This is a genomic window from Ekhidna lutea (assembly GCF_900188325.1).
Lineage (GTDB): Bacteria > Bacteroidota > Bacteroidia > Cytophagales > Cyclobacteriaceae > Ekhidna > Ekhidna lutea.
On record NZ_FZPD01000002.1, the window covers coordinates 403,700 to 461,370 of the forward strand.

General features: G+C 40.7%; 36 protein-coding genes, 1 tRNA gene and 1 pseudogene (2 of these 38 running past the window's edge). 12 read left to right on the forward strand and 26 right to left on the reverse strand.

The annotated features are described in order from the left end of the window. Together CHB71_RS05625 and CHB71_RS05630 are read left to right on the forward strand one after the other, a co-directional pair. Positions 1–290: the 3' end of an asparagine synthetase B gene (locus tag CHB71_RS05625; protein WP_089355924.1), read on the forward strand. Its footprint begins 967 nt before the window's first position; the window shows 290 of its 1,257 coding nt (coding positions 968–1,257); its start codon lies beyond the left edge, outside the window; its stop codon occupies positions 288–290. 91 nt (positions 291–381) lie between these two features. Further along, complete coding sequence (locus tag CHB71_RS05630; RefSeq protein WP_089355925.1) at positions 382–1,554, forward strand: T9SS type A sorting domain-containing protein; 1,173 nt, start codon at positions 382–384, stop codon at positions 1,552–1,554. 2 nt (positions 1,555–1,556) lie between these two features. Here the strand turns inward: CHB71_RS05630 and miaE are convergent, their stop codons facing one another. The 4 genes from miaE to CHB71_RS05650 form a co-directional block, all read right to left on the reverse strand. Continuing rightward, complete coding sequence (miaE, locus tag CHB71_RS05635; protein WP_089355926.1) at positions 1,557–2,156, reverse strand: tRNA-(ms[2]io[6]A)-hydroxylase; 600 nt, start codon at positions 2,154–2,156, stop codon at positions 1,557–1,559. Continuing rightward, positions 2,156–4,012 carry a putative porin gene (locus CHB71_RS05640; RefSeq protein ID WP_179213319.1) on the reverse strand — a complete coding sequence of 619 codons (1,857 nt, stop codon included), beginning with the start codon at positions 4,010–4,012 and terminating at the stop codon, positions 2,156–2,158. Before CHB71_RS05640 ends, miaE begins: the two co-directional genes overlap by 1 nt. A 240-nt stretch (positions 4,013–4,252) precedes the next feature. Further along, complete coding sequence (locus CHB71_RS05645; protein ID WP_089355928.1) at positions 4,253–4,600, reverse strand: hypothetical protein; 348 nt, start codon at positions 4,598–4,600, stop codon at positions 4,253–4,255. Continuing rightward, entirely contained in the window at positions 4,576–4,818 is a 243-nt protein-coding gene (locus tag CHB71_RS05650; protein ID WP_089355929.1) for a hypothetical protein, read from the reverse strand. Before CHB71_RS05650 ends, CHB71_RS05645 begins: the two co-directional genes overlap by 25 nt. A gap of 457 nt (positions 4,819–5,275) precedes the next feature. Here CHB71_RS05650 and CHB71_RS19135 point away from each other — a divergent pair. Next, positions 5,276–5,371, forward strand: a pseudogene (locus CHB71_RS19135) (helix-turn-helix domain-containing protein); the annotation flags it as partial. 99 nt (positions 5,372–5,470) lie between these two features. On the opposite strand, the gene CHB71_RS05655 reads toward CHB71_RS19135, so the two are convergent. Beyond that, complete coding sequence (locus tag CHB71_RS05655) at positions 5,471–5,845, reverse strand: hypothetical protein (RefSeq protein ID WP_089355930.1); 375 nt, start codon at positions 5,843–5,845, stop codon at positions 5,471–5,473. Positions 5,846–6,286: 441 nt separating this feature from the next. On the opposite strand from CHB71_RS05655, the gene CHB71_RS05660 reads away from it, so the two are divergent. Both CHB71_RS05660 and CHB71_RS05665 read left to right on the forward strand, forming a co-directional pair. After that, positions 6,287–7,396: a Nif3-like dinuclear metal center hexameric protein gene (locus CHB71_RS05660; protein WP_245811220.1), complete on the forward strand. Its 1,110-nt coding sequence runs from the start codon at positions 6,287–6,289 to the stop codon at positions 7,394–7,396. An 8-nt stretch (positions 7,397–7,404) separates the two neighbouring features. Further along, positions 7,405–8,202 carry a zinc ribbon domain-containing protein gene (locus CHB71_RS05665; protein WP_089355931.1) on the forward strand — a complete coding sequence of 266 codons (798 nt, stop codon included), beginning with the start codon at positions 7,405–7,407 and terminating at the stop codon, positions 8,200–8,202. 49 nt (positions 8,203–8,251) lie between these two features. Here the strand turns inward: CHB71_RS05665 and CHB71_RS05670 are convergent, their stop codons facing one another. Both CHB71_RS05670 and CHB71_RS05675 read right to left on the reverse strand, forming a co-directional pair. After that, entirely contained in the window at positions 8,252–8,806 is a 555-nt protein-coding gene (locus CHB71_RS05670; protein WP_089355932.1) for a lysophospholipid acyltransferase family protein, read from the reverse strand. A gap of 8 nt (positions 8,807–8,814) precedes the next feature. Beyond that, positions 8,815–9,759, reverse strand: a complete 945-nt coding sequence (locus tag CHB71_RS05675) for an acetyl-CoA carboxylase carboxyltransferase subunit alpha (protein ID WP_089355933.1) — start codon at positions 9,757–9,759, stop codon at positions 8,815–8,817. 130 nt (positions 9,760–9,889) lie between these two features. On the opposite strand from CHB71_RS05675, the gene CHB71_RS05680 reads away from it, so the two are divergent. Next, a tRNA-Asp gene (locus tag CHB71_RS05680) sits at positions 9,890–9,963 on the forward strand. Between the two features lie 562 nt (positions 9,964–10,525). Here the strand turns inward: CHB71_RS05680 and CHB71_RS05685 are convergent. Beyond that, entirely contained in the window at positions 10,526–21,040 is a 10,515-nt protein-coding gene (locus tag CHB71_RS05685; protein ID WP_089355934.1) for a T9SS type A sorting domain-containing protein, read from the reverse strand. Between the two features lie 464 nt (positions 21,041–21,504). Here CHB71_RS05685 and CHB71_RS05690 point away from each other — a divergent pair, with 464 nt between their 5' ends. Next, positions 21,505–27,885: a T9SS type A sorting domain-containing protein gene (locus CHB71_RS05690; RefSeq protein WP_089355935.1), complete on the forward strand. Its 6,381-nt coding sequence runs from the start codon at positions 21,505–21,507 to the stop codon at positions 27,883–27,885. A 168-nt stretch (positions 27,886–28,053) separates the two neighbouring features. Here the strand turns inward: CHB71_RS05690 and rplT are convergent, their stop codons facing one another. From rplT to CHB71_RS05770, 16 genes are all read right to left on the reverse strand, one after another. After that, positions 28,054–28,395: a 50S ribosomal protein L20 gene (gene rplT / locus CHB71_RS05695; RefSeq protein ID WP_089355936.1), complete on the reverse strand. Its 342-nt coding sequence runs from the start codon at positions 28,393–28,395 to the stop codon at positions 28,054–28,056. A gap of 103 nt (positions 28,396–28,498) precedes the next feature. Next, positions 28,499–28,693 carry a 50S ribosomal protein L35 gene (gene rpmI / locus CHB71_RS05700; RefSeq protein WP_089355937.1) on the reverse strand — a complete coding sequence of 65 codons (195 nt, stop codon included), beginning with the start codon at positions 28,691–28,693 and terminating at the stop codon, positions 28,499–28,501. Positions 28,694–28,719: 26 nt separating this feature from the next. Beyond that, positions 28,720–29,274, reverse strand: coding sequence for a translation initiation factor IF-3 (infC, locus tag CHB71_RS05705; protein ID WP_089355938.1), 555 nt, complete (start codon positions 29,272–29,274; stop codon positions 28,720–28,722). A 71-nt stretch (positions 29,275–29,345) separates the two neighbouring features. Continuing rightward, positions 29,346–31,289: a threonine--tRNA ligase gene (gene thrS, locus CHB71_RS05710; protein ID WP_089355939.1), complete on the reverse strand. Its 1,944-nt coding sequence runs from the start codon at positions 31,287–31,289 to the stop codon at positions 29,346–29,348. Next, positions 31,289–32,353, reverse strand: coding sequence for a tetratricopeptide repeat protein (locus CHB71_RS05715; RefSeq protein WP_089355940.1), 1,065 nt, complete (start codon positions 32,351–32,353; stop codon positions 31,289–31,291). Before CHB71_RS05715 ends, thrS begins: the two co-directional genes overlap by 1 nt. A gap of 38 nt (positions 32,354–32,391) precedes the next feature. After that, entirely contained in the window at positions 32,392–33,168 is a 777-nt protein-coding gene (locus tag CHB71_RS05720) for a LexA family transcriptional regulator (protein ID WP_089355941.1), read from the reverse strand. Further along, the gene (locus CHB71_RS05725; RefSeq protein WP_089355942.1) at positions 33,168–33,452 is read right to left on the reverse strand and encodes a hypothetical protein; all 285 of its coding nucleotides are present in this window, start codon (positions 33,450–33,452) and stop codon (positions 33,168–33,170) included. Before CHB71_RS05725 ends, CHB71_RS05720 begins: the two co-directional genes overlap by 1 nt. Before the next feature lie 159 nt (positions 33,453–33,611). After that, a complete protein-coding gene (locus CHB71_RS05730) occupies positions 33,612–34,598 on the reverse strand; it encodes a glycosyltransferase family 2 protein (protein WP_089355943.1) in 987 nt (328 codons plus the stop codon). Then, complete coding sequence (locus tag CHB71_RS05735; RefSeq protein ID WP_089355944.1) at positions 34,591–35,379, reverse strand: hypothetical protein; 789 nt, start codon at positions 35,377–35,379, stop codon at positions 34,591–34,593. Before CHB71_RS05735 ends, CHB71_RS05730 begins: the two co-directional genes overlap by 8 nt. Before the next feature lie 95 nt (positions 35,380–35,474). Further along, entirely contained in the window at positions 35,475–36,161 is a 687-nt protein-coding gene (locus tag CHB71_RS05740; protein ID WP_245811221.1) for an SGNH/GDSL hydrolase family protein, read from the reverse strand. A 45-nt stretch (positions 36,162–36,206) separates the two neighbouring features. After that, the gene (locus CHB71_RS05745; protein WP_089355946.1) at positions 36,207–36,491 is read right to left on the reverse strand and encodes a GNAT family N-acetyltransferase; all 285 of its coding nucleotides are present in this window, start codon (positions 36,489–36,491) and stop codon (positions 36,207–36,209) included. Next, entirely contained in the window at positions 36,481–36,849 is a 369-nt protein-coding gene (locus tag CHB71_RS05750) for an MmcQ/YjbR family DNA-binding protein (protein ID WP_089355947.1), read from the reverse strand. The genes CHB71_RS05745 and CHB71_RS05750 overlap by 11 nt, the downstream gene beginning before the upstream one ends. 346 nt (positions 36,850–37,195) lie before the next feature. Continuing rightward, positions 37,196–38,497 (reverse strand): hypothetical protein, encoded by a 1,302-nt coding sequence (locus CHB71_RS05755; RefSeq protein WP_089355948.1) that lies wholly within the window; start codon positions 38,495–38,497, stop codon positions 37,196–37,198. Continuing rightward, the gene (locus CHB71_RS05760; RefSeq protein WP_089355949.1) at positions 38,442–41,903 is read right to left on the reverse strand and encodes an RHS repeat domain-containing protein; all 3,462 of its coding nucleotides are present in this window, start codon (positions 41,901–41,903) and stop codon (positions 38,442–38,444) included. The genes CHB71_RS05755 and CHB71_RS05760 overlap by 56 nt, the downstream gene beginning before the upstream one ends. Positions 41,904–42,552: 649 nt before the next feature. After that, complete coding sequence (locus CHB71_RS05765) at positions 42,553–43,146, reverse strand: hypothetical protein (protein ID WP_144017339.1); 594 nt, start codon at positions 43,144–43,146, stop codon at positions 42,553–42,555. Between the two features lie 9 nt (positions 43,147–43,155). Further along, a complete protein-coding gene (locus tag CHB71_RS05770) occupies positions 43,156–50,610 on the reverse strand; it encodes a DUF6443 domain-containing protein (RefSeq protein WP_089355951.1) in 7,455 nt (2,484 codons plus the stop codon). Positions 50,611–51,294: 684 nt separating this feature from the next. Here CHB71_RS05770 and CHB71_RS05780 point away from each other — a divergent pair. From CHB71_RS05780 to CHB71_RS05795, 3 genes are all read left to right on the forward strand, one after another. Next, positions 51,295–52,602, forward strand: a complete 1,308-nt coding sequence (locus CHB71_RS05780) for a di-heme oxidoredictase family protein (protein ID WP_245811222.1) — start codon at positions 51,295–51,297, stop codon at positions 52,600–52,602. Between the two features lie 218 nt (positions 52,603–52,820). Continuing rightward, positions 52,821–53,249: a Rieske (2Fe-2S) protein gene (locus CHB71_RS05790; RefSeq protein WP_089355954.1), complete on the forward strand. Its 429-nt coding sequence runs from the start codon at positions 52,821–52,823 to the stop codon at positions 53,247–53,249. Continuing rightward, positions 53,246–54,517, forward strand: coding sequence for a hypothetical protein (locus tag CHB71_RS05795; RefSeq protein ID WP_245811223.1), 1,272 nt, complete (start codon positions 53,246–53,248; stop codon positions 54,515–54,517). Before CHB71_RS05790 ends, CHB71_RS05795 begins: the two co-directional genes overlap by 4 nt. On the opposite strand, the gene CHB71_RS05800 is transcribed toward CHB71_RS05795, so the two are convergent. Both CHB71_RS05800 and CHB71_RS05805 read right to left on the reverse strand, forming a co-directional pair. Beyond that, a complete protein-coding gene (locus CHB71_RS05800) occupies positions 54,514–55,251 on the reverse strand; it encodes a transporter (RefSeq protein ID WP_089355955.1) in 738 nt (245 codons plus the stop codon). The genes CHB71_RS05795 and CHB71_RS05800 overlap by 4 nt on opposite strands. Before the next feature lie 153 nt (positions 55,252–55,404). Beyond that, positions 55,405–55,608, reverse strand: coding sequence for a DUF6728 family protein (locus CHB71_RS05805; RefSeq protein ID WP_089355956.1), 204 nt, complete (start codon positions 55,606–55,608; stop codon positions 55,405–55,407). A gap of 81 nt (positions 55,609–55,689) precedes the next feature. Between CHB71_RS05805 and CHB71_RS05810 the strand changes: the two genes are divergently transcribed. Continuing rightward, the gene (locus CHB71_RS05810) at positions 55,690–56,106 is read left to right on the forward strand and encodes a Fur family transcriptional regulator (RefSeq protein ID WP_179213320.1); all 417 of its coding nucleotides are present in this window, start codon (positions 55,690–55,692) and stop codon (positions 56,104–56,106) included. Between the two features lies 1 nt (position 56,107). Beyond that, on the forward strand, positions 56,108–57,671 hold the 5' portion of the coding sequence (locus tag CHB71_RS05815) for a TonB-dependent receptor (protein WP_179213321.1). Its footprint extends 806 nt past the window's final position; the window shows 1,564 of its 2,370 coding nt (coding positions 1–1,564); it begins with the start codon at positions 56,108–56,110; the stop codon falls past the right edge of the window.

Here is a 57,671-nt window from a genome sequence, read left to right on the forward strand (position 1 = left end):
AGATCATCCATGGTTTTATGGGGCAAACCACAGGATTTAAAAAGCAGCTGGTAAAAGGTGATGTAATTGTGATGGGACAAACGCCAAGCATAAATGAGGCGAAATACATTCATGGAGTTTTAGGTAGAGGGTTCTGGACATTTTATGGTGGTCACGACCCGGAAGACTACCAGCATTTTGTGAATGAGCCACCTACCGATTTGAATTTGCATCCTAACTCTCCTGGTTATCGGTTGATCCTGAATAATATCCTGTTTCCGGCTGCTAAGAAGAAGAAGCAGAAGACTTAGCAAACATTTATTCTGAATTTAGATCGAATAATCTAAGTTGCACTTAAAAAAACATGAGGTAAATCGGCTTTTCTATTTCTATCTTTATTAAATGAAAAAGCTTGTATATTCCGTTTTCTGTTATGCAGTTTCGTTAACTGGATTTGCACAATCATGGGATTTGCAAGAATATGAGTTTAATGGTCTGTTTGAAACTGATTCTGCTTTGTTCAGCGTAATCCAAGATTCGTGGGGTATCTCTTATGACAATGGAGTTACATGGTCATATAACTCACTCAATATTCAGGAAGATTTCACACCTGTCTGGATAGGTTTTTTCAATGAAAATTACGGACTTGTTGGCTTAAGGAGCGGAACAGAGAACTCTGTAATAAAAACTGTGGATGGAGGAAAAAACTGGATGAGTGATGAGTCCGGATTCACACCACAGTATTGGAGTGATGAAATTTATCACATTTCAGACGGAACTTTTATCATAAAAGCATCTCAAGGATCAACCAATGATATCACATTTGATTATGGTGAGACATGGGAAAAAGTATCACTCCCTACTTCGGGGAATACCTACTTGCCTGAATTAAATGTCTTCGAAAATACAGTCTATTACCGAACTGGAAGCGATATTCATAAATCAACAAATGGTGCTCAAAGTTGGAGTTCTATCTATAGCAGAAGTTCTGATGATATGATCACTTTCAGTTTTATAGATGAAAATACGGGCTATCTAATTACTGGCAATTGTTGTGATGAGTCAAATCATCAATTACATAAAACTATTGATGGAGGATTAAGTTGGTCAACTGTCGAAACAGATCTCAGTGGTAATATTACAGCACTAATTTTTACTTCTGAATCAAAAGGATTTGTTGTCGAAAATGAAACAGGATGGATTAAAGAAAGTAATGATGGTGGCAAAACCTGGATTAAAAATACACCTTTTAATTCCGAACCTTACCTTGTCTTAAGAACAAATCAGTCGGCTTATATTTTTGGAAGAGATGCTTTTAAATTTAACCCTAATGGGTCAGCCTTAGGACTTAACTCAAATAAGTCAACTATTTATCCTAACCCAACGACTGCTTGGGTCAAGCTGGATTTTAAATATGAAAATTATAAAATAATTGATCTTTCAGGCAGGGTCATTGCTATGGGGGCTTACTCTAAAAATGGAATCAATGTTTCTTCTCTTCAAAGTGGTGAATACCTTTTAATAATAACAATAGGTGAAAAAGTAGAAGCTGCCAGGTTTATTAAAACCGAGTAGAATTAATGCATCCGATCCGCTCTTGGAGTCAGTTCTTTCATAATCTTGGCTTCTTCCGAGAGGAAATATTTCCATCGATTTTCAACTTTATCAGCTGGGAGGTACTCTTTTGCCAGATCAATGAAGTTGTGATAATGTCCAGCTTCTGATACCATGAGATCATAGTAGAATCTTTGAAGTTCTTCGTCTTCAATATTCTTCCAAAGGAGTTTAAAGCGCTCGCAACTTCTAGCCTCAATTAGCGCATTCATCAGCAACCGCTCCACCAACTGCTCGTCTCTGGTACCACCCTTTTTCATAATCCCATTCAGTCTGGATACATATTCATCTTTGCGCGCTTTACCCAGCTTAAACCCACGCTTCTTCAAATGCTCAATGACCAACTCAAAGTGTGCCCATTCCTCCGCAACAACTGGTGTAAGTACATCCACTAGCTTTTCTCGCTCAGGAAACATAATGATCAGTGAAATGCATGAAGAAGCAGCTTTTTGCTCACAATAGGCATGGTCCACCAGAATATCCTCAATATTTTTCTCGGCAATGTTCACCCATCTCGGATCAGTTGGGAGTTCCAGCCCTAATGTCGTTTTATCCTTATTCATCAATCAAAAAACATCCATCTAATAATCAAATCTATCGCTTTTGGCTGGCCTGGATAATTAGGGGTTGCGAAATAACCATCGTCCTGTGGTTGATTAAAATGCGTCCACTTTAATGAGAAGAAGAACTTATCCACTTTCATATTGACGAACAAATTAGCAGCAGCATATCCAAATATCTCCTGCTCATCCTGAAGGTAAAACTGTTGTATTTCAGGAGCGTATGCATTTCCATAATAAGCTGAACGTGCATGTGCATCTACTCCAAATTCGACAGGCACAAGATCATCAAACCACTTCCCCCTCCAAAAATACCGTCCATTGTACCAGACATCAGGAAGCCGTACAAACTGAGAAGCTCCGCCTGAAACATTAGTCACCAAAACTTCATTTTCCAAATGCCAGCCTTCGCCTTTACTATTTAGAAACCTGAGATTGAAATCACCCCCTAAAGAGGAAATGAGTGCGCCATCTGAAGCTTGCTGTGGTTCTATTTCCTGATCAAAATAAATAAAGTTGTTGTAGGCAGCCAGCTTTACTTTTGGCCGGATATCGAAATGTTTGAAATCCAGGTTTAACTGTCCTTTTAGCTCATTGGAAAATACGGAGCTAAAATCATTATGCCATTCGTGATGGTTGCCAAAATAATTCAGATAAACAAATGGAACCCTGTACTTCTTTGACGTGTAACTCACATTGATCAGATCGCTGGAAATATCTCCTCCTAATTGATACTCACCCCCTACCAGAAACTGCGCATTTCCGGAAACAGCAAATTTGTCCTTCCAATCAAACCGAACATAGCCGCCCAGGTATTTTTCGACAGTTTTGCCCCCTGGATCATACAATAAATAATTAAAATCAACCGCTCTGAGTCGTGCGTAAAATCGATAGAACACGCTAGATAAATCCCCTTTCAGCCCCGCTTCATTTGACACTGAAGTGAAAACGGACCTTTCTTGTGTACTGTCAGTATCAATTAAAAACTGATCATAGAAATCATTGTAGGTATTGTAGCCATCTGCTGTAGACCCACCGGCAAAATCCTTATAGATGTTTGACTCTTTGCGATAATCAAACGTGTGGTATAGTTGAAACTGATCTGCGATTTGAAGATCCTGATACAAGTGAAATCTTGCAGTTTTCACGATCGCCTGAGCTTCATCAAGCCTAACCAGGGCATTATCAAACAAAAAGAAATCTGTTCTGAGAGAATCTGAAGTAGGTCTTGCGCCCCCCAGCTCCACTACTTTATGACTCATACTTGAATAATTGGCTAGCACCTGGTAGGGAATACTAGAATGCTTATAGTGTGTATACCCAACAAACGAGGAGCCGATGACTTGCCTGTCCGTTTGATTTTCAGGAGCTAACTGCTTGTTCGTTGTGATCTTTCTGATGTCAAAACCCAGGTTCCAGTTCTCATTAACATTTCTTGAAAATCCGATATCTACAATGTTGCGATTGCCCCCACCCAGGTAAACAAGTAATTCAATAAATGGGGATTTTGTGTCGTAATATTTCACATCTGATAGCTGATATGCATATCGATCGTATGCATTAAAGCCGGATGTTCGCCCGATTTGGTCTTGTGGAGTGTAGAAGATAGGAAAAAGAGCCGTTCCGAAATTTCCGAGACTTTGAAACTTACGTCCTGTTTGATCGACATATGATTGTCTTTCAAAAAGGTATATGGATGTGTCTACCGGCTGATACGATTCAATATTGTTTACCAGGTTAAACTCTGAGGTAAACGTTGTGGTCTCCGGACCATATACCAATTTAGTAGAATCATCTACTATCTGGGCTGAAAGGCAAGAAACTATCAGAACCGTTATAAAATATAAATAAATGCGCACGCGCAAATTTAACGATTGCTTTTCATGGAGAAAGTGCATTTGAAAACGTTTTACAAAAAGCGAGCCGATTCTGAAGTGAGATACCTTTCCAATACTTAAATTCCTCCCAAAGCCGGCGTGTGTTTGACGCGTGACTCAGTTTTAATCAATTGACGGCTTTACGCTAGAAAACACCTTGACAAAAGCACGCGTTACAAACGCGTTAACTGGTGACGAGTACAACGAGGAACGAAGGGTTTTCTACTGATTTCTTTCCTCAATTCTTGAATCATCCATTTCAGTTGGAAAGAAATCAGTAACGTAGACCATTTTCGCAGAATTATCTATGAAATAGATAATCTTAATAGTTTTTCGGGTAGTCACTTCATAGAGAAGATACTTATGGCCTACCCCAAGAAAGGCTAATTTATCTTCATCACTACCACGATTAGGCATTTTATCAAGTGAAAGTGCCATATCTAAAATCTCATCGGATTTACGATCTGCACTTTCTTCAGAGTGAGTTGAGTATAAGTATTTTAGTAAATCGTAATAGTAAGTTTCACCTTCAGGAGTAATATCTACTACATAGCTTGATTCTTCTTCCACTGGTCTACTTCTGCTTTGAAAGATTTAATGGATCGTGTTTTTCCTTCTCTTACTGACTTCAAAGATTGTTTTGCTCTGGAAATCATTTCATCATCAGAAGTATTAAAAAAATCCTTCTGAGTTTCTTTTAGAAGCAGCTTCAAATGAAGGCTCAATAATTCTGTATCCTCTATCTTATCAATGATTTCGTGCAATGATTGCTTTACTGAAGTTGTCATATCGAGCTATTTATTACAAATTAACGATATTACTTTGATTGACATACACGAAGAGGGGTATTTTTAGTTCACCCAAAGAAATGAAACTGCAGTCCTTATTCAATCAAGCCCCACACTGCTGCTGCATTCTATGATAAGCTATGCACATGAATCATTATTAGCGTGTCATGCTGTATGCAGTGAAGAATCTATGTTATTGATGAGATGCTTCGTTCCTCAGCATAACAACAATTTAAGGTCTACCCCTCAGAGTCACTCGTATAGGCTCTGAGATCATTGCATATACAGCGTAGTATTTACCTACGCTTTCATATCATTTCTAAATCCAATAGATTATTTCTTAGTGTGGGATGTTATGTTGTTGGTTACGTTCTGTTGCTATGAAAGCAATAAAATATAAAAAGCATAGCTACAAGCTATGCCTAGATACCTCTTTATAAACTACGCTTAGTTAGGGGTTTCAAAGCTCTCCGATAAAGAAAAAGAGCATATCTTCATTACCCTGGATGCTATGATCCGGGATTTCAAAAACAAACAGGCATACGGAACCTGAAAAAATCTTAACTTTTTCTAACTCTTCCTCATCAGATACTTTTCTCGCCTTTAAGAGCTATAACAAAAAAGCTCAACTTCGTAAGTTGAGCTTCGAATTCTATCTCTTCTTAAATACCGGCTTCTCATCCCAGCCCCCGGGCGGAGCTTCTATACCATCAGGAACTGGATGGTCCAATAGCATTACACCTTCTCCAGTATGATCTTCAGGATATTCTACCGAGAAGCGTGTACCCTCTTTTACAAGATTGTAATAACCACTTATACCAACTGACTGATTGTACTCTATACCGTCTACTCTATATTTAAATTGTGCTACTTTCCCTCCTTTCAGAGGTTTATATACATTGAATACTTCACCTATTGAATAATCCTGAGGTAATGATTCTAACCACTTGAAATAAACAAAAATTCCAATACTGACCAGAATGAAAGTATAAAGTATTGGATTCTTTTTAAACCGTTCTTTAATCATCTTTTGATCCAGCGAATGCAGAACCTGTCCTTATCGTCACACCCGCTCCATTTACAACAAAATCATTTGTTCTACTTAGAGGATTGATACCTCTTCCTAGATTTCCTAAACTGGGATTAACAAGTCCTACCAGGCAATAGCAATAAATAGAACAGTCAGAATGCTCTTGTGGCAATTTTTTGGTGAGATTCGCATGTTACTAATAATAACCTCTAATCAATTGACTAAAGGTTATTTATAAATGTTAGGGTTAGGATTTGTAGTTTTTAACTACGTATAAAATTCAAAACTATAATAAATTCTTAATTACTTCCAAGTACCTCTATTGTAAAATGAATAAACAGTTCCTTTTTAAGGATGAAGGTGTCACTTCAATGAACGAATTAAAAATTGATAAAACACTTCCTAGTTAAAATTGTATTTATTTGGACAATTATATTAATGGAAAGAAAAATGTTGCGCATTAAAGACATAACTACTTACCTGGAATCATGGGCGCCTTCCTCCCTACAGGAATCATATGACAACTCCGGGCTATTGCTCGGTGAGAAAACGGATGAAGTGAATCAAGTCCTAATCTCACTGGATATTACGGAAGAAGTGATTGATGAAGCCATAGCAACACAATCAGATTTCATTATCGCTCATCATCCATTTATTTTCAAAGGGTTAAAAAAAATTGGTGATTCTCATTGGATTGACCGATGCATTCGCAAGGCAATAAAAAATGACATTGCTATTTATGCCATCCATACAAATCTGGATAACATTCATACGGGAGTAAATAAGAAAATTGCCGAAAAAGTAGGTCTATCAAAAACATCTATTCTTCAGCCCAAAAAAGAAACCCTTTCGAAACTGACTGTCTTTATGCCCGTTGAAAATAAAGATGAAGTACTAAATGCGATGTATGCCGCAGGAGCAGGCAATATTGGAAATTATGATCACTGTAGTTTCCAAATCGAAGGTACTGGAACTTTTAGAGGCAATGAAGACAGCAATCCCACTATTGGTAATCAAGGTGAGGATGAAAGTGTCCAAGAAACCAGATGCGAAGTGTTAGTTCCAACTTATCGGATAAATCAGGTCTTGAATGCAATGAATGAAGCACACCCCTACGAGGAGGTGGCTCACTATATTAACCCGCTTTCCAATATAAATCAGGAGGTTGGAGCCGGAATGATCGGTCATCTCCCCCAGCCTGCTAAAACAAAAGAGTTTCTTCTTAGTCTTAAGAAGAGCATGAATTTGGATATCATAAGGCACACCAAAATAGTTCGAGATGAAATTTCGAAAGTTGCTATCTGTGGTGGATCTGGTAGTTTTTTGCTGAAATCAGCTATAGCCAAAAGTGCTGATATTTTTATCACAGCTGACTTTAAGTATCATGACTTCTTTGAGGCAAATGAGGAGATCATTATTGCGGATATTGGGCACTATGAAAGCGAAGTATTTACGAAAGAATTATTACAGGATGCATTAACTAAAAATTTCACTAAGTTTGCGTTCCGTTTGTCTAAGGTAGACACGAATCCAATCAAATATCTATAGTAAACTGAATGGAAAATACAGTAGCTAAAAAGCTGGAAGCTTTAGAAAAACTACAAGCACTAGACTCAAAAATAGACGAGATAAAGAAAATTAGGGGAGCACTCCCTGAAGAGGTCCAGGATCTGGAGGATGAGATTGCAGGGTACCAAACACGTATCGACAAGCAAGCTGATGAGCAGAAGGAAATGGATGATTCCATTTCCGCAAATAAAACTGCAATCAAAGATGCTGAAAAGCTCATCAAGAAGTATGAGGAGCAGCAGATGAATGTTCGAAATAATCGTGAATACGATGCAATCACGAAGGAAATGGAGCTGCAGCAATTAGAGATTCAGATTCTTGAGAAGAGAATTAAGGAAGCTCACGAAAAAATTGATGCTAAGAAAGGTGAAATTGAGGAGACCAAGAATATACTTTCTGAACGTGAAAAGGACCTGAAGAGTAAGAAAGAAGAGCTTGCAAACATTATCAAAGAGTCTGAAACGGATGAGCAAAAGATTGAAAAAGATCGAGCTAAGGCAGCTAAGAACGTGGAGGAAAGACTTTTAAAATCTTATGACAAGGTAAGAACTAACATGAGAAACGGTCTGGCTGTTGTTCCTGTAAAAAGAGGAGCTTGCGGAGGTTGTTTTAATGTGGTTCCTCCTCAGAAGCAAGCTGAGATCAGAGAGAAAAAGAAAATCATCGTTTGTGAGCATTGTGGAAGAATTCTTTCCGATGTAGAAGAAGTGATAGAGGAGGAAAAGCCAAAAAGAAGAACCACACGAAAGAAGACTACAACAAAGAAGGCTACTGCTAAAAAATAGACTTCTATCAAATATTTAAGAAAGAGGCTTCCAGTTTTGGGAGCCTTTTTTATTTCACACCATCTTCCGGATTCTTACCCTTGAACTGTCTGAAGTAGTCTTTAATTTCTTCCATCTCTCTTTCCATATCTCCTGATGGATAGAAGGGCTCATCCACAAAGACCGTTTTTGTACCATAGTCAAAGCCAATTTTCACAATCGGCACTTCGGCCTGAACAGCAATGCGATAAAATCCTGTTTTCCATTTTGGCGAATAGCTTCGGGTTCCCTCGGGTGTGATAGTCATTATGAATTCTTCTCGCTCCTTATACAAATCCACCACTTGCTGTACTAGTTGTGTGCTTTTCTTCTTGCTTTTACGATCTACTGGAACCCCACCTATAAATGACAAAAACCAACCCACGACCGGAATCTGAAATAATTCTTTTTTCCCAAGAAAATTAGGTCTGAAGCCAATTACATTTCTTGCTCCCCAGCCTACGAAAAAATCCCAGTTACTTGTATGAGGAGCTACAATGATTACATATTTTTTTAGGTCAGGTTTCTTTCCATCTATTTTCCAGCCTGATAGCTTATACAAACCGCCTAAAATGAATCTAATCAATATTCATGTTATTTATAAGCTCCCATAGAGGAGAACTTCTCAATCCGATCATTGATCCTTTCTTCAGGAGACTTAGAAGAGAGAGCTTTGATTTCCTTTAGGATAACTTTCTTCAACTCACTTGAAGTTTTATTTAAGTCTGTATGTGCACCACCGAGCGGCTCTTTAATAATACCATCTATTAGCTTATTTTTAAGCATATCATCAGCGGTAAGCTTTAGGGCTTCTGCTGCCTGCTCTTTATAATCCCAGCTTCTCCAAAGTATTGAAGAACAAGATTCAGGGGAAATAACCGAATACCAGGTGTTTTCCATCATGAATACTTTATCGCCAATCGCAATACCCAACGCTCCTCCTGAGGCTCCTTCTCCTATTATTATACAAATAACAGGCACTTTTAGCATGGTCATTTCTTTCAGGTTTCTGGCAATAGCTTCTCCCTGCCCCCTTTCTTCTGCTTCCAGACCTGGAAAAGCACCGGGAGTATCAATTAAGGTCACAATTGGCTTATTGAACTTCTCAGCCATTTTCATAAGACGAAGTGCCTTACGATAGCCTTCCGGATTGGCCATACCGAAGTTTCGCATCTGGCGTTGTTTGGTGGACCTCCCCTTTTGCTGGCCTATAAACATCACTGTTTCACTACCAATGGTACCAAAACCACCAACCATGGCCTTATCATCTTTTACCGTACGATCACCATGCAACTCAATGAAGTCGCTAGTCATCTCGTAGATGTAATCCAGCGTGTACGGTCTGTCCGGATGACGCGACAACTGTACCCTTTGCCACCTTGTGAGGTTGGTAAAGGTTTCCTTTTTCAGTTTCAATATTTTCTTTTCTAATTGGGTTACCGCATCTGAGACGTTAACGTCACTGGACTGAGCCAGCTCTTTCATATCGGCAAGTTTTGATTCCAGTTCAGAAATCGGCTTTTCAAAGTCTAATAGCATAGGATTGAATTTGCAGAGACAAACTTACTGTGAAAGGACTAAACGACTTAAAAATATTCTTAAGAAAATTCACATTTAGGTATTGTTTAGGAAAAGAAATGCTCTTACTTTTGCAACGCTTTTGTAGCACGGTCCGGTAGTTCAGTTGGTTAGAATGCCTGCCTGTCACGCAGGAGGTCGCGAGTTCGAGTCTCGTCCGGACCGCTAAAAGCACAAACCCATCTCATTTGAGGTGGGTTTTTTGTTTGAAAATATGGAGGTCGCGAGTTCGACACTACGCGTGCCGGTGCTCGTCCGGACCGCTAAAAGCACAAACCCATCTCATTTGAGGTGGGTTTTTTGTTTGAAAATATGGAGGTCGCGAGTTCGACACTACGCGTGCCGGTGCTCGTCCGGACCGCTAAAAGCACAAACCCATCTCTTTTGAGGTGGGTTTTTTGTTTGAAAATATGGAGGTCGCGAGTTCGACACTACGCGTGCCGGTGCTCGTCCGGACCGCTAAAAGCACAAATCCATCTCTTTTGAGGTGGGTTTTTTTTGCTTATTGTCTCGTCCTGAAAAAAGTTGACCATAAATGATAAAAACATGGTCAAGAAGAAACGAAAGCTTACCGGGCCATATAAATATGGAGGTCGAGAGTTCGACACTACGCGTGTCGGTCCCATCCAGACCGCTAAACCCTTCTCATTTGAGATAACTTATTGAATTATTATTAATTAAGACTTTAATTTTACTGCAACATCAATAGTTTAAATTTTTGATAATGCTACTTCTTAACCAATGTATGGCTATAAGTTCGATTCCCTACTTCCATTTGTAGTAAGTAAACACCTTCCGGATATCCGTTGAGATCAATCTCCAATAAGTTATCATCCGTGGCAATATTCCAAATTGCAATTTCTTGACCTTTTAAATCGACCATTCGAATAGTTGGAGTTCCAACATTGAATTCTGAAGAAAACGATACAAACAGTTTATCCTCAATCGGATTAGGATAGACGTTGATAACCAATTGTGATGGACCTTCGAATACCACCAATACTGCTTCGGAGTGAGATTGAGTTCCATCATAATCGGTCTGCTTAAGACGATAATAATTTACTCCCAAGAACGGCTTCTTGTCAGTATATTGATAATCCAGCCTTTCATTGCTATCACCGGCCCCATCTATATTTTCAAGTGCATCAAAATGTTCTCCATCCCTGCTTCTTTCTATCGTGAAATAATCATTGTTAATCTCAGTTGCAGTAGACCAATCCAGGACAACATACTGATCCAGAATTGAAGCTTTAAACTCGATCAATTCGATTGGAAGTGGATCGTTCAAACCACTTGGAGTAGTGTGAGGAGCAAACGAGGAGAATGATGAGATACCAATCGTCAGAGATTTGCCGTTGGTTGAATAATTCTGAACTTCCGGATCAAGATTGATTCGTGTACCTCCTGCAATGAATGGATCAAGACTGTTGGCCACTCCGGTAATTTTCGTAATCCTTAAATGCGCCTCTTCATCAAATGTGAATGATTCTGCAGAAAGCAGTTCATCGCCCAAATCTGTATGTTCCTCCGCAAGTGCGTAGAATCGAATATATACACCCATGGAATTGGATGGTTGAATAGTTGGGGTTATATACCAGTTTCTGTCAAGGACATAATCCACGGTATTGTCACGCACATTATCATCAGTAGGATCAACAATACGTACTCCCCAGCAGGTGCTACTCAGGTTGTTTCCAACAGGGTTGATGGAGAAAACAATATTTCCAAGATTATCAGAAACGTCAATCCATTGGTACCCGCTGATGCTTACACAGCTTGCACCGGATACAGTATAATCGGCTTGCAGGGATCGAACATTAGGTGTTCCGGACGCAAAAGGATCAGCATCATTAAATGCATCGGTGTTTGTCAACGCTTCAATGTAATCAGGGATGCCATCAGCATCTGTATCTGTCGTTGCGTTAACGGGTGCTGTAGCTCCTCCATCAATAAGGATTTGCTCCATCGCATCGCTTAAACCATCGCCATCGGAATCAGTTCCCCCGGATGCCGTTGGATCGTTTACATCATTTGGATCATTGTCGTTTAATACTTCATAATAATCAGGCACCCCATCACCATCTGTATCTGTATCAAGTGCCGGGTCTGCTGCTCCACCTGCATTGGCTATATAAACTTCAAATGCATCCGGAATGCCATCACCATCAGAGTCAGCTGCTCCTCCCGTTGTGGGTTGGTCACTATCGAATGGGTCTGTACCATCTCTTACCTCCAAATAATCCGGGATTCCATCACCATCTGTATCAGTTGATTTGCTTATAGGTCCTGTAGCTCCACTTGTTATTAGCAATTGCTCCAATGCATCCGTAATCCCATCTCCGTTGATTCCAGTATCATTCATTCCTTGATTAGGCGTACCTCCATCCACATTATCGTCCAGGTTACCATCTGCTACTGGACTATTAACATCATTAGGGTCGGAACCTTTTGCCACTTCAAAATAATCAGGAATACCATCCCCGTCTGAATCAGTCACAAAATCAGAGCCCGTCCCTAATCCAAAATTGGTAGCCCCGGTAAAGTTGATACCAGAGAACACAACCACATCTGAAGTAAATGAGGTAGCTGGGGCCAGCTCCAAAACACCATTTGTAAAGTCTGCATCATTGTCTACAATCAATAAGAAATCTGATGCAGATTTAGCTCCGTAACCTAAACCTGTGAGATCCATGGTGACCCGAACGTTTCCAGCGTTTCCGGTTTCATTCACTCCCCAAATGCGGATCATACGTTCAGTGACACCCGCTGGTAGATTTAAGACACCTGTGGTTGTTGTCAATCCATCGTCATTACCCCATACCACATAATCGCCATCAGATAACGAGGTGGCATTATCCATGGTCACTATCGCATCCGGATTGATACTTGTGGACGAGCTTTGAGACAAGTCCTGCGAAGCATTTAATCCGATTCCCGCAATATCATTTGAATAAGCGTTGTAGTTGTAGACCTCTGCTGCTGCAACAGTATATGCATCAAAAGGATCTGCCCCGGAAATATCCAGCGTAATTCCGTACTTAATAGCTAAGTAAGAGGCTACATCTCTTCTGTCCGCATTGGATAATCGAGCGCTGTAACTAATCACCTCTGCGACCTTACCATCAAACGCCTGCCCAGTAGTATAGCGATCACCGATGATATAGTCTACGTTAGATTGATTGGCAAAAGCTCCAAGCGCAGAAGCATCATCAACCTGTACCTCATCGACAAAAATCTCTTGCGCTGTAGCTCCTGCATTGTTTCTTGAATTAATGATTTGACTTGTACTATAAGATGCCAATGCGGTATTATCTGCTCTTTCATAGGTTCCAACTGCATGGGTCAGCACTTCGTTTACAATGGTTCCTGAATAAGTACCAAAGAATAGTCCATTATCATTTCCAGACGCATATCCTAATATCGCCTGAACCGATGATGAGGCGTCCATGGTATTATCTGGCTGCATTACAACAAAATAATCATGGGTGTAGAATCCTGCACCTGAAATACCATCCATGTAATCATTCGTTCCATCAAAATCGATTAATGGATTTCCATTCAGTGAATTGGATATTAAAGTAGGTCTGGAATCAGATGCTCCCTGAGCTGCATCATTGTTATTGCCACTTTGATCGGTCCAGTCGGAAATCATACTGGCACTCTCAGTAATGCCATCATCTGCTTTCAGCCATATGGATAAGTTGGTTCCAACGTCTCCTGGTGCCGGTGGATTTGGCACAGCGAAGGTGAAGTAGTAATTGTCACTAAATGATACACCAGTAAAAATGATTGTATCACCAGACATGGAGCTTCCTGTTACTTCGCTCACAAGATCTGCTGAAAAGTCACTGTCATCATCGATAAGCAATGTAAAGCCAGCCGGATTGGTCGGGAAGGCGTTGAATCCATCAATATCTCCTCCATATATTCTTACAGTTACTGTTCCGGGTGTTCCTGTAACATCTACTTGCCATTCTGCTGCTAATCGCTGATCATATCCAGCGGCTAGTTCTGATGTCTGAAGCGTACTATTGCTTGCTGTATTTTTACCCCAGACAATATAATCCCCTGAACCAAGTGAGCTCGCATCCTGCATTCTGACAATGGCTCCAACATTCTGACTTTCAGACTTAGGTTGACTCAAACCATGATCCAGGTTTGCTCCAATGCCTGCGATGTTTTCTGCGAAAGTAGTATTGTCGTAGACGTGCACCCCACCTACCGTATAAGCGTCAAATGGATCTGCTCCCGAAATATCAAGTGTAATACCATATTTGATCGCCAGGTATGAAGCTACATCACGTCTGTCAGCGTCTGAAAGTCTGGCGTTGTAGCTAATAACTTCGCTAATTTTTCCATTAAAAGTCGAAGAAGATGTAAAGTCGTTTCCAATTCTAAAAAACTGATCATCCAATTGTCCGAAAGTTCCACTTTCGGCCTCAGTTACTTCAGTCCCATCTACCACAAGGTCTTGTGCTGTCGCTCCGGCATTGTTCCTTGAGTTTACGATCAGTGCCAGATCATAGGTTGATCCATTATTCAATGCAGCACGATAGGTCCCAGGTCCTTCTGCTATATGTGTAATGATCTCATTGGTCACCCCACTGGCACCCGCACCTAAAAACAGTCCGGAAGCTTGACCAGACTCGAACCCAATCACATATCCATTGGTAGAAATATTATTTAATTGCGCATCTGTATCTATAACTACAAAATAGTCGTCCGTATAAAACCCGGAAGTACCATCTAGAAAATCACCGTCAAAATCCAATGCCGGATTGAAATTCATACTATTGTTAACCAAAGTTGGCTTATCGGCATTATCACCCTGGCTAGCATCGCTTTCGCCCGCTCCCAGATTTACCCATGAAGAAACTAAGTTGCTCGATTCTTCGACTCCCTCATTGGCTTTAAACCAGACGCTAAGACCACTTGAAATTCCTCCCGGAGAGGTCGTTTGAATATCCCCCGCAATGGTGAAGTAGTCACCATCTGCGAAATCAACATCTGTAAAGGTCACTAGCACCTTACCTGCAACCGTTGAAAATGTGCCACCTGTAATGAGTGTTCCTGTTGCAAGATCTGTTGGCATGGTGGCGGTGCTTGGAGAAACAACCAGATTGACTGTTGAATTCGATTGATCAACTCCAAAACTTGTAATATCAAAGGAAATGGTAACCGTACCCACATCTCCGGTTTCATCTACTTTCCAGATTTTATTTAATCGTTCTACCGTACCTGTCGGCACATTAGCAGTGGTCAAAGTATTTGATGCACCATCGTTACCCCAAATAAAGTAATCACCATCATCCAGGCTTGATGCGGTGGAAACTTTTACTATAGATCCGTCATTTACACTTTGAGAAGTCGTTTGATTAAGGCCCTGGGTAGTTTCATTTTTTCCAATTCCTGCAATATCATTCGGGTAGGCTGTGTCGTCGTAGACATGCGTCCCACCTACCGTATATGCATCAAATGGATCTGCGCCTGAAATATCGAGTGTAATACCATATTTAATAGCCAGGTATGTAGCCACATCTCTTCTATCGGCATCTGACAGCTTGCTACTATAGGAAATCACCTCAGCGATGGTTCCTTCAAGACCATCTGAGAAATCAAATGGATACCCAAGCTGGTAACCGACATTATCAAAATTTTGGTGGTTAACCGCGGTTACTTCCGTATCATCTACCACAACTCCATTCAGAATGATGTCTTGCCCGTTTAATCCTGCATTCAGGCGATCATTTATGATCATAGGGCTTTCGTACACCACCGTTCCGGTTCCATCAGTGTCTGCTGAAACATATCCACCTCCGGCAGATTGGGTATGTGAAATAATCTCATCTGCCAAGCTAGCACTTGATGGACCTAATTCAAGCGCACCAAAATCCCCAGCCTCATATCCAATGATGGTTCCGGCATCCTCCGCTGCACTTGCAAGAAAATCAGGATCTACTACGACAAACATTTCTCGTGTATAAAATCCTGCATCCCCAGTCATATAATCAACATCAAATGATATTGCCTCATTCGAATTAATCGCAGAAGAGGTAAGTGTTGGTTTGAATGCATCCTGCCCCTGCAGTGCGTGATTCCCACTCCCACTATGGTCCAGCCATTCAAAAACCGCATTGCTACTTTCACTAACTCCTTCGTTGGCTTTTAACCATAATGTCAGATTAGTTGCAACTCCTCCGGGACCAGGCTCGGTAATATTACCAGCCAGGGTAAAGTATTCGTCATCATTAATCGTGACTCCTGTGAAGGCCACATAGTTCCGTCCATTCACCGTAGAGGTTGAGCCTGTGGTAATACTGGTAACTGCATCATTATCAAGATCTGCTGGCATAGTGGCTGTGCTTTGCGCAATTAACAGCTCATAGCTTGCCGCAGGACTAAACCCAAGCTCTGTCAAATCATACGTAACATCAACTGTTCCAACATTATTGGTATGGTCTGCTCGCCAAATTCTGGTGACTCTGTTTGTTAATCCGGTGCGCGTGCTAGCGGTCAGTGCTGTGCTTCCGCCATCATTACCCCATACCAGGAAGTCTCCATCATCTTGGCTGGAAGCATTGCCAATGGTCACCAGACCGCCTAGTTCTTCACTTAATGAGCTCGTCTGATCTAATGCTTGCGAATCGTCCTGTCCAATTCCTGCAATGTTACTATCATAGGCACCATGAGTCGTTCGATCATAAATAGATGCACCCATGACCGTATAGTTTTGAGAGGTTATATCTATGGTAAGTCCATATTTAATAGCTAGGTAGGTGGCAATATCTCTTCGTTGAGCTGCTGTTTTAAGGGCACTATAGCTAATTACTTCAGCTACTCGTCCATCAAAAGCATCTCCATCTTCCGCATTTGATCCAATGGAGTACATCACATCGTTATAATGCGCAGTAAAAGCGTTGGGGGTTGTAACAGTGGTGAGAGTGCCATCGATATATAGCTCCATACCTGTTGCAGCCCCATTATCTCTAAAGTTGACAATCATAGGTTCCCTATAAGAAATCGTGGTTCCAGTCACTCCGATTCGATAATCTGTAGCATCACTGAAGGCATGTGTTAAAACCTCATCGGTTAAAAAGCCGGTATGGTCTCCAAAGGTCATCCCGTTGAAATCTTCGTGATTCAATCCAATGACACAGTCATCCCCTGAAACGGAGGTATACGTCTGCTTTGGATCTACTACTACAAAGTATTCATTGGTTGAAAACCCAGCTGCGGCTTTTAATGCACCATTTGTGCCATTGAAGTCTACTACTTCATTTCCATTTAAACCACTGCTTAATAAAGTGGGTTGCTCATCAACTGCCGGTTGTTTGGCGCTGTTTCCATTTCCACTTTTATCAGCCCATTCCTCAATGAGGCTTCCATTAAGTACCGGACCTTCATTCGCTTTTAACCATAAAGCCAAATTTGTCCCCTGATCACCAGGACCTGTTACCGAGGAGAAGGACCCTCCGAGTGTGAAGTAATCATTGTCATTAAAGTTTACTCCGCTGAAAGTCACAATGGTTCTACCATTGACCGTGCTCACCGTTCCTGCAGCACTTGGAGTAGCTGATGCCATAGTAGTGGTAGTATGCACAAGTAGGTTGAATGTTGATGTGTTAACATTTATAGGTAGCGTGGTTAAGTCAAAAACGACATCTACTGTTCCTACCTCATTCGTTTCATCTGCTCTCCAAATTCGCTCCAAACGATCTGTCACTGCACCACCCGGTACGTCAGCAGAATTAATGGTTAATGCTGCACCATCATTACCCCATACGAGGAAGTCGCCATCATCCTGACTGGAGGCACTGCTCATTTGTAACAGCGATCCATTATTCACACTTTGGCTAGTGGTTTGGTCCAATCCTTGCGAATCATCCTGACCTATTCCGGCAATGTCATTACTATACCCGCCATGCGTTGTACGATCATAAATGGTGACACCTCCGGCCGTATAATTTTGAGTTGTGATATCGAGTGTGATTCCATACTTAATGGCCAGATAAGATGCAACCTCTCTCCGGTTTGCATCAGTACTTCTTGCGCTAAAGCAAATCAGCTCCATCATATAGCCATCATATGGATCTGCCTCCTCGCCACTTTGTCCCAAACGATATGATACGTTATTGAAGTGTGCTAAAAAAGCATTCGGTGTAGTGACAGTAGTCGATAAACCATTAATATAGAGTTCTATATCATTTGCTGTCACATTTTCCCTGAAGTTGATAATCATTGGATCTGTATAAGCAATGGTTGCTCCTTCTACACCGCTTATATAATTATTCGCATCATCCTGATAATGCGTAAGTACTTCATCTGTCAGAAACCCTGTTGCGGCTCCAAATTGAAGACCACTAATATCATCATCGTCCCATCCTATGATATAATCAACAGCTGAGGTGCTAACGTAATCCTGGTTTGGATCCAGGACGATAAAATAATCTTGCGTATAAAATCCTGTTTGAGAATATAAATCATCGTCATTTTCATCAAACTCCAATGCCGGATTACCATTTAAATAACTTGCAATATAAGTAGGCTCATCATTGGGATCTACTTGCTTTGCACTATGACCATTGCCACTTCTGTCGGTCCACTCTCTTACATTATTATTATTATTCCCCTCCACAATTCCTTCATCTGCCTTGAGCCATAGTTCCAGGTTGGTTAATTGATCTCCGGGCGCCTCGGTAATAAGATTGCCTCCCAAGGTGAAATATTCATTGTCATTGAATAAGATATTTTCAAAAGTTACAATGGTTCTTCCATTGACTGTACTAACTGTTCCAGCACTACTAACTGAAGCACCGGAGAGCCCGGTAGGCATTGTGGCCCCACTTCCAGCGATGAGTAAATTGAAAGTAGAATTGAAGTCAACTGCTACTTCGCTTACATCGAAGGATACGTCAACAGTTCCGACTACCCCGGTTTCGTCTACTCGCCAAATTCTGGTGAGTCTATTGGTTACCCCTCCTGGCACATCACTTGTCGTAATATCCAGCGATCCTCCATCATTACCCCAAACCAGGAAATCCCCTTCACCCAAACTTCCCGGATTACCCATTGAAACAATACTACCATCATTTATACTTTGGGAACTTGTCTGGTTTAATCCCTGTGAGTCATCTCGGCCAATCCCGGCAATGTCACTATCATAAGCTCCATGTGTTGTACGATCGTAAATAATAACACCACCAGCTGTATAATCCTCAGATGTAATATCCAAAGTCAAACCATATTTAATTGCCAAATACGATGAAACATCTCTGCGTTCAGTATCAGACAATCTAGCTCCATAGCTTATGATCTCAGAAATTTGACCATCGTAGATATCTCCGCCAACCCCATTTGAACCAATGATATAATCTTCGTCAAATAAATTTGAAAAGGCATTGGGGGTTGTTGTTGTGGTTAGTGCACCGTTTAGATACAATTCCTGATCATTGGCAGCAGCATTATTTCTAAAATTTATTAAGACAGGATCAGAAAAGGTCTGCGTAGTACTTTCGATTCCACTTCGGTAATTGTCAGCAGCAACTGAATGCGTCAACACTTCATCTGTTAGCTGACCTGTATGATCCCCAAAGAAGACACCACTAAAATCCACACCATCCCATCCTATAATAGCTTCATCACCATCAGTACTTTGATATATTTCATTTGGATTGATGATTAAAAAATAATCATGCGTGTAAAAACCTGATCCTCCGGCAAGTACATCATCTGCCCCATCAAAAATTAGACTAGGGTTCCCATTTAGTCCTTCCGTGTCTAAAGTTGGCTGAGCAGCACTCGTACCCTGACTTGCATCATTATTATTGCCGCTTTGATCTGCCCAGGTAGAAACTGAGTTACTACTTTGCGTAACACCTTTATCCGCTTTTAACCATAGTTTTAAATAAAATGGACTGTCGCCTGGTGCAATACCTGACGGTGTGGTTGCTCCGAGTGTGAAAAACTCCCCATCACCAATATTTACTCCGGAAAAAGTGACCGTGCCGTTTGAATAAGTACCGGTGTATGTTGTGCCTGTGCTTAGATCAGCAGGCATGGTTGCTGTATTGGGAGATACAATTAAATAAAACGTGCTTGTATTATTAAAACCTGTAGGTGATGTATCAAATGAAAGATCGATAGTTCCCACATCAGCACTCTCATCTACTCGCCATATCCTATTCACTCTGGCATCTACTCCAGCAGGTACGTTACTGGTAGTGGAGGAAAGTGCTCCATTATCATTGCCCCACATAAAAAATTCATTGTCCTGAAGGTCAGATGCATTACTAACAGTTAGTATCGCATCAGCATTTGTACTAATGGTACTTGTTTGATTAAGACCTTGAGAGTTATCGAGAGCAATACCTGCGATATCATTTGAGTACGCGGAATGATTAAATATCTCAACTCCTCCAACAGTATATGCATCGGCCGGGTCTGCTCCGGATATATCCAATGTAACACCATATTTAAGTGCGAGATAGCTTTCAACATTCCGCTGATCACTTGCACTTAAGTTGGAGCCGTACATGATTATTTCCGCAATTGAACCATCTAGTGTAAATCCTTCACCACCAGCCCCATCACCTCTTGCTCCTACTCGAATATTTGTAGTTTCGGAAGCTGTTCCAATTCCTGCCGTCGATTGATCATTTACACCTAAAACATATGAATTAAATGCTGTTGTAGTAATGATAGATGAGGCTATTGTCCAGTCGCCTGTGACATCAATAGCACCTGCATCGTTTGTTGTTCCGCCAATAATTGCCCGCCATTCGTCACCAGAACTATAAAACTGCCATTGCCTGTTTGCTCCGGTTCCATTATCTGCCCTTGATATGATAGTACCACTTTCTCCGTCAACTATATTCCAAACAGCAAATACCGACCAATTATCGGTACCTCCAACGTAATTCAATACATTTCCACCCTCAAGAAAGTCATCTGTTCCTGCTGTAGAGAAGATAATGGAAGGATATCCAGCTACCTGACCTGTATTAAAAGTTGGTCTTGCAGCTGCAGTAGCCTGCGAAACGTCATTTCCGCTTGGTGATTGATCGAGCCAGTTGAGCACGGCATCCCCATCTTCTGCTGCGTCCGCTGCTGCTTCTTCTACTCCAGCATCAGCTTTTAGCCATAATTCTAAATTCGTTGAAACGTCTCCGGGCGATTGTGCAGATAGTCCTACAAATAAGAATAATCCAAAGATAAATAATAGAACTCTCCTCAACAGTTTCATACGTCATTCATTTTGCTAATCATCAGTGTGCAATTTCTCTACTGCCACAATCTTTACAATGGGCTCTAAACACCGACTTTTTCAATGTTGTAAGATACAGTTTTATCAATTGACAATACAGAAATAGGAATTCATTTCGTCGAAGATTAAGTTGGTAAAAAGCTGAAATTTTTACTTTAAAGGACTTTTGAAATAAAAGAAAATTAATTTGGACGAAACTCATTGGCAAATCGAACATCGTTAAACACCCGATAAGTCAAAAAACAACTTAAAATGTAAACCTTTGTTTTAACAACTATTACATATAGTTTCAACGACAAAACTGACCGCACAACACTGAAAAAGAACTTTTCATCGAACAATTTATCATATGATAAATTATCTATGGTATTTTCGCAAAAAGTCATTACGATAAATCTAGCTAAGCAATTGAGATCGTAATTATTAATAATTCACAGAGTATTATGAATGCTATTTCTACTGAAAACCATTTAAAATCCATACTTCTTTTTTTCGCCTTTCTATTAGCAAATTTCGTTTTCGCACAAAATGATTGCCCAATTCGATCTGACTATGACTGGGATACTTTCGATGGAAATGAGCCGGTAATTGGTGACACCTATGTAGAAGAGAGTGTATCCTTTAGCTTTTCAGCATCTGGAAACACCAACAGAATTACTGGTGATGTTATAGGAGGTACTTTTCCTATTGGAGCTTTTAACTATCCTGATGCCTGGGTTATCACTCAAGATTTAGCAAATATCACTGAAAGCAATACATTCACCATTGACTTTAATGGTGATTTACTCTATGACTTTTGTTTCACAGTACTTGATATAGACTCAGATCAGGCAAATTTTTCAGACTTGGTGACTGTGAATGGAATCGACTATTTGGGTGCAACTGTTAGTCTAACAGCTGCTGATTATACAATCAATGGAAATAATCTACAATTCAATGGTGCTAATCAATTTGAAGGGATAGATGAAGAATTTTGTTGCGGTTTTGAGCCTTCAAATGTGGAGATTTGCTTCCCTACAGCAATTCAAAGAATTGAAATCGTTTTTGGCAATTCGGATATCGATGCAGGAGCCCAAAATTTCGGTATTTACGACTTTGATTTTTGTTCTATGGATTTTGATGGGGATAGCACGCAAGATGAAGATGAGTCAGACGCAGATGGAGATGGTATAATAAACACGATAGAAGGATATACAACAGACTTAGATTTGGATGGCGTTCCGAATGTTTATGATGCTGACTTTCCTGGCCGTGTTGACGCAAATGGAGACAATACTGATGACAGGTTTGATGCCGATGATGATCAGTTTCCTGATTATTTGGATCTGGATGCTGACAATGATGGGATTCCTGATTTTGTTGAAAACCTCCCTACTGAAGGTGCAGGTCTTCCTGCAGATACAGATGGTGACGGAACGGATGACTACTTGGATTCAGACTCTGATGATGATGGTGTAAGTGATTTCATTGAAGGCAATGACATTGATTTTAATGGTATCGCTGATGTTACAGCTTTGGCAGGAACTGATGCTGATGACGATGGAATCGATGATAATTTTGATACCGTAGATGGGAGATCTACTGCAAATAACAACTCTGGGAGTAGGGCTATTATTGCTGCCAGTCTTGTAGATGATGACGATGTGGTGGACTTTCGTGATACTGATGACGATGGGGACGGTATCTTAACTAGCGCAGAAATCCCTGACGCCAATGGGGATGGTATTCCTGACTATATCTCAGCCTGTGAAGATGGTTTTATACTTGACTTTGAAAATTATGGTGTTGGAAGTACGCCTGGTCCGGTTTTCACTGTTGATGAAGTAGATATTACATTCAGCTTTATTGATCCTAGTGGTGGGTCCGTAGACTATGAAATAAGTGAGCAAATTCATGATCCTGAAAATTCAGTTTTTGCCTCTCAACAATTAACGACCAACACAACTTCCACCCAATTAAAAGTACTATTCAATAAGCCCCTGGAAGGCTTTTGTTTTGATCTGTTAGATATTGATCGTGGTGCTCATCTGGATTCTATGGCTGTTAACATATTTAGAGATGGCGATGTGATTGTTCTTGATACAGATAACATCATTCCTGGGAGAAGTGCTCAACTTAATTCAAATAATTTTATAGTAGGTACCTCTTTCGCAGCAGATGACGGATATGACGGTAATGTTCGCGTTTGCTTAGGACAAACAGTTGATTCTTTGGTGGTGTTTTATGCCAACCACACCCCTGGAAGTATTCAGTATATTGGATTAAATGATTTCACTTGGTGTGGAGTAGATCACGACTATGATGAAATATTAGACATCAACGATCCCGATGATAATAATGACGGTATTGATGACCTAACTGCAGGAGGAGGAGTTGATCCATCGCTTGATACAGATGGAGATAGAATTCCAGACTACATGGACGCAGACTTTGCTGGCTTTACTGATTCAAATGGAGATGGAATTGACGATAGAAGAGATCTGGATCTTGATGGTGTCCCTGATCATCTTGACAAAGACATTGACAATGACGGCATTCCAAATGCAGTTGAATTAAATGGAGGTGACCTACCTGCAAATATGGATGAAGACGGTGCATACCCTCCTTCTTATGCATTGGCAAATGACTCAGATGGGGACGGAAGAGTCGATGATGTTGATGATTCAGATGGCGCATATACATCCGGTACACCACTTGCTAACCCTGATACAGATACTGATGGGATAAATGACTTCCGAGATCTGGATTCTGACGCGGATGGCATCCCTGATCTGATAGAAGCTGGTGGCACAGACGCTGATGGAGATGGTCGGGTGGATAATTACTCAGATATTACCGGCGATGGATTTCATGACGATTATGATCCTGATGTTTTTGGAACCACTTTATTAAGAGGTAGTATTTCGAAATTTGCAAAAGATACCGATGGTGACGGTCTGGCTGACTACATAGATATCGACGCTGATGGAGATGGGGTAATTGATAATATTGAAGCACAGACTAGCACTGGCTATACAGCTCCAGCAGGAGTAGATACAGATGGAGACGGCTGGGATGATAATTATGATTCTGACAATGGTGGCACTACTCCTACTCTCCCAGATACGGATTCAGATGCTAGTTCAGATTACCTCGATACAGACTCTGATGGTGATGGTGTACTTGACAGGACTGAAAGCAGAGATTCGGATAGTGATGGAGTTGCAGACCAATTAGCTTCTGGTACAGATACCGATTCTGATGGACTGGATGATGCTTTTGACCCTGATTGCTCACCGTGTGGTAGTATTACTGGTGTATCAGCACCTAATCAGGATACAGATACCGATTCCAGGCCTGATTACCGTGATGCTGACGATGACGGAGATGGTGTACTAACTTCCTCTGAAGACTTTAATGGAAATGGAAACTTTGCAGATGACATGACGCAAGGGGGTCCTAATCCAGACTACCTACAATTTACAGATGACCCGGATGGTGACGGTATTCCAAACATTGCCGATTTGGACGATAACAATGATGGAATTCCAGATTCAGACTATGCGGCATGCTCACTAGTTACAGGAAATGGCGTATCTCAAACTAATACAGGTGTTAATAATGCTGCTGAGGCTTTAGGAGCTCCCGACGGGACTTCTGCACAGATTCGTAATGGAGACAATATTATAATCGATCTCAATACTACAGTACCATCTGATGTTCTTATCTATCTCACGCTGGCTAAAATTCAAACCGACCCAGGTGATGCCGGTGTTATTGTTGAGCAATCCACAGATGGAGTGGCATTCTCAAATAGTCTTAACATTCCATTGTCGTCAAATACTCTCGCTGAATATTCCTATACACTTAATGCGGATGCTCAATACATTAGAGTAACTAGAGACGCCAGAGGTAACTATTTAGATGCAGTTACTTTTACCTACGCAGATTGTGTGGCAAGTGACCTTGACGGAGATGGTATTCCAGACCAATTAGATCTGGATAGCGATGGAGATGGTATTCCAAACGCATACGAAGCAAATAGCGGTGTTCTTCCTGCAAACATGGACGAAAACGGTCAATACCCATCGACATACGCTTCAGCGAATGATAGCGACGGAGACGGAATTGTAGATGATGTAGACGACACAGTTGGTAGTTACACTGCTGGGACTGCTCTACCAAATAATGATTTTGATTCCGATGGAATACCAGATGCACAAGATGCAGACGCAGATGGTGATGGCATCCCTGATTCTATAGAATCTGTAGGTACTGACACCAACGCGAATGGTATTCCTGATTCCTTTACAGATACTGATGGCGATGGTAACCCTGATTACCGTGATGGAGACTCGGATGGAGATGGGGTTTTAGACCTGAGAGAAGGACAGACAACAGCAGCCTACATTGGATCTCCATCTGGAGTAGATACAGATGGAGATGGGATTGATGATTCATTTGATGGAGATTGTACAGGTGCAAACTGTGGTGGTGTTACAGGTATTCCAATTACAGGCAATGATCATGATAGTGATGGCACTCCTGATTTTCAGGATACAGATAGTGATAACGATGGCATATCAGACTTAATTGAAGCAAATGACAATAATACGGATGGTGCTGCCGATATAACTCCATCCGGCACAGATGCTAATGACAATGGCATTGATGATGATTTCGATGCAACACCAGTCGTGTTACAAAATACTGATGGTGATAGTGAAGCTGACTGGAGAGATAATGATGATGATGGAGATGGCACTCCTACTGCTGATGAAAATGTAGATATCAATCCTGCAAACGGAACTCCTGATTATTTAGAATCAAATGGAAATACTTGTGGAACAGGAAAGGTGAATAATGGAACCGGTTACGGGGATTCCGTATATGAAGATGTAGGGGCAACCAGACAAGATTCAGCCCTTGGTGCGCCAGATTATGCTGGTAGTGGTGACAATAACACGCTTCTCGCTTATGTAGATGCTGCAGGTCAATACCTATCCCTTGACTTGGAAGAGATCGTTGCAGAAGGAACTATAATATCTATAGTTACAACTTCATGGGATGGACAGCCTGCTGCAAGTATGGACGTAAGCTCTTCATTAGATGGAGTAAACTTTGGCAATACTGTTTCCTTTACCGGCATTGTCCTCAGGCCTAATTCTGAGACACGAACTTATACAGTTCCTGCAGGAGGTATCAGATACATTCGATTCACATGGGTTGCTAACACACCATACATAGATGGATTAACTTTCACAAGCTGTGCGGACGACTCGGATAATGATGGAGTTCAAGATACTTCTGATAATGACAGTGATAACGATGGATTGACTGATCTGCAAGAAGGTAATGGTACTGATCCTAGTGCCGATGCGGATGCGGATGGCGTTCCAAACTTCCTTGACTCTGACTTTGCTGGATATGAAGATGCTAACTCTGACGGTATAAATGACAATTTTGACCAGGATTTAGACGGAGTTCCTAACCATCAGGACCTAGACTCAGACAATGATGGAATTCCAGATGCGGTAGAAGCTAATGGAGGTTCTCTTCCAGCTAATATGACAGCTGAGGGGGCATACCTTTCTTCATATGTAGCAGCTAATGATGCAGACAATGACGGACTAGCAACAGATGTCGATAATGCAGGTGAGGCAGGAACTCCCCTTGCAAATCCTGATACTGACAATGGAACCGGCTATGATGATGGTCTTCCTGATTTCCTGGATCGTGATTCTGACAATGACGGAATCACCGATGTTGCAGAAAACAATGGAACTGACAACAATCGAGATGGCATACTAGATAACTTCGTTGATTCTGATGGAGACGGACTAAATGATGCTGTCGACCCTGATAATGGTGGAACAGCGTTGACAATCGTTAATTCTGACGGAGCGGATAATCCTGACTATTTGGATACGGACTCTGATAACGATAGTGTAGGTAGTCCAGGGCTGGGTGATTTGTTTGAGGGACACGATTCTAATTTTGATGGTACACCATCATGGGATGATGACGGTGATTTAATATTAGACACCAATGAAGGGAACATAGATCTGGATGGTGACGGAATCTTGGATGCTTTCGATCCAAATCAGGGAGGTATTGGAGCAGCGCTTCCAAATGCTGATGGAGACGGACTGCCTAATTTCAGAGATAATGACGATGATGATGACGGAACGTTATCTTCTGCTGAAGATACAAATGGAAATGGTAACTACTTCGATGATTTCACTCAGGGACAAAGTGGAACGTATGCCAATGTTCCGGATTACCTATATAATCACACAAGCCCTCTACCTGTTGAGTTTATTAGCTTTAAAGTAGAGTTGAAAGAAAGTGCTTCTCATCTTCTTTGGTCTACCGCACAAGAGATTAATAATGATCGATTTGAGATAGAGCATTCGATTGATGGAATAAACTTCGAAATGGTTGGAACGATTGGAGGAAATGGAACAGTAAATGAAGTTATGGAGTACACCTTTGTACACAAAGACTTAAAAAGCGGATTCAACTATTATCGACTAAAACAAATTGATTTTGACGGGCAGTATGAGTACTCTGAAATTAAAAGAGTAAGTATGGGAGCGTTTGAGGATGTCTCTGTGAATATCTTCCCTAACCCTGCAGATAGTGAAGCAACTATTCAGATCCATGATGGGTTTGCAACACGAATTGAGTTGATAACATTAAGAGGTACGATACTCAAGTTTATGGAGTATCAAGATGGCACAAACAAACATACTTTTGACTTGACCGATCTCAATGCTGGTATGTACTTAATCAGAATCACAGGTCCGAATGAAACTAAGATCAAACGACTTGTTGTGAAATAGCAATAGGAAGATATTAATTATGAAGAGGAAAACCCTGTTAGCTCATGCTTTCAGGGTTTTTTATTTGCTATAAACCACTCAATTTCTCAGTGAGATACATACACCGATAAGAGCATAAAAAAACCCTCACATTTCTGCGAGGGTTCCTTTATTATTTTTTTCTAAATCTTACTTCACTGCATCAACTACAGCTTTGAAAGCCTTAGGCTCATTCATTGCCAAGTCGGCTAACGCTTTTCTGTTGATCTCAATTCCTTTGGCATTCAATTTACCCATGAATGCGGAATAAGACATTCCATGCTCTCTGGCTCCAGCGTTGATACGCTGAATCCAAAGCGCTCTAAATTCTCTTTTCTTCGCTTTTCTATCTCTGTAAGCATAAGACCATCCTTTCTCGATGGCATTTTTGGACACTGTCCAAACGTTCTTTCTTCTGCCAAAGTATCCTTTGGCGTGCTTCATCATCTTTTTACGACGAGCTCTTGAAGCTACATGATTTACTGATCTCATTTTGTTTTGTTTTTGACGATTGGCGCCCCGTCTTTCACGGAAACTTCAGCCAATAATCGGGTTTTACATTTAACCTGACCATTCGGTCATTAATTAATCGAAATTACAGATTCAAAAGACGTTTGATATTTGGTTCATCCGCCTTATCCACTACTGACATATATCGAAGATTTCGCTTTTGCTTCGTCTCTTTCTTCGTCAGAATGTGGTTTTTGAATGCATGCTTTCTTTTAATCTTTCCAGTACCTGTTAGCTTAAATCGCTTCTTAGCACTAGAGTTTGTTTTAAGTTTCGGCATTTCTACTTTATTCTATTCTACTTTAATTACTTTTTAGCTTGCTTTGGTGCCACGAACAAAATCATTCGCTTACCCTCCATCTTCGGTAGCTGCTCTACTTTTCCTAGCTCTTCAAGTGCTTGTGCAAACTTGAGTAGCAAAATCTCTCCCCTGTCTTTGAAAACAATCGTTCTTCCATAAAAATGAACGTACGCCTTCACCTTAGCTCCGTCTTTCAAAAACTTCTTCGCATGATTCAGTTTAAAATTGAAATCATGGTCATCAGTATTAGGGCCAAAACGGATTTCCTTAATAACGGTCTTCTGCGCCTTAGCCTTGATTTCCTTTTGCTTCTTCTTTTGTTCGTACTTGAACTTAGAGTAGTCAATCACTTTACAAACAGGCGGATCAGCATTTGGTGAAATTTCCACCAGGTCAAGATTTTGTTCTTGTGCAATTTTGATTGCCTGATCTGTTGGGTAAACATCAACCTTCACATTGTCTCCAACCACTCTTACCTTTCGTGCAGTGATTTTCTCATTTACCTTGTAAGGCTCTTCCTTTCTGATTCTGGAAGGTCCTCTTCTTCGTAGTTTAGCGATTGTACTCCTTTATTTTAGTTGAACATTAAAAACAAAACGCAAATATCGTGATTATTTAGTCTTAACAAAACTCATTTGATAAGTTCAGCTACTTTATTGTTGAAATAACCCACAAATTCATCTTTTTTCATTGATCCAATATCTCCTTCACCGTGTTGTCTAACTGAAACGGCTCCATCAGCTGATTCTTTCTCACCTACAATGAGCATGTAAGGTATCTTCTTTACCTCTGCATCACGGATTTTTTTACCGATTTTTTCATCTCTTTCATCGATGAAGCCTCGGATGTCTTGTTCCTGCATTTGAAGATACACCTCCTTTGCATAGTCGTGATACTTCTCAGATATTGGCAAGATGGCAATTTGCTCTGGTGCGAGCCACAATGGAAAATCGCCCGCACAGTTTTCAATCAAAATGGCAATGAATCGCTCCATCGAACCGAACGGTGCTCTGTGGATCATCACTGGTCGGTGCTTTTGATTGTCATTACCAACATATTCCAGTTCAAAACGATTTGGTAAGCTATAGTCCACCTGGATAGTTCCCAACTGCCATTTCCTGCCCAAAGCGTCTTTAACCATGAAATCTAGCTTAGGGCCGTAAAAAGCAGCCTCTCCATATTCGACCACAGTCTGAAGTCCCTTTTCATCAGCCACTTCCTGGATTTCGCGCTCTGCCCTGTCCCAGTCTTCATCTTTACCGATGTATTTATCCGGATTATCAGGATCTCTAAGAGACACCTGAGCTGTAAAATCCCCAAAACCCAATGCTCCAAATACATGAAGAACCAGGTCAATTACTTTGGCAAACTCTTCTTTTACCTGATCCTGACGACAGAAAATATGTGCGTCATCCTGGGTAAACCCTCTTACTCTTGTGAGTCCATGTAGCTCTCCGCTTTGCTCATATCGATATACTGTACCAAACTCTGCATATCGAATTGGAAGATCTTTGTATGATCGAGGACGAGATTTATAAATCTCGCAGTGATGCGGGCAGTTCATAGGCTTTAGCAAAAACTCCTCATCTTCAGCAGGTGTTTTAATCGGCTGAAAGGAGTCTTCTCCATACTTTGCATAATGACCGGAAGTCACATACAATTCTTTACTGCCAATATGTGGTGAAACCACCTGATCATAGCCTGCCTTCAGCTGCGCCTTACGCATAAAGTTCTCAAGACGTTCTCTCAATACAGCGCCTTTAGGTAACCATAGAGGAAGCCCTTTTCCTACTTTTTCGGAGAAGGTAAATAGTTCAAGCTCCTTTCCTATTTTTCTGTGATCCCTAAGCTTGGCTTGCTCAAGTAATTCAAGGTACTCCTTCAGTTCCTTTTGCTTTGGAAATGAAATAGCATAAAGTCTGGTCAGCTGCTTTCTTTTCTCATCACCTCTCCAATATGCTCCGGCCACATTCAGAATCTTTACCGCCTTAATGTATCCCGTATGTGGAATGTGTGGCCCTCGACATAGATCAGTAAAGTTCCCTTGATTGTAAAAAGTAATGCTGCCATCCTCAAGTCCATCAATTAGCTCGAGCTTATACTCGTCCCCTTTCTCCTCATAAAACTTGATGGCATCTGATTTAGAAATTTCCTTTCGTGTGAATTCGTTCTTCTCCCTTGCAAGCTCAAGCATTTTATCCTCGATCGCTTTGAGGTTGTCCGCATCAAATTCTATGTCACCAAAATCAATGTCGTAATAAAATCCATTCTCAATTGGCGGGCCTATCCCAAGCTTTATTCCAGGATATAATGCTTCCAGTGCTTCTGCCATTATGTGAGCAGAAGAATGCCACATCGTGGACTTACCTTCTTCATCATTCCAGGTGAGCAACTGCAACTCCGCATCCTCCTCAATCGGACGAAAAGAGTCTCTAACTTCCCCGTTCACTTTGGCTGCAAGGACGTTTCTTGCAAGGCCTTCACTAATGCTCATTGCCACATCCAGTGCCGTACTTCCTTTATCATAAGTACGATTGGAACCATCCGGCAGTGTAATGGTGATTTGATCACTCATTAATTCTCAATTTTTTTAGGTTTTAATTCAATTGTTGGAGTTTTACGCTCCTCAAATTTTAAGCGCTGCAAATATGCAATTTTTCGCTGTATAAGGTCTATTCTTTGTGCTGCTAATGTATCCGCTGGATTCAAATCAACAAGGTATTCCAGGTAAGGAATGGAAGTAAGTAGCCATCCCCTGTCTTCATACAATCTTGCAAGTTTCCAAATGGGCTTTCTCCTGGAAGAATCCTTCGCTATAACTTTTTCCAATACATAGACGGCTGAATCCCACATTTGATCTCTCCTATAAGTATCAGCAACTAAGTATGAAACGGTATCTTTTGCTGTAAAAGGCTTTAGAGTCTCTCTTAATTGCCTATTTCTATTCGCTTCCCACAAAAGAGACGCAAAGGCAAATTGAATATCAAAATCTCCGTTATTTCTATCTGCATACTCGCTTAAAACTGACAACCCCTTTTCCTGATAACCTAGCTGAAAAAGAAGTTGACCATAATTCCATATCAGGTCATTTTGTGAATCTATTTGAAAGAGCTTGCCAAGGTAATAGCTTGCCAGGGCCGTGTCACCCAGCATTAAATATTGTATAGATGCAAATTCAATGTCCTGATTTGATTGATGATTAATTAAATAAAGACGAAGTTCATTTAGAGCTCTTTTTTTCTTTCCAGATCTGGAAAGACTATTGATATATGATTTACGGAATTCATCAAAGAGTTCATATTCTTCACTCCATCTATCATACAAATCCAGCAAAAGCTGGTACCTCTCATGCTTTTCATAATAAGCAATGTATTGTTTAACCAACTGATTGGTCATGCCGTGGGCTTGCTTATATGTATCAAGAGCAGAAATACAGGTCGTTGGCCAATCTAGTTGTTCACAGTAAAACAATTTTTGATCTATTAATCGTTGATCGTCAGGATCAGCCCTTAATTTTTCATTAATACGATCCAATGCTTCACTATAGAATCCTGCGTGCAGTTCCGGAATCACAATTTTATCCTTCTGTGGAGGTGAGCAGGATAGTAAAATAGCAAATAGAATAATCGATCCTCGCATAGAGAACCAAAGTTAAATTGAAAGAGATGGAAATTTGCTTAGTCTGTATTCTTCTTTAATCTTTCTACATCGTTTCTAAGATTTCCAATCATTTCCATCATCTGATCCATGGACAACTCATTGGTGGAATTGGGATCGGGAAACTCAACCGAAATAAATGCTTTAGCCTCCCAAACCTCAACAACTTCAGCCGGATCAAGCTCATAGGCACTAAATGACTTGTTATCTGAGACTAAAAACAATTTTCCTTTTTCTTCGATGTAATTGAAAACACGTTTGTAAACCACCCCTTCAGATTGTGTTACAAGTACATATGTATTTCCATTTCTAATATGATCCAGTTGTTCAATGTATTTTCCTATAATGATACTACCTGATGCAATGGGTAGCATGGAATCTCCGGCAATTTCAAATGCGCGATACGTGCCTCCCTTTGGTAAAACCGGCAAATGGAACCGTGGAAGGTCCGTTAGGTATTCAGGGTCTGCATAACCATTGGTGTATCCGGCTGCCGCTTTAGTAGGAACAAGCTGGATATATTCTTCGTCAGCATTTTCATCTACAGTCACAGCCAGCACTTTTACATTTTGCTTTGGCACTCTGTTTTCCCTGGTTAGGTCCTCGTTGATCAACTCATCCACAGAAACCTCAAAAAGCTCCGCCATTTTCGATAATGTGGTAAGTCTTGGATCTGCCCTTCCCTCTTCATATGCTCCTACAGAAGGTCTGTTTATTCCAAGGGCTTGAGCAAAAGTCTCCTGAGTAAAGCCCTTCTTTTTCCTCAGGTATTTGATGTTATTTGGGATTCTCGCCATTATTCGAATATCATTAAGTTGGCCGGTTGTCTTTCTTGTCCTACATTAAATAAGTGCAAATGATGAAACTCCACACTCAAGTCTAATTCTCTTAGTCTTTTTCGGATTCTGCTAATGACAGACTTTAATGTTTCGTCCGCTTCTACCAACACATATCCATAGAGTTGCTTGCTTTCCTTAACTGTAGCAAAAAATTTAACCTGATATCGACCAGAGCTTAGCTTCTTTGAAGAAATCCTAAGTTTATAATAATCATCTAATATCAAATCTTTCGCTACCTCCATATTTGCGTATTTGATCTTAAATTTAGTAAAAAATATTAAATACTAAAATTTTTAGATTTTTATTATAACCAGCAATGTGTAAAAGTAGATTCCTATGCCTCTCTCGTATCCGGTAAGACTTTCTACTAGTAAGAAAATTAAATCGGTGAACCGGATAATTTACGCTGCTAAAATGAAGTTGACTCCTTCGATATAGCCGTTCTGAATAAGATAGGACCTGATTTCTTCCCGAATGCCCCTATTACTTACATAAGAAACAATAAATGCACTTTCTTTATCCGGTAAATTGTCATAGTGAAGCGTTTGTTTCCCGGATTTCACATCTATGTAATTCACAACCGCTATCCCCTCATTGATCAGCAAATCACTTCTGCGACGCGAGACTCTTCCCGCTCCCCATATGTAAATTTTCGGATGGAATGGATTGTTTGTTTTTAACCATTGTGCTAAATACTTTGCCTTTACTTTAAAAAAGGATTCTTGTGCATATCGATTATCCGTTCGCGTCAGTCGGCTTTCAGTATCCCTCCATGTCAAGATACTCTTATCGATTTTTTTCATCTTTACATTATTAGATTGAAATCGTAAGAAAAGCTCATAATCCTCTGGAAAGTCCCCATCCTTATATATCCCATATTGATCAAAAAGCTCCCGCCTTACCATTAACGTAGGGTTAGCTATTGGGAATTCTACAAACCGATTAAGACTTATTTGTTCTTCTGTAATGATGCTATTAAGCCAATCCACGTAATGAATAAACCCTCCATTCTCCGTGGGCCCCAAATACTCAATCAGCCCCGAAACTACACCTAGAGTCGAATCTTCTAATAACAGGTTTGTCTGAAGTTCCAGTCGTTGCGGATGCGAAATATCGTCTGAATCCATCCTGGCGATGTAAGCTCCCCTGGCAGCTTCGATTCCACCATTTGCTGCAAAAACCACTCCCTTTCGAGGTTGGTCTATTAAGGTGATTCTTGGATCAGAGGCATACCTTTTTGCAACTTTCACAGAATCATCTGTTGAAGCATTATTCACTAAAATTAACTCGAAATGCTCGTAGGTTTGATTTAGAATACTTTGAATAGCTTCCTCTAAATAAGGAGCATTGTAAAAAGGCAATACGACAGAAACGAGTGGATTACCCATTTCCCTCTTCAGGATTCTCCTCTGAGCCTTCTTCCGTAGTACCTTCAACCTCTGGTTGTGTAGTTTCTTCAGATTCCGATGATGATGTCTCCTTGTTCTTCTTTTTAAATAGGCCCTTAAAAAATGGCTCTTTCGTTTGTAATGAATCCGGAACAGCAGACCCTAATGAATCTACCGGAGCTGGTGTAGGTTTTGGCCTGTTATCGATAAACTTATATGCGTAGTACTTATTATAGTATTGCTGCTCTACGTTGAACTTATCAGAAGGATCATAACCATATAGATACTTCGTTTCTTCCTTAGCAACTACTTCCTCTGCAGGTTGCGTGCCAAGTGAATCCGACGCTATTGATAAGGAGTCCACACCCAGCGAATCGCTGAAATCAGATGCAACAAAATCATTGGAGACCGGATCAGGTGCCAGCACATTCTCCATTGGAGCAGTCCTTAACTGATAGTTTTTAATCGGGTACCATGCAGGTTTTATGATGCCGTATTTACTCTTCTTCTGTACCCGCCATGGAACCACCTTTTCCCCCGCATAGGCATAGTAGTCTGTTCGAGGTTGTGCAACCACACCAAGCGTATCCTCAGAAGATTGTCCTTTTTGTTGTGCTAAATACTGAGCTCTGGTACTTTCGTCCAACTGCCAAACGTATGAGAAATAAGCATTACGGGTAGAATCATCCAAAATGTACGTACTCTGAAATGCAGGGCATATCACCTTATCCTGACAAGAGATCAGGGAAGCATAACACACAAGGATGATCAGCCTCTTCATAGAGATTGGTTGTGACAAGCAGTGATTTGGATCAAAAATAGGTGTATTTTCTGTTATACCTATAAATCAACGACGAAATTGAACTTTTAGTAGATTTATCTGGAAGATAAGTTGTTAAACACATGTTCATACATCTGATCTACCCATTGGGTATACATCTTTCCGGAAGGGTGCAATCCATCTGATGCTATTAGCGAAGGATCATCTTTTGCTTTTTTACTCCCTGGGGTGATATCAATGAATTTGACGTCTCGTAGCTTTGTGATCTTCTCTGCTATGGCATTATAGTTGTCTAACTCACGAGCGATCTTCTCTTCATCAAGCATTTTCTTGGTTGCAAAAGGTGTTACCCCATAATCAGGAATTGAAACAACCATCACGTTATAAGGATTTCCACCGGCAAACTGAATGGCCTGATCCAAAAGCTGCTTAAACTCTTTTTCGTATTGATCAATTGGGTATCCCCTATACTGGTTATTAACACCGATTAGCAATGAAACAAAATCATAAGTACCCTCTACGTCCGCCTTTACAATACCAGCCAATAACTCATCGGTTGTCCAGCCGGTTGTGGCTACAATCACCGGATCCACCTGTATTGAATCTTTTCTGAGTCTTCTGGCAAGTTGAACTGGCCAACGCTCACCGACATCTACAGCCTCACCGATTGTATATGAATCACCAAGAGCCAGGTGAATAAATCCATCTTCCTTCATCGAATCAGTTTTTTGTGTTGCACAAGACGTGAAAATAAGGAAGCATAAAATGATAATTAAACGCATGATTAGGGATTTTATGCAAAATAAGAATTTTTGATGCATCCATCATTAGAGCACGTCGCTGAGCTCTTTATTTTTATCAAAAACAGATCGAGCGAAGGGGCATAAGGGCACAATATTTATCCCTTTTGAGCGTGCATCCTCAACAGCTTTGATCACGAGCTTCTTACCCAGGCCGGTTCCACGCATTGAATCATCTACCTCTGTATGGTCAATGATAATTCGATCATCGCCTGCTTTGGAGTAAGTCATCTCTCCTACCTTCTTCCCTTCTACTTCTACAAAATAGGCTCCTTTAGACTCGGTTTCTTGGTTATGTATTTCAAACTCCATTTGACATTGACTTTAATTCCTCTTTCAATTTCTTTGGCAGTTTACTCACCACCAGCTCATAGCTATGATTAATCAAATGCTTGATTTTATCATCAGAAACATTTCCATCTGTATAGACTGAGTTCCATTGCTTTTTATTCATATGATAGCCCGGACGAATGGAACCATCATATTCTTCTCTAAGTTCTATCGCGTACTCAGGATTACATTTTAGATTGATAAACTCAAACGTATCAATGCCGGTAAGGGCATACATTTTACCCATGACTTTAAAAACCAGGGTATCAGGACCGAAGGGAGTCTCTTCTGTGGTGCCCGGCTTGGCTAAACAATAGTCTCGGAATGCTTCAATATTCATCGCATCAATTTACAGAATATGCTTATTCTGTAAATCAATGATGTGTGATAAATGATGTAGTAGGATTGGTGGTGACCTAAAATCCGCTTATGGTGAGCAGGAGAAATGCAATTAAACCAACCTTTATCCAGATAAGCGTCTTTTGCTCATTTAGATAGGTTGATAGTGCTGATTGAATTTTTTCCATCATGCAAAGAAAATAAGACCTTTTAAATAGCTAAAGAAAATAAACACTCAATGAATGAATGGTCACTTTTTAAGGACGAATAGGTCATCTGAGTGAACGAGGGAAGGAATTACACTATCCTGTTAGTCTCCTACTGCATCCTCAAGAGACTACTATTAATCAAAATCCAACTGAATACCCTATGCGTGGATAGAAAGGTCGCTGGTTGAGGGTATTGTTTTTGTGATTAAGGTCGTAGACGAGTAAAACGGAAAGAGCTACTTTTTTAGTTATTTTGAACTTCCTTCCAGCACCTAATAACACTGCATACTGCCAGGATTTTGGCTTCCTTGATTCATGGAAAAGTGACTTATTTTTTACGATACGATACTCTCCATATAAAAAGAATCCTTTCATTATATCGTAATTCACAAAAAAACTAGCTCCATGAGCATCGCCGGTTATTGATGCTGAATCTCGCGAGCTAAGTTGTTCCCTAAGTATCATACCCATTCCTGTTGAGAGTGATTTGTTCCATTGGTAGCCGATTTGCAAATTGTTGTCAAGAATGACAGGATCTGTGGACTGAATCGTAATATTTCCATTGAGAAAAAAACGTTTTTTCATTGGTGTACCCTGAAGTGATTTACGTTTGATCCCCTCCTCCCTCTTTTCCAAACTTGGTAATTCTGTAAACTTCTCTTTTGCAGATTTCATGGTAAGTTGTGACTTGCTAAACTCATTCGGGTCGACGTTTTTGAAAAACTTCTTTACGCCTGATCGATCTACCTTTTTGAGGTTCCCATGTTGGTCCAGCGTATTAAACATCAGCTGATCCTCAATCTTTTTATCGCTCTGCAGTTTAAGCTCTTTGGGAAGATATGATTCCACTTGTTTTTTAAGTCCGAATCGCTCGACAAGATCTACAGTATCCAACAGAATTGAATCAGGATGAAAGTGGTCTAAAAACGCAGAGTCGTATTGTCCGTAAGATTCATAAATCTGCTGTAGCTGCTTGTAGTCCCCTTCCTCCGCGAGCGTTTGTAACGCCCAATCAAGTGAGTCTTCCGGGGCTTTAAATCCTGACACATCAAAAATGAGCTTCTTTTTATTCCCCTTTTTCCATTTACCAAGCAAAATTTCCTTCTGATGCTTTCTGGCTTCTTTCCACTTACCCACTGACTTTAAACTATCCCTATGCTTATGTCGGTAACTTTTCCAGGCCTTTTTTGCGGCTTTGATGCTGTCTTTTTTATAGAAATCTTTATAAGCCTCCAGTTTGGCACGAGCATCTTTTGACTGCTCTACTTTTTTAAGATGCTTTTCTGAAAGTTTGACATCAAATTTGATCTGGCCACAAGAAATCCCTCCAACTAAATAACATATTACGAGAGCAATTATCCTCACAATTCCTCGACTGCTAATATCAGTTGTCTTGTGAACCGTAGTTGTACGTATTCTGTTGTAGGATATTCCCTTCATGATCTACTATACTCTTCAATCTCCCCATGTCATCATAATTGTACTCCGTCTTGTTCCCATTGGTATCTATTTGCGAAATAATCCCATAAATTGGATCATACTGATAGGTTGTCACAATAGCATTCGCTAATGCTCCGCTACTTCTCAACAATTGCTCGTCAACCTCTGAAAGATTTCCTGAAGGGTTCATATCCGTAAGTCCAGTCGCAGCTTCATCTATTGTGGCATTTTCAATTTTAGCAACTGGAAAACTACCATTGAATCCCCAAATGAATGTTACTGGTTTCCCATTAGGTTTATTCATCTGACTGGGTTTATTATTTGTATCGTATTGCCATTCCATCGCCAATTCAAAATTCGAAGGCACATATGTACTTTGAATATCGGTCTCATATGAGCGAGAAACAGCTGCACTATTCCTATAGTCATATTTTTCAATAGGCTGACCCAGTTCATTGTATTTCAGCAATGATCCACTTGAAAAATTACCGTTAATCATTTTTTCGCTTCTGATAGGACGTACAAAATTCCCGTCTTGTAAAGCTGCAATATTGTATTGGGTAAGTCCACGGCTGAAGTCTTGTGGATAATAGTGATATTCGGTTGTTTGCGAACCATCAGCGGCAGTCATGGTATATCTTGTCAACTGAAGATGCTCTGGTTTGTCATAATCATAATTATGTGTGACCGTCATTACATTGCCAGCATCATCATAAAGCTCCTCAATCGTTTGAGATTTATAAAACCATTCCGAAATACGTTGGTACTCTGCAACATCCACCTGTAAGGTTATGTATTCTGCATGGACTGTTGTTCCATTCGATTCATTTTTACATGGATGAGGCAAATAAGTAACCAACTCATTATCTGCCCCAGTAGCTGTACACTGAATCGGCTCATTCTCTGTTGAGAACTGACCATATTTCCACTCGTGTGGATGAGATGCTGAACACTTATATATGTTCAAAGTTTTATTCCTGTTGTTATCATCACAGGTCATATAAAACTTTCTGGTTATCCAGGGATCAAACTTTCTTCTGATAGATAAGTTTTTGGATACATCCAATGCTCGTGGGTCCGGACTGTACACATTTGTGGTTTCCTTTAAAACGCTAAATCCAGATTCATCTTTCTTGTATAGTTTCCGATTTAATTCCAATCCATTTCCCCATCCAAAATTTGATAAAGGAGCCTCCAGAATTTCATTGCCGTGCTCGATCCTGGCAAGCCCATCATCCATGATTTTAAAGGTTACTTCTTCCTTTCCATTCTCGGCGTTCTCCCCATAGCTAATCGTCACATTTTCGTAGGTCACATGGCTTCCTTTAGAGTTCATTAAAGTTCTTGTACTATTCCCATTTAATACCATCATATCACACCTGTCAATATCCAGGCAGCTAGGATTTTCATTATCTCCACACTGACATTCGGTATATCTAAAATAATCACTTAGATAGTGGGGAATAAACCGCTGATGACCCGAAGACCTGTTTGTACCAAATTCTTCATAAGTGTAGGTCTTTATCATTTCTTGAGCATCAGAGTTGGGATTTTGCACCATCTTTTGAATCCTGATTCCTCCAATATACTGATCTGCAAAATTTTCCTCAAGCTCAGAGACATAGGTAAATGCTATGCTAGGGATTACGTCATTACCATTAGATGTTACAATTTCAGCCTCTAAAGGCACACCTGGAATTACCACTGAATGATACTCTATGATACTGTTATCTTCAGGTAACATCTCTTCCAGATTCCTTTGAAAATAGATATCACCAGTAGCTGCATCTTTTAAATAGAATCTGGTATCGTGAAAGGTACCTCCATTTGATGCTGTTTTGGTAAGCTTCAATTGTATGTTTACGCTTTGTGCTTTGGCACTGTTCACAGGTTCTGTTACCGTAGTATTTAAAACGCCATCTAAAACCAGGTCAGTAGTAATATCAGTGAAATAGCTTCCGTAGACTGAGTTTGATTCATAATAAAAATCAGTACTTCCCCCAGTCGGATAAGTAATTGATTTTAATGAACCCTTTACTGCAAAATCAAAATCCACTGACCTATCTGCTGATGCTGAGCTTTGCAAGAAAAGATAATGATCTGAATCCGGCAGGATATCTAGATTGTCCTTACCGTTAAATAAACCCCAATGATCCTGGGCAAAAGAAAAACGTGGAGCAATCTCCTCAGGACTATAGTAGTTGAATGAGTGAGTCTTTATTGGTTCTTGATTAATTGGGTCTATTTCAGAAAAATTTTCAAGAAAATATCGATTGGGGACATCTTCTGTATACTCGTTCGTAAATGAACCTGGATCGATATCAAGATATGAAAAATTGTACATTTTTTTAATTTCTTCACTTTCATCCAACACTCGCATATCCGTTAACTTCTGTAATCTGGAACCTCCCTCAATATCAAATTCAACTGATCCTAAATGACTAACAATTTTGGAAAGTTTTTGTCCAAGCTCAACTTCCATTATGCTTCGGCACTTAGAAATGATTAGATCCCTGCATGATCCGCATTTATTTTGAGAATCATCAGTAAAATACCTTCTTTCTTCTTTGCGCTGAATACCATAATCATAAGCGTAGTATCCTGTAGGTGTATACTCAAAAGTGATTGTTGATCCTGTAGGGTGCTCAATTTTATATAGGTAGTAAGCAGTTACTTGAAAAACAGAAGCAGCAGGAAGGCAATTTGTACCACCCGGAGCAGAGTTCATGCGGGACTTTTCAATATAGGTACCTCCAAAATAGTGCTTGACTCCATCCGGAGTGGTAATGATTATTTCACCTTCGCCAATATTGTCAAGGTAGCGTTCTATTTTCAGATTCACTTTTGGAATGGTCACTAGGGCCCCTTTATGATCATGCAAGAACTTGCCGCTATACCCGAGAAAGTTGTAGCTAAACTCATCATTTTGAGGATCTATCGTTCTATGATTCAGGTTTTGTCGGATGTATTCATCAGTCTCCCAGGTGCCCATTCCGGTAATTTCAGGATACTGAACAAGTCCGCTGTTTTTATTTAATACTTCTTCATCTGCAAGTCCCATTACACTTCTTGTGATAACACCTCCGGCATTGAGGTCCCAACCAAGGCCTAACCAGGTTTCCGTTTGGTTTACTCTAAGGCCTGTCGTACGGTAGCTCATGGAAATAGGTACTGAAAGATCGCCATTTGAAAAGGTGTAAATAGGGATATTTACATTTACAGCTCCATTAGATAAATCCACCGGGAAGGAGCCGTAACTGCCCAATGATGCAGCATTGGGCGTAGCAGGAGTGAAATCAAACTCTGTGTCTATACCCGGGTCAGTTTGACCAAAAGAAAAAACACAGGTAAGTATAAGTGTGACAATACTTGCCGGTTTGATTAGGTTGTTAACGAAATTATTCATGACTTATAGGTGAGTATATTTTTCTTATTCTTTTGCTTTATGGCTTTCTTATTGATTTATCTCCCTCAGAGTTACTCTTTACTCCCTCAGAGTTACTCGCAGAGAACTCTGAGGCTTTTGTGCTATGTTTTCTTATTCTATGTTCTTTGTTCCTCAGAGTCCTTTCCCTTTCTCCTTTCCAGTCTTAAGTGACTCTGAGGAGGTGGAAATTTCAATTCATATCTTCAAAACTTCGCCCAAGTCTCTCTCTCCCTCACCCCCTCGCAGGAAGACTTCCGCGATATGGGGGACTCTGAGGGGGTGGAGTTCAAGTCTTTTCGACTTGGACTTTTTCCTCATTTCTTAACTATTCTTTTTCTTCATTTCAATTCATGTATTCAAAACTTCGCCCAAGTCTCTCTCTCCCTCAACCCCTCGCAGGAAGACTTGCGCGATAAGGTATGTTCTTTGTTCCTCAGAGTCCTTTCCTTTCTCATTTCCAACCCAAGTGACTCTGAGTGGGGTGGATTATAGTTCAATTCATTTCGACTTGGACTTTTTCCTCATTTCTTAACTATTCTTTTTCTTCATTTCAATTCATGTCTTCAAAACTTCACCCAAGTCTCCCTCTGCCTCACCCCCTCGCAGGAAGACTTCCGCGATATGGGGATCAATCAAACTTATCTGGATTAACATCACCAAATATCTGGCCCACAAGTTCAATATGAGACTCTTTATTTAAGGAGACAATCGCATCTGCTTCCAACTTATCTTTATCTTCCCCATAGAATGCTATTCTCATGCCTAACCCATCAACCACCAATTGATACATATATGATTTTGGGTTAGCTAGAATGAAATTTAATAGCTCTTCAAGGTTACTATCAAATAGTGATGCAATTGATTCAAATAAATACTCTGTCAAAAACCCATCACTCTTACTTGCCAATGCGGCTATAGCTTTGAGCTTGGATTCACTAATTGAATTTACATCAAATAGCTTATTTGTCATTTCCAGTAAGCACTCCTCGTAATTTGGATCCAAATCAACAGATTTAATTATTTCCTCCGGTTGACTGATCAATTTATCAGTTATGGTTTCAATTGATTGCTCATTCAACTCACACAAATCCGTTGAAGGAATCTGAATGCTTTCATCGATAATCTTACCCATTACACTTGATTCGGGGGAGCTACAGCCAGAATTAGCACTACTGCACGAAAATGCAGAATTAAAAATAATGGCAAATATTAGATGTCTCATAATTCAAAATTAAAATCCTTGATCTTTCAACCAACTTTGTAAGTTATCTATTCCTTGACTCAAAGCATTTGTGAAACCATTCCAAAATGTATTTGTCTCTTCCTCTTCTTCCTCTTCTTGTTCTGAAGCCAGAAATGATTCCAAGTCATTTCTAATAATCAGGACACCTCCTTTTTCTTCAGCATCATTCGCCATCAACTCATCGGTAATCTCCTTCAGTGTTTTAATATCACAATCAGAAGATCTTAGGCATCCATAAGTCTTTTTGAGTTCGGCATCTGAGATTAGTTCCCACTCACCTGTCTCAGAATTGTATTTTTCTTGTCGCCCTCCATGAACCCTAATCAAATCCCTACCGGTATCTACAATTTCACCTGCTAGTCCATTCAAAATCAACCTATGATTAGGTCCATATGCTGCCCTTTTCTTACCTCCAGACGTTCCTGGAGCTCCATCAGAACCAGCAATCCACATATTATCATCAGGAATATCATAAACTCCAGTTGGAGTATTTGAATTTTTCTTATACACATCTGTACCGGCAGTACCTTCCGCTCTGACCGCAAACCTGTAAACTTCCTTTCCATTTCTATCTGTTACAACAGCAATTCCATACCCATATTTTTTCCTATTTCTCGAGACATGTACATGGATGTCCCACATTCCTGTTGGGTCAATTCTGTTAATTGGATTGTTTCTGACATAATTATAGGGGCTGTATGAGAAGTAACTTTCAGCCGCAGGATCAACCTTATACCATCTTCCTAAGGCCGCATCGTACATTCGTGCTTGAAAATCCATCACTCCAACACCCCAATCTTTCTGTCCTTCCTTACCTCCAAATTTGTAATTTTGTGGTGTAATAACCTTCCTCACACTTTCATTAAACGTCAGCCCAAAGGGATAGTAATCCTGGGAACTATTCACTACCAAACTAGTAGCCGCACTCTCCTGTACAATCCTCAGATCGTCAAAATAGACTTCTGCATCCTGGTTGCTTTCGTTTACAATGTATACAAACAGGTATCCATCTTCGGTAAAGCCTTCTACTACTCTATCAAGCTTTGCAAAAGCACCTTCTGCCTCGGTTCCTACTGCAATGAAGCCGGAGTGTGACTCTCGGAAGGAATGCGCCTGATTAAAGAACATGTATTGTAAATATGCTCGTGGTTCTCCGTTATCCGCATCTGCAAAGAGTCCATTGGCTCCCGGGGTTGATAATGCACTATTCAACGAACTAGAGGCACTCTCTCCACCTGTGCCGGTACTGGCTCCCCCAAAAGCTCCGGAAATAGCATTGGCGATATCTGCAACAGACGTATTATTCCAGCTACTGAACGTATACTTTGCCCACACTTCCAGTTCTATTTTATCTCCGGCAGTGATATTCAGCACCTTTGCCGGGCCCACTCGTCTATCGGTTACAACCCCATTCAGTGCCACACTTTCATTACCGAGAGGGGTTCGGTTTTCCGCATTTACGCGCGTGTTGGTTGGGAACTCAAAGTAGCTTTCTTCGTATCCCGAACGCTCTCCCTCCATGGTGGCTTTATACTCCTCCCGCTCCGGAAGGTCTCCGAATGCCACACGAGTATTGCCCAGGTGATCTTTTAGGAAATATTCATACCCATAGCTATTGGCGTATTTAATGGCTCGTCCTTCAGAGGTAAACAAGAAGCTAAGCTCCTGATCTTCATAAACTCCCAGTCCCAGGTAGTCGGTTACTTTTGGCGTGTTTGTACCATCATCTACCGTTTGTCTTAGTTTTATGCCTGCCGCATCGTATTCATAAGTGATCAATTTACCATCCAGGAATTCTACTTCAATCGGTAAGTTGAGATGGTTATACTCAATGCGCACAATCTCTTTGTTTACATCAGCAATCATGTTTCCATTGGCATCATAGTAGTATAGCTCACCGGGAACCCCACCTATTTCCTTATACCCTTCCGCATCGTTTCCACCATCTTCCACTCGGTACAGTCTGTTGCTTTTGTTGCCATCTTCATATTGATAAGCCAGCAGGTCCATATCGATCAGGTTGCCACTAAGCTTTCCTTTTCGGTTTAGCGTCAGGATGTTTCCATTCTCATCGTATGAAGCATTCATAGAATAAAACGCTTGCCCTGTAAAGTTGGTATCTGTATTAAAAGCACCATAAGTGGCTTTAGTCAGACGGTTCACTTTATCATAATGATAGACGTACGCTTGTTCGGTAGGTGTATCTACCAGGTTATTAGAGCTCCATTTCACTCCTGCAATATTGCCACCGTATTGTTTTTCTAAAACCTCACCATTGGCTGTATACTGATCCTGGTTGTAGGAGAGTCGCATCCCAAACAAGTCATTGGTGTCATCATTGGTAATGCCTCCATCGTTTTGCAACTTGTGATTGTTGATATCGGTCAACCACCCGCGGATGTTGTATCGATAGTCCATGGATTGAAGGAAGCCTTCGACAGGCTCAGGCTGACCTGTGGGATGAGGTGCATGAATGTTCTTCTCAACCAATTCGCCTAATTCATTGTAATGATTTTCGGCGACTAGAATGCGAGCTTCATCATCAATGGTGTTGTACTCTCGGAGCAGTCTGTTTGCATGATCGTATTCAAACTCTTTCAATACCGTTACAGCCTCGAAGGAAGAGGTATGATTCTGAAACGTTTTCACTACATTTCCTATGAAATCATAGGCATTGCTGGATCGATCGATACCACCCAAATGGTTGTTAGAAACAGATTGAACCGGTCGGTACTTATCATCATAATAAGATGCAGTTCTGATCCACTCCTGCCCTATAGCTCGTGTCATGGATCCTGTCACCTGACCTTTGACTTGATCATTATGAGTAGCATCAAACCCGGATTCAGCCACAAAAGCCAGATCAGTCCAGTCAGCATCCATGAAGTCGTAATCATCATAGAAAGTGACAGTCAATACATCGGCGATTTGTGCATTGGTTGGATAGGAATTGTTAAGACTGTAACCTACTTCGTTAGCTATTCTGTTTTCAAATCGTCCTTCTGAGTTGTCCAGTTCTCTTTGGATGTTACCTAAGCTTCGGTTATCTGTCACAACTCCAGTCATTATCGGGCGGTTGAGCTCATCGTATTTAGTATAAAGCCATTCTTTTGGTGAGACATCTCGCTGATTACCATCTTGAGTCATCACTAGCCTGTCCCATTGATCATAAACCATGTTAACACACTCGGCTCCTGGTACAAACTTTTTTATCATACGTCTTCGTCCATCATACCTATATTCAAAACCCAGCGCACGAAGTTGTTTCCAAGTAGGAGAAGAAGTTAATGCAGACAGCTTTGGTGGAATCACAAAACGAAGGTTTCCAAAATCATCGTAGACGTAGTAGGTGTCGTACCACTCAATTGGCGTCTCATTGGCTTTCACCCGTTTTAAAATCGTCTGTCCAAGCCCGTTTGTATAGGTTTTGGTTACCTGGCCATCTTCGGCGGTGACTTCTACAACGTTCAGTTGATTTGCAGGATACGTGCTGGTAGTAGTCGTCTTTTCCGGTGTACCTGCAATAATTACCCATTTATCTACTTCTCCCTCTGTATTGAAGGAATAATTATTCGTGACTTGCTTATTATTATCATGCCAATCCTGACCTTGAGGAGTTGTTGAAAGCACCCTGTTTAGTGGGCTAGATTCAAATTCAGTTTCACTGAAAGGACGTGTATCGTGAGCTACTTTTGCTGCGGTGCTAAAGAAGTCTGATTGTGCCGTAATGGCGTCTGTATGAAATGCACCATTATTGACGTCAGTAAATGGCAAATGCTGTATTGACTGTCTACCAAATTCATCGTACTCTACCACTTGAATCACATCTTTTCCCGAAGGTGATGCTTTCAGCTTCACCGATTGTTTGTTACGCCCTAGCCCATCGAAATAGGAATAGGTTGTGGACATTTTAGTTGCATTCAGAATTGAAAGTTCCTCGTCTGTTTGTACAGGTACCATCGGGACTTCTGTTCTAACAAAGTTTTCACCCGGAGATGGAGGTTGGTTACATGAGTAACTGAATGTTACTGCATTCGAATAGATCGGTAATCCTGTACATAATTGTTCCCCTTTTAATTTGAATAGGTCGCCATAGTGTGTAATGGTGGAAGCTTCATAATTTGATCCACTGCTAGATAATGCACCTAAATTAACCTCCTGTCCATCACGTACCACAACCAATCTTGCCGTATTCATATCCAAACGGCTATCTCCTTTAGTGAAGTACAGACTTACTGTTTCACCCGGACAAACGTCTTCAGTTTCGGATGTTGTAAGTGTTCCTACATTGCTGATAGGATCAGTAATCTGAATAGTCAACTCAGGTGAGGATCTCCAGTAGCTGCCACCAGAACGCGCACGCCTTCGGAATTTGGTAGCTGAAGAAATAGTAATTGTGGGATCGTAATTAGTCTGAGCGTTTGTTGCGAGTGTCTTCCATTGTGTCCCATCATAGTATTGCCATCGATACTCGTATGTCCCGTCTCCACCGGTGGCCTCTGTTCCATAAATCATTCCAGGTGAAGAGCCGGAACACACATCTCCATCATAGCTAATGGTTCCTGATAATACTCTTGGCAGTACTGTGATGATAGCAGAATAAGCTGACTTTATATTATCATTGGAAATTGCCCTTACCCTGTAATAGTATGTAGTTCCATAGGTAATACCGAATATTCTTAGGGAGATATCGGAAACGATCTCGTCTTTGAACAAAGAAGAGAAGCTGGCAGATGTTGAAACCTGTAAACGATAATTGTTTGCACCATCAACTGCATTCCAATTTGCTTTGAAATTAGTCGTTCTTTTGACGGATTCCTTTAGAGCTTCTGGCGCTGAAAGAGTGGTGTTGGACTCTTTAAAATCGGAAAAATCAGTTGAATAAACTGAACTTACTGCCTTAACTCGATAGTAATACTTTTTCCCTGGAGACAGGCCTGTTACAGTATGGCTGGTCCCCGATGATATTGTCTTTCCACCATAACCGCTTACATGGTTACTAAAATTTGAACTTGCGGACACATAGAGCTTGTAACTGGTTGCACCTGTCACACCATTCCAGTTCGCGGTAAAACGATCGGTCTTTTTATTCGTTGGACCTCCTATCACAGGAGTACTCAATGTGGTGTTGGACACTTTCGATGCTGAATAACCAGTAGTATATGCAGAACTTGCTGCTTTAACACGATAGTAATACTTCTTACCTGGGGAAAGTCCTGTAACCGTATGGCTGGTCCCTGATAATATTGTTTTCCCGTCATAATCGCTTTCATGGCTACTAAAGTCTGAACTTGCCGATACATAGAGCTTGTAACTGGTTGCACCTGTCACACCAATCCAGTTCGCAGTAAAACGATCGGTCTTTTTATTCGTTGGACCTCCTATCACAGGAGTACTCAATGTGGTGTTGGATTGCTTCGATGCTGAATAACCAGTAGTATATGCAGAACTTACTGCCTTAACTCGATAGTAATACTTCTTTCCTGGAGACAGGCCTGTTACAGTATGGCTGATCCCCGATGATATTGTCTTTCCACCATAACCGCTTACATGGTTACTAAAATTTGAACTTGCGGACACATAGAGCTTGTAACTGGTTGCACCTGTCACACCGCTCCAGTTCGCAGTAAAACGATCGGTTTTTTTATTCGTTGGATTCCCAATAATTGGAGTAGTCAACGTCGTGTTGGATTGCTTCGATGCTGAATAACCAGTAGTATATGCAGAACTTACTGCCTTAACACGATAATAATACTTCTTTCCTGGAGATAGCCCTGTTACTGTATGACTGGTCCCTGATGATATTGTCTTTCCATCATAATCGCTTACATAGCTACTAAAATCTGAAATTGCCGATACATAGAGCTTGTAACTGGTTGCACCTGTCACACCACTCCAGTTTGCTGTAAAACGATCGGTCTTTTTATTCGTTGGACCTCCTATCACAGGAGTACTCAATGTGGTGTTGGACTGCTTCGATGCTGAATAACCAGTGGTATAAACTGGACTTACTGCCTTAACTCGATAGTAATACTTCTTTCCTGGAGACAGGCCTGTTACGGTATGGCTAGTCCCCGATGATATTGTCTTTCCACCATAACCGCTTACATGGTTACTAAAATTTGAACTTGCGGACACATAGAGCTTGTAACTGGTTGCTCCTGTCACACCACTCCAGTTTGCTGTAAAACGATCGGTCTTCTTATTTGTTGGACTTCCTATCACAGGAGTACTCAATGTAGTGTTGGACTGCTTCGATGCTGAATAACCAGTGGTATAAACTGGACTTACTGCCTTAACTCGATAGTAATACTTCTTTCCTGGAGACAGGCCTGTTACAGCATGACTGGTCCCCGATGATATTGTCTTTCCACCATAACCGCTTAAATGGTTACTAAAATCTGAACTTGCCGATACATAGAGCTTGTAACTGGTTGCGCCTGTCACACTGCTCCAGTTCGCTGTAAAACGATCGGTCTTTTTATTTGTTGGACTTCCAATAATTGGAGTGCTCAACGTAGTGTTGGATTCCTTTGATGCTGAATAATTGGTTTCATAGGCAGGACTCACTGCTTTAATACGATAGTAATACTTCTTTCCTGGAGACAGGCCTGTTACGGTGTGACTGGTCCCCGATGATATTGTCTTTCCACTATAACCGCTTTCATGGCTACTAAAATTTGAACTTGCAGATACAAAGAGTTTGTAGCTTGTTGCCCCTGTCACCTCATTCCAATTCGTTGTAAAACGATCGGTCTTTTTATTCGTTGGATTTCCAATCACAGGGTAACTCAAAGTAGTATTTGCTGTTATAGTGTTCGAATACAAAGAAGCTCCGCCATTTGGTTTTTTTGAACGTACACGGTAATAATAATTTCGTCCCGGAGTAAGTCCATTCACAAAATGATTGTTTAGGGTACGTACGCCTGTGCTTCCAGTCGGATCATTACCTTGAAGCAGTTTACTTTGGTAGCCCGAAACGTAACTTGTAAAACTACTATTATATGCAACATCCAAATAATACCCGGTTGCCCCACTAACCTGATTCCAGTTTGCCTGAAAATAAGTAGTATTCTTTTGGGTTTCTTGTGTAGCTACTGGAGTATATGAGACAACTGTAACGTAATGGGTATCCGTGTAATAATTGCCATTGATATAAGCAGTTACATCAACAGAACGAGATCCTGTTGAGGTCCATTTTACAGTAACGGAATTTTTGCTACTTGAAAGGACGTTTCCACCGTAAGCTGTGTATGATGATGATGTATGATTCCCATTTGACACAGTCACAGAATAAGCATGAGAGGTATTCAGCTCAACGTTGCTTGGACCGTAAATATTAACTGATGGAGGATCTCCACCAGGTGGTGGAGGTACACTCTGCGCAATTGAAATAAGAAAGGAAATTTTTAAGACAAAAAATAGTGGAATACGAGAGTACATGATGTGTTAACTGGTGGTTTTATCTACTGCGATTCTATAAGCGAGAGTTTTGAGAATTACTTCTTTATGGAGTGTATAATGTATCTCTTTACTGCTTCAACTAGAAAAGGTGCTTTGGTATAGGAAGTAAATGCCTGAGTTACCATTTGATCAGTAATCTGATTCTTGGTATTTAAATTCGTTAAATAGAATTGCTCTTGTTGACCGGGTTTTATTAAAGAAATCAATTGATCCAAATCGACTTCCAATGGCCGTATTTTATTATGCAAGTATTGAGAATAAGCAAGGCTAGTACAATGTAGCGCAACTACACAAAAGGTGGTGAGTATCCTCATGGTGAGTAAGGTTAGGTTCTTAAATATTTACAAGAATACTATTTTTTTTTGATTGATTGCAAATAGCTACTTGAGTCAACATTCAATATTAATTAAATTATTTCTTGAGTTTTAAAACGATAAATAATTAGTTGTCAATCATTTAGAGACAGCATGAAAATTGATAAATTATTATATAAAAAATATTTACTAAAAAACTAAATAGACGGAGTTAAAACGTTTGCGGTTATAACTGAATCCAAAAAGTTTAATACAAGCTTTCATTTTTTAGACTAATCTAAATTTTTGTTTTGTGTAAACTAATTTATAGTTTTGCTTCATCGTAAGAACAAGTAAATATCAATCTGTGATGATGAGAATGAATTCCAAGAATGATTTCATTGGTAAAACACTAATAAACGTCTTCTCCCAATCCTCTCCAAAGAGGGATAAGTGGCTGTTTTACGCAATGAACTCGATTTCTAAAGCTGGAATCAAGCACAGTTTTATGATTTTCTCTTTTCTCTTATTTGTCGGTTGTGAAAGCATCATTCCTCCTGCTCCTGAAGAAAATGAACTCCTGGATGGTCCGGTTGAAGGCTTGAATACAGCTGAGCAAGGTCAATTCCTCGCTGGTGATATCGCCTTCAATGATGAGGTGTTTTCCGCTGAAAATGGATTAGGGCCTTTGTTTGTGGCAACCTCCTGTGGGAGTTGTCACCCCGGGGATGGGAAAGGACATCCGTTTACTACACTTACTCGTTTTGGACAGTCCTTGCCCAATACACTACCAGACTTATCTGTTGGGGGGCCTCAACTTCAAAACAGGGCTATTCCTGGATACGAACCGGAAAAAATCCCGGAAGGAATGGCGTCCATGGATTTTACTCCACCCGCTGTAACCGGATTAGGTTTTTTAGCTGCACTTACCGATGGACAAATATTATCAAATGCCGATCCGAATGATACAAATGGAGACGGTATTTCGGGAGTGCCGAATTACATCAACCCGCCCTCTTACTTCATACCTCGTCTGGTCCATCAACCAAATGCCGGGCGATATATTGGGCGATTTGGAAAAAAGGCAGCTGCGATTGACCTGCTTCAACAAACAGTCTCTGCATACAATCAGGACATGGGTGTAACCTCCACATTCGAACCAATCGATACTTATTCAGGGCTAAGCACTGACCCAGAAGTTTCTGATCAGACTGTACGGGATGTGGTGTTTTACCTGCAAACATTGAAAGCTCCTATTCCCAGAAATGAAGATGATCCTTCTGTGATTGCAGGCAAAGCTCTTTTTTCAACAATTGAATGCAGCTCATGCCATATCCCAGAGTTTACCACTCCAAACAATGAAGTTTCCGCCCTATCCAACAAAACATTTTATCCATACACGGATCTCTTATTGCATGATATGGGTGCAGCCCTGGATGACGGTGTAACAGAAGGTTCTGCAGAAACATTTGAGTGGCGAACGCCTCCACTTTGGGGACTTGGATTGTCGCCTGATTCTCAGGGTGGTGAATTCTTCCTTATGCATGATGGTAGAGCGAAAAGCATTGAAGAGGCTATCCTACTTCATGGTGGGGAAGCCCAAAGCAGCCGGGATCAGTTTATGGCTTTGTCACAGGAAGAGAAAGATGATTTGATTGCTTTTCTTGAATCGCTTTAATAGAAAATTCAAATGAATATCTTCCACTACATTTTAAAGGAATTTTCACCTTCCCTTTTTTTCTTGATAAAAAAAGGGACAAAAAAATCAAGAAAATTTGAAAGCTTCTCCACAATACCCAACGCATGGCTCGCCAAATTTTCATTCCGGCCCTCCTGCAAGGAGAGCTTGTATAGTGTAAGTCACCTTCCATTTATTTCATTAATTAAAATTGATTTATGAAACGGAATGAGTTTATAAAAACGTGTGGAATAGGTTGCTTAGGTGTAATGGCTGGTAGCCTAATACTTTCAAGCTGCGCATCAACCAGTAGAATTAAAGCTCCTATCAATGGTTCTTTTCTTGAAATAAGTCCTATGTCTTTTGAAAACGAAGGATCATTTAGGAATTACGTAATTGTGGAAAATGAGCGTCTGCAATACCCTATCAGTGTGTTCAGGATGGATGAATTCAACTATAAGGCATTATACATGAGATGTACACACCAGGGAACGGAATTGCAGGTCTTCGGAGATCGGTTGCAATGCCCGGCACATGGCAGTGAATTTACTAATAATGGAACTGTACAAAATGGACCGGCAGATAAAGACCTTCGGTCATTTCCGGTAATTGTAGAGAATAACCTGATCAAAATAGATTTATCGTGAAGTCAATCATTAAAAACATAAAACACCCCTATAACCGATTCGTCGGACCGTCCCTTAATGGGATATTTCTTCTAATAGTATTCTCCGCATCAGCTCAGGTGGATAGCACTTTGTTAAAAAGAGCTCCTCAGGATACCACCATTCAAGGTGCAATGAATATGGATGCGGTATATAACCGACCATTTCTTCAGGTTGGAAAGCTGCCGGTTTCAGTGGGAGGATATATCGAAGCGGACTATCAATACATTGGTGAAGATGGGATCACTGAAGGTCACTCCTTTCGAGTGCCTCGAATGACCATTTTTATTGCTTCATCCATTCATTCAAAAATCAAGTTTTTATCAGAAATAGAACTCGAAGAAGGCGGTGAGGAAATCGCTATTGAGTTTGCTGCGCTGGACTTCAGCTTTCATCCTTTATTCAACCTGAGAGGTGGAGTGGTTATGAATCCAATAGGTGCTTTCAACCAAAACCATGATGGGCCAAAGTGGGAATTCGTCGATCGACCAATCTCGGCAACAGAGATGCTTCCTGCTACCTGGAGTAATGTGGGTTTTGGACTTTATGGTAAAAATTATAGCGGTGACTGGGCATATGGATATGAAGCCTATTTAACCAACGGATTCAATGATGCCATTATCAACAATGGCGAAAACCGGACCTTCCTCCCGGCTTCAAAAGCCAATAAAGAGCGTTTTGAAGAAAGTAGCAATGGAGAGCCTCTTCTAACTGGTAAGGTGGCTTTGCGTAACAATAATTTCGGTGAAATAGGACTATCCTATATGGGTGGAATCTACAACACGTATCAGGATGATGGCCTTCAACTAGACGATAAAAGACGTCTGGATGTGTATGCCATTGACTTTAACTCTACACTCCCATGGACGGACACTTACCTTGTTGGAGAATTTGCCTGGATTAGTATTGATGTACCGGAAACTTTTACTCAACAATTTGGAAACAGGCAAAAAGGCGGATTCATTGATATTGTACAACCAGTCCTAAAGGGTAATATTCTTGATTTCGATAGAGCAACCTTGAATGTTGCGTGTAGATTGGAATATGTGGATTGGAATGTGGGCACATTTAGAGAAACCGGAGGTAACATTACAGACGATATCTGGGCCATTGTTCCGGCTATAAGCTTCAGACCATCAGCTCAGACGGTTATACGTCTGAACTATCGCATGATGCAGCAGCAAGATATTTTAGGAAATCCTCCGGCCAAGATCAGTGGAATCCAGTTTGGGATTTCGAGCTACTTCTAAAACCCAAACGAAGCACCAAATCCAACAAACGAATCCGGAGAGATGTCAGACAATCCCCAACCAGCAGAAACATCAAATTGAAGTCTGTTTTTAGCCAGGAAGATTATCCCTGTATTAAATCTGTGATCAGCATTTCCATCATAAAAAAACCCATATGGTTCGGCAAATAATGTCCATCCATCTGCCAGCGCATATCCTAAAACAGCGGTATAAAAAGAAGTGGATTGATCTTCAGGGAAGCTCATACCTAGATTGTACCCGAGTGAAAATTTATCTGAAAGCGCATTCGCAAAATTGAATCGTATTTCAGGAATCGCTCTGGATGGCTTGAACATATTATCACCATTGGCTAACGTAACCTGACCAATCACACTGATCTCAGGAACTGCCCCATTTTCCTCTAATAAATATACTTTCGTACCAAGTGTGAGTGGACTCAATCCGGACTCTGAAGTATCATCTATATTATTCTTGAACCCCACATAATTCTGAGTCACACGAAGTTCTACTCCATCAATGACTCCATACCTTAAGTGAAAATTGGCGTATGTGTTGTTGAAAACATCATCCACTAATGTTTCTCTGAGGAAACCATATTCAAGGATAAAATTACCTTGAGACACAACACTCGTTGCAGCTGACTGAGTAGGCCTGTCAGTAACAATCGGATCAGAATCTTGTGCCATTGATACACCAGTACCGAGCACAAAGAGGAGGACAAGTAATTTTTTCATGCAGCTAATTTACGAGTGATTGATTAGAATAAAGTGATGAGTAAACAACTTCTCTTGTCATTTCGAATGAAGTGAGAAATATTTACTAGATAGCTGCTTAATTGATAATTTAAAGATTTCTCCCGTTGGTCGAAATGACATCTTTTAAAGAAGTTACGACCGCATGATCGCTCTTACAATCATAACGATCACCGCACCTAAAAACATCAAAATGGAAATCTTATTGATCGTGTGCATCGCCTTCAAATTGAAGCTTTTTGGTCGGCTGGGATCTTTCTTACGGAAGAAATAGGTCAGCACTTCGGTGAAATCGAAATAATTGACTTTTTCTTTTTCAGATTTTTTCTGCTCTGTCATATCTATGGATTAAACTTTCAAAGTTAGAAAAGTGTTCACACTTTATAAATGCAAGTGAGTTGCATAAACTATATTTGCCAAATGTCTCAGGAAAATTTGAAATCCATACTGAAATCACACGAGTTGCGAATCACCGATTGTCGGCTTGATGTCATGCAGTTCTTTTTGAATGAAAAGGGAGCGCTCTCCCAGGGTGATCTTGAAAATCAATTCACTCAATATGATCGGGTGACGCTTTATCGGACACTCAATAGCTTTCTTGATTCCGGCATACTTCACAAAATTCCCAATGAAACCGGTACAGCTACTTACGGCCTTTGTCACGATACCTGTTCCCCGGATCACCATGAGCACAACCACATTCATTTTAAGTGCAATAGCTGTGGTCAAATAGAATGTTTGGATGAAAAAGTGGTACCAAAAGTGACCGTACCGACAGGCTATAAGATTGATGGTGTTAACATGATTGTGGATGGGATCTGTGCAACCTGTGCTTAGGATGAAATTACTCTCCCTTATTATTTGCATTTGGATAGTGGCTCCTGTTCTTGGTCAGAATGCCACGTGCAACAGATCGGTTACTGGTCAGGTGCTGGATATAGACACCAATGAACCCTTGCCCTTCGCTACAGTGAAAATTCAGGGAACTCAAAACGGGGCTGTGTCTGATGAAAATGGCCTGTTTAAAATCATAGAGATATGCAATGATGAAATTGATCTTGAAGTACGATTCGTAGGATATAAAACAGTGGTTCATCATCATGACTTTCATCATTCGAATCCGGTTATATACATGGCTTCAAATGAAACCATGCTTGAGAGCGTGGTGGTTGAGGAAGAACTAAATGCACATGTATTGAAAACACTGGAGTCCATCGACATCAAAGTTGAAAGCCTGGAATCCATTGGTGTCAATGCTGGTGATCTGTTTTCTCAAAGTACAGGTGTTAGCACACTTAAAACCGGGCAAAACATTATCAAACCTATCGTTCATGGCCTTCACTCCAATCGTGTTTTGATCATTAACAATGGAGTGCGTCACTCCTATCAGGCCTGGGGCACAGAGCATGGAGTTGAAATAGATGCTTCGCAAATTGATAGAATAGAACTTATAAAAGGAGCATCTACCGTCAGGTATGGAGCAGATGCATTGGGCGGAGTTATCCTTTTCAATGCCCCTCAACCTAGCTTTTTGACTAAACTAAATGGAGAACTAAACGGCGGGTTTCAAACCAATGGTCGATCGGTAAGTGGCGAATTGAGTATTAATGAAGGATATGAACGAGCCGCATGGAATGCCTCCATTTCAGGAACCCGGCAGGGCGATCTAAAAGCAGCTGATTATCAATTGACAAATACCGGAAAGGAAGAATTTGGTGCGACAGTCGGAGGACGTTTTCATTTTCCCATTCTTGATGTCAATGTCTATTTAAGTCACTTTGAGCAAACGCTTGGCATATTAAGAGGATCTGTCAGTGATAATTTAGAAGGGCTTGCTAATGCGATTGGTGCAAAAGTACCGTCCAACACAAAACCATTTTCGTACGATATTAATAATCCCAAACAGGAAACTGTTCATGATCTCTTAAAGCTCGAGACCTCCCTATTCCTCGGTGAACAACAGTTTGATTTTCAATACGCTTTTCAACGGAACCTGAGAAGTGAGTTTGATGTCAGAAGAGGAACAAACAATGCACGCCCCGCCATTGACTTAAGACTCATTACTCACACCATAGACCTGGACTGGGACCACCCAAGTACCGGAGCTTGGGCTGGAACGATGGGTATTCAATTTTTCAACCAGAACAACGATAATCTACCGGGCACCAACACGATTCCCTTCGTTCCTAATTACAACACAAATAATCTGGGATTCTTTGGTATTGAATCCTACACCTCCGGAAACACTACCTATGAGGCAGGCATACGCTTCGATCTGATGAACCTTAATGTAAGAGGACGCGATTCTGACAATGATATCTACCGAGACAACCTAAACTACCAGAATTTCACTTTTACACTTGGATTCGTGAAGGAGCTGGAGAACCTGACACTTAGATCTA

What these genes read in the sequence shown, in the direction of transcription:
- rpmI (WP_089355937.1), bottom strand. Translation starts at nt 28,693, where the DNA reads ATGCCGAAACTTAAAACAAACTCTAGTGCTAAGAAGCGATTTAAGCTA.
- CHB71_RS05665 (WP_089355931.1), top strand. Translation starts at nt 7,405, where the DNA reads ATGGAAAATACAGTAGCTAAAAAGCTGGAAGCTTTAGAAAAACTACAA.
- CHB71_RS05725 (WP_089355942.1), bottom strand. Translation starts at nt 33,452, where the DNA reads ATGGAGGTAGCGAAAGATTTGATATTAGATGATTATTATAAACTTAGG.
- CHB71_RS05805 (WP_089355956.1), bottom strand. Translation starts at nt 55,608, where the DNA reads ATGACAGAGCAGAAAAAATCTGAAAAAGAAAAAGTCAATTATTTCGAT.
- CHB71_RS05755 (WP_089355948.1), bottom strand. Translation starts at nt 38,497, where the DNA reads ATGAAGGGAATATCCTACAACAGAATACGTACAACTACGGTTCACAAG.
- CHB71_RS05630 (WP_089355925.1), top strand. Translation starts at nt 382, where the DNA reads ATGAAAAAGCTTGTATATTCCGTTTTCTGTTATGCAGTTTCGTTAACT.
- CHB71_RS05715 (WP_089355940.1), bottom strand. Translation starts at nt 32,353, where the DNA reads ATGCGAGGATCGATTATTCTATTTGCTATTTTACTATCCTGCTCACCT.
- CHB71_RS05760 (WP_089355949.1), bottom strand. Translation starts at nt 41,903, where the DNA reads ATGAATAATTTCGTTAACAACCTAATCAAACCGGCAAGTATTGTCACA.
- CHB71_RS05745 (WP_089355946.1), bottom strand. Translation starts at nt 36,491, where the DNA reads ATGGAGTTTGAAATACATAACCAAGAAACCGAGTCTAAAGGAGCCTAT.
- CHB71_RS05660 (WP_245811220.1), top strand. Translation starts at nt 6,287, where the DNA reads ATGGAAAGAAAAATGTTGCGCATTAAAGACATAACTACTTACCTGGAA.
- CHB71_RS05780 (WP_245811222.1), top strand. Translation starts at nt 51,295, where the DNA reads ATGATGAGAATGAATTCCAAGAATGATTTCATTGGTAAAACACTAATA.
- CHB71_RS05740 (WP_245811221.1), bottom strand. Translation starts at nt 36,161, where the DNA reads ATGCGTTTAATTATCATTTTATGCTTCCTTATTTTCACGTCTTGTGCA.
- CHB71_RS05765 (WP_144017339.1), bottom strand. Translation starts at nt 43,146, where the DNA reads ATGAGACATCTAATATTTGCCATTATTTTTAATTCTGCATTTTCGTGC.
- thrS (WP_089355939.1), bottom strand. Translation starts at nt 31,289, where the DNA reads ATGAGTGATCAAATCACCATTACACTGCCGGATGGTTCCAATCGTACT.
- CHB71_RS05800 (WP_089355955.1), bottom strand. Translation starts at nt 55,251, where the DNA reads ATGAAAAAATTACTTGTCCTCCTCTTTGTGCTCGGTACTGGTGTATCA.
- CHB71_RS05685 (WP_089355934.1), bottom strand. Translation starts at nt 21,040, where the DNA reads ATGAAACTGTTGAGGAGAGTTCTATTATTTATCTTTGGATTATTCTTA.
- CHB71_RS05735 (WP_089355944.1), bottom strand. Translation starts at nt 35,379, where the DNA reads ATGAAGAGGCTGATCATCCTTGTGTGTTATGCTTCCCTGATCTCTTGT.
- rplT (WP_089355936.1), bottom strand. Translation starts at nt 28,395, where the DNA reads ATGAGATCAGTAAATCATGTAGCTTCAAGAGCTCGTCGTAAAAAGATG.
- CHB71_RS05675 (WP_089355933.1), bottom strand. Translation starts at nt 9,759, where the DNA reads ATGCTATTAGACTTTGAAAAGCCGATTTCTGAACTGGAATCAAAACTT.
- CHB71_RS05750 (WP_089355947.1), bottom strand. Translation starts at nt 36,849, where the DNA reads ATGAATATTGAAGCATTCCGAGACTATTGTTTAGCCAAGCCGGGCACC.
- CHB71_RS05770 (WP_089355951.1), bottom strand. Translation starts at nt 50,610, where the DNA reads ATGTACTCTCGTATTCCACTATTTTTTGTCTTAAAAATTTCCTTTCTT.
- CHB71_RS05650 (WP_089355929.1), bottom strand. Translation starts at nt 4,818, where the DNA reads ATGACAACTTCAGTAAAGCAATCATTGCACGAAATCATTGATAAGATA.
- CHB71_RS05810 (WP_179213320.1), top strand. Translation starts at nt 55,690, where the DNA reads ATGTCTCAGGAAAATTTGAAATCCATACTGAAATCACACGAGTTGCGA.
- CHB71_RS05790 (WP_089355954.1), top strand. Translation starts at nt 52,821, where the DNA reads ATGAAACGGAATGAGTTTATAAAAACGTGTGGAATAGGTTGCTTAGGT.
- CHB71_RS05655 (WP_089355930.1), bottom strand. Translation starts at nt 5,845, where the DNA reads ATGATTAAAGAACGGTTTAAAAAGAATCCAATACTTTATACTTTCATT.
- CHB71_RS05720 (WP_089355941.1), bottom strand. Translation starts at nt 33,168, where the DNA reads ATGGCGAGAATCCCAAATAACATCAAATACCTGAGGAAAAAGAAGGGC.
- CHB71_RS05690 (WP_089355935.1), top strand. Translation starts at nt 21,505, where the DNA reads ATGAATGCTATTTCTACTGAAAACCATTTAAAATCCATACTTCTTTTT.
- miaE (WP_089355926.1), bottom strand. Translation starts at nt 2,156, where the DNA reads ATGAATAAGGATAAAACGACATTAGGGCTGGAACTCCCAACTGATCCG.
- CHB71_RS05730 (WP_089355943.1), bottom strand. Translation starts at nt 34,598, where the DNA reads ATGGGTAATCCACTCGTTTCTGTCGTATTGCCTTTTTACAATGCTCCT.